The sequence below is a fragment of the Variovorax sp. 05N34 genome (genome assembly GCF_056397405.1).
In genome coordinates, this window is the sequence record NZ_JBFTNI010000008.1 from 173,015 (window position 1) to 230,685 (window position 57,671).

Annotated in this window: 47 protein-coding genes (1 of these 47 cut by a window edge); 17 read left to right on the top strand and 30 right to left on the bottom strand. The window is 63.4% G+C overall.

Going from position 1 to position 57,671, the window contains the following annotated elements; translation table 11 throughout:
* Positions 1-146 precede the first annotated feature (146 nt).
* Both AC1DMA_RS21830 and AC1DMA_RS21835 read left to right on the top strand, forming a co-directional pair.
* Positions 147-284 (top strand): hypothetical protein, encoded by a 138-nt coding sequence (locus AC1DMA_RS21830; RefSeq protein WP_478126331.1) that lies wholly within the window; start codon positions 147-149, stop codon positions 282-284.
* 110 nt (positions 285-394) lie between these two features.
* On the top strand, positions 395-1,159 hold the full coding sequence (locus AC1DMA_RS21835) for an alpha/beta hydrolase family protein (protein WP_478126094.1): 765 nt from the start codon (positions 395-397) through the stop codon (positions 1,157-1,159).
* Here the strand turns inward: AC1DMA_RS21835 and AC1DMA_RS21840 are convergent.
* From AC1DMA_RS21840 to AC1DMA_RS21855, 4 genes are read right to left on the bottom strand one after another with little or no spacing between them, the layout of a single operon-like run.
* On the bottom strand, positions 1,140-2,675 hold the full coding sequence (locus AC1DMA_RS21840; RefSeq protein ID WP_478126095.1) for an acetolactate synthase large subunit: 1,536 nt from the start codon (positions 2,673-2,675) through the stop codon (positions 1,140-1,142). The genes AC1DMA_RS21835 and AC1DMA_RS21840 overlap by 20 nt on opposite strands.
* A gap of 3 nt (positions 2,676-2,678) precedes the next feature.
* Complete coding sequence (locus tag AC1DMA_RS21845; protein ID WP_478126096.1) at positions 2,679-3,665, bottom strand: Bug family tripartite tricarboxylate transporter substrate binding protein; 987 nt, start codon at positions 3,663-3,665, stop codon at positions 2,679-2,681.
* A gap of 52 nt (positions 3,666-3,717) precedes the next feature.
* Positions 3,718-4,353, bottom strand: coding sequence for a flavin reductase family protein (locus tag AC1DMA_RS21850; protein ID WP_478126097.1), 636 nt, complete (start codon positions 4,351-4,353; stop codon positions 3,718-3,720).
* Position 4,354: 1 nt separating this feature from the next.
* A complete protein-coding gene (locus AC1DMA_RS21855; RefSeq protein ID WP_478126098.1) occupies positions 4,355-4,951 on the bottom strand; it encodes a cupin domain-containing protein in 597 nt (198 codons plus the stop codon).
* 95 nt (positions 4,952-5,046) lie between these two features.
* On the opposite strand from AC1DMA_RS21855, the gene AC1DMA_RS21860 reads away from it, so the two are divergent.
* The gene (locus tag AC1DMA_RS21860) at positions 5,047-5,952 is read left to right on the top strand and encodes a LysR family transcriptional regulator (protein ID WP_478126099.1); all 906 of its coding nucleotides are present in this window, start codon (positions 5,047-5,049) and stop codon (positions 5,950-5,952) included.
* A gap of 12 nt (positions 5,953-5,964) precedes the next feature.
* Here AC1DMA_RS21860 and AC1DMA_RS21865 read toward each other — a convergent pair whose 3' ends face one another.
* Genes AC1DMA_RS21865 through AC1DMA_RS21885 form a run of 5 tightly spaced genes read right to left on the bottom strand, consistent with a single transcriptional unit; the run spans position 5,965 to position 14,149 of the window.
* A complete protein-coding gene (locus tag AC1DMA_RS21865) occupies positions 5,965-7,134 on the bottom strand; it encodes a hypothetical protein (RefSeq protein WP_478126100.1) in 1,170 nt (389 codons plus the stop codon).
* A gap of 28 nt (positions 7,135-7,162) precedes the next feature.
* On the bottom strand, positions 7,163-10,684 hold the full coding sequence (locus AC1DMA_RS21870) for an indolepyruvate ferredoxin oxidoreductase family protein (protein WP_478145480.1): 3,522 nt from the start codon (positions 10,682-10,684) through the stop codon (positions 7,163-7,165).
* Positions 10,681-11,445, bottom strand: a complete 765-nt coding sequence (locus tag AC1DMA_RS21875; protein ID WP_478126102.1) for a transporter substrate-binding domain-containing protein — start codon at positions 11,443-11,445, stop codon at positions 10,681-10,683. Before AC1DMA_RS21875 ends, AC1DMA_RS21870 begins: the two co-directional genes overlap by 4 nt.
* Positions 11,442-13,343 carry an AMP-binding protein gene (locus AC1DMA_RS21880; RefSeq protein WP_478126103.1) on the bottom strand — a complete coding sequence of 634 codons (1,902 nt, stop codon included), beginning with the start codon at positions 13,341-13,343 and terminating at the stop codon, positions 11,442-11,444. The genes AC1DMA_RS21875 and AC1DMA_RS21880 overlap by 4 nt, the downstream gene beginning before the upstream one ends.
* On the bottom strand, positions 13,340-14,149 hold the full coding sequence (locus tag AC1DMA_RS21885; protein ID WP_478126104.1) for an enoyl-CoA hydratase-related protein: 810 nt from the start codon (positions 14,147-14,149) through the stop codon (positions 13,340-13,342). The genes AC1DMA_RS21880 and AC1DMA_RS21885 overlap by 4 nt, the downstream gene beginning before the upstream one ends.
* Positions 14,150-14,331: 182 nt before the next feature.
* Here AC1DMA_RS21885 and AC1DMA_RS21890 point away from each other — a divergent pair, with 182 nt between their 5' ends.
* Positions 14,332-14,739: a GlcG/HbpS family heme-binding protein gene (locus tag AC1DMA_RS21890; RefSeq protein WP_478126105.1), complete on the top strand. Its 408-nt coding sequence runs from the start codon at positions 14,332-14,334 to the stop codon at positions 14,737-14,739.
* Positions 14,740-14,753: 14 nt separating this feature from the next.
* Here the strand turns inward: AC1DMA_RS21890 and AC1DMA_RS21895 are convergent, their stop codons facing one another.
* Positions 14,754-15,674, bottom strand: a complete 921-nt coding sequence (locus AC1DMA_RS21895; protein WP_478126106.1) for a LysR family transcriptional regulator — start codon at positions 15,672-15,674, stop codon at positions 14,754-14,756.
* A 94-nt stretch (positions 15,675-15,768) separates the two neighbouring features.
* Here AC1DMA_RS21895 and AC1DMA_RS21900 point away from each other — a divergent pair, with 94 nt between their 5' ends.
* From AC1DMA_RS21900 to AC1DMA_RS21910, 3 genes are read left to right on the top strand one after another with little or no spacing between them, the layout of a single operon-like run.
* Positions 15,769-16,749, top strand: coding sequence for a Bug family tripartite tricarboxylate transporter substrate binding protein (locus tag AC1DMA_RS21900; protein ID WP_478145481.1), 981 nt, complete (start codon positions 15,769-15,771; stop codon positions 16,747-16,749).
* Positions 16,750-16,756: 7 nt separating this feature from the next.
* Positions 16,757-17,335: a cupin domain-containing protein gene (locus tag AC1DMA_RS21905; RefSeq protein ID WP_478126108.1), complete on the top strand. Its 579-nt coding sequence runs from the start codon at positions 16,757-16,759 to the stop codon at positions 17,333-17,335.
* Between the two features lie 40 nt (positions 17,336-17,375).
* A complete protein-coding gene (locus AC1DMA_RS21910; protein ID WP_478145482.1) occupies positions 17,376-18,062 on the top strand; it encodes an enoyl-CoA hydratase/isomerase family protein in 687 nt (228 codons plus the stop codon).
* A gap of 596 nt (positions 18,063-18,658) precedes the next feature.
* Here AC1DMA_RS21910 and AC1DMA_RS21915 read toward each other — a convergent pair.
* A complete protein-coding gene (locus AC1DMA_RS21915) occupies positions 18,659-19,870 on the bottom strand; it encodes an MFS transporter (protein ID WP_478145483.1) in 1,212 nt (403 codons plus the stop codon).
* Positions 19,871-19,948: 78 nt separating this feature from the next.
* Between AC1DMA_RS21915 and AC1DMA_RS21920 the strand changes: the two genes are divergently transcribed.
* A complete protein-coding gene (locus AC1DMA_RS21920) occupies positions 19,949-20,920 on the top strand; it encodes a GlxA family transcriptional regulator (RefSeq protein WP_478126110.1) in 972 nt (323 codons plus the stop codon).
* 267 nt (positions 20,921-21,187) lie between these two features.
* On the opposite strand, the gene AC1DMA_RS21925 is transcribed toward AC1DMA_RS21920, so the two are convergent.
* Positions 21,188-22,180: a LysR substrate-binding domain-containing protein gene (locus AC1DMA_RS21925; protein WP_478126325.1), complete on the bottom strand. Its 993-nt coding sequence runs from the start codon at positions 22,178-22,180 to the stop codon at positions 21,188-21,190.
* Positions 22,181-22,194: 14 nt separating this feature from the next.
* On the opposite strand from AC1DMA_RS21925, the gene AC1DMA_RS21930 reads away from it, so the two are divergent.
* Entirely contained in the window at positions 22,195-23,166 is a 972-nt protein-coding gene (locus AC1DMA_RS21930; RefSeq protein ID WP_478126111.1) for a Bug family tripartite tricarboxylate transporter substrate binding protein, read from the top strand.
* 48 nt (positions 23,167-23,214) lie between these two features.
* Positions 23,215-24,423 (top strand): aminotransferase class V-fold PLP-dependent enzyme, encoded by a 1,209-nt coding sequence (locus AC1DMA_RS21935; protein ID WP_478126112.1) that lies wholly within the window; start codon positions 23,215-23,217, stop codon positions 24,421-24,423.
* A 373-nt stretch (positions 24,424-24,796) separates the two neighbouring features.
* On the opposite strand, the gene AC1DMA_RS21940 is transcribed toward AC1DMA_RS21935, so the two are convergent.
* Positions 24,797-25,732, bottom strand: coding sequence for a LysR family transcriptional regulator (locus AC1DMA_RS21940; RefSeq protein WP_478126113.1), 936 nt, complete (start codon positions 25,730-25,732; stop codon positions 24,797-24,799).
* Positions 25,733-25,847: 115 nt separating this feature from the next.
* Between AC1DMA_RS21940 and AC1DMA_RS21945 the strand changes: the two genes are divergently transcribed.
* From AC1DMA_RS21945 to AC1DMA_RS21965, 5 genes are all read left to right on the top strand, one after another.
* Positions 25,848-26,861, top strand: coding sequence for a Bug family tripartite tricarboxylate transporter substrate binding protein (locus tag AC1DMA_RS21945; RefSeq protein WP_478126114.1), 1,014 nt, complete (start codon positions 25,848-25,850; stop codon positions 26,859-26,861).
* Between the two features lie 35 nt (positions 26,862-26,896).
* Entirely contained in the window at positions 26,897-27,943 is a 1,047-nt protein-coding gene (locus AC1DMA_RS21950) for an Ldh family oxidoreductase (protein ID WP_478126115.1), read from the top strand.
* 62 nt (positions 27,944-28,005) lie between these two features.
* Positions 28,006-28,977, top strand: coding sequence for a Bug family tripartite tricarboxylate transporter substrate binding protein (locus tag AC1DMA_RS21955; RefSeq protein WP_478126116.1), 972 nt, complete (start codon positions 28,006-28,008; stop codon positions 28,975-28,977).
* Positions 28,978-28,979: 2 nt separating this feature from the next.
* Positions 28,980-29,777 (top strand): MBL fold metallo-hydrolase, encoded by a 798-nt coding sequence (locus AC1DMA_RS21960; RefSeq protein ID WP_478126117.1) that lies wholly within the window; start codon positions 28,980-28,982, stop codon positions 29,775-29,777.
* Positions 29,778-29,803: 26 nt separating this feature from the next.
* A complete protein-coding gene (locus AC1DMA_RS21965; protein ID WP_478126118.1) occupies positions 29,804-30,544 on the top strand; it encodes an ABC transporter substrate-binding protein in 741 nt (246 codons plus the stop codon).
* 576 nt (positions 30,545-31,120) lie between these two features.
* Here the strand turns inward: AC1DMA_RS21965 and AC1DMA_RS21970 are convergent.
* Positions 31,121-32,080 (bottom strand): aldo/keto reductase, encoded by a 960-nt coding sequence (locus tag AC1DMA_RS21970; protein ID WP_478126119.1) that lies wholly within the window; start codon positions 32,078-32,080, stop codon positions 31,121-31,123.
* A gap of 171 nt (positions 32,081-32,251) precedes the next feature.
* Here AC1DMA_RS21970 and AC1DMA_RS21975 point away from each other — a divergent pair, with 171 nt between their 5' ends.
* A complete protein-coding gene (locus AC1DMA_RS21975; RefSeq protein ID WP_478126120.1) occupies positions 32,252-33,151 on the top strand; it encodes an AraC family transcriptional regulator in 900 nt (299 codons plus the stop codon).
* 82 nt (positions 33,152-33,233) lie between these two features.
* On the opposite strand, the gene AC1DMA_RS21980 is transcribed toward AC1DMA_RS21975, so the two are convergent.
* From AC1DMA_RS21980 to AC1DMA_RS21990, 3 genes are all read right to left on the bottom strand, one after another.
* On the bottom strand, positions 33,234-33,404 hold the full coding sequence (locus AC1DMA_RS21980; RefSeq protein WP_478126121.1) for a tripartite tricarboxylate transporter substrate-binding protein: 171 nt from the start codon (positions 33,402-33,404) through the stop codon (positions 33,234-33,236).
* A 275-nt stretch (positions 33,405-33,679) separates the two neighbouring features.
* Positions 33,680-34,843 (bottom strand): acyl-CoA dehydrogenase family protein, encoded by a 1,164-nt coding sequence (locus AC1DMA_RS21985; protein ID WP_478126122.1) that lies wholly within the window; start codon positions 34,841-34,843, stop codon positions 33,680-33,682.
* A 70-nt stretch (positions 34,844-34,913) separates the two neighbouring features.
* Positions 34,914-36,572 carry a thiamine pyrophosphate-binding protein gene (locus AC1DMA_RS21990; RefSeq protein ID WP_478126123.1) on the bottom strand — a complete coding sequence of 553 codons (1,659 nt, stop codon included), beginning with the start codon at positions 36,570-36,572 and terminating at the stop codon, positions 34,914-34,916.
* Between the two features lie 339 nt (positions 36,573-36,911).
* Between AC1DMA_RS21990 and AC1DMA_RS21995 the strand changes: the two genes are divergently transcribed.
* Positions 36,912-37,802 (top strand): LysR family transcriptional regulator, encoded by an 891-nt coding sequence (locus AC1DMA_RS21995; RefSeq protein WP_478126124.1) that lies wholly within the window; start codon positions 36,912-36,914, stop codon positions 37,800-37,802.
* A gap of 208 nt (positions 37,803-38,010) precedes the next feature.
* Here AC1DMA_RS21995 and AC1DMA_RS22000 read toward each other — a convergent pair whose 3' ends face one another.
* From AC1DMA_RS22000 to AC1DMA_RS22060, 13 genes are all read right to left on the bottom strand, one after another.
* Complete coding sequence (locus AC1DMA_RS22000) at positions 38,011-41,523, bottom strand: indolepyruvate ferredoxin oxidoreductase family protein (RefSeq protein WP_478126125.1); 3,513 nt, start codon at positions 41,521-41,523, stop codon at positions 38,011-38,013.
* A gap of 21 nt (positions 41,524-41,544) precedes the next feature.
* A complete protein-coding gene (locus tag AC1DMA_RS22005; RefSeq protein ID WP_478126126.1) occupies positions 41,545-43,275 on the bottom strand; it encodes an IlvD/Edd family dehydratase in 1,731 nt (576 codons plus the stop codon).
* Between the two features lie 71 nt (positions 43,276-43,346).
* Positions 43,347-44,783 (bottom strand): MFS transporter, encoded by a 1,437-nt coding sequence (locus tag AC1DMA_RS22010; RefSeq protein ID WP_478126127.1) that lies wholly within the window; start codon positions 44,781-44,783, stop codon positions 43,347-43,349.
* 93 nt (positions 44,784-44,876) lie between these two features.
* On the bottom strand, positions 44,877-46,685 hold the full coding sequence (locus AC1DMA_RS22015) for an acyclic terpene utilization AtuA family protein (protein WP_478145484.1): 1,809 nt from the start codon (positions 46,683-46,685) through the stop codon (positions 44,877-44,879).
* 2 nt (positions 46,686-46,687) lie between these two features.
* Complete coding sequence (locus AC1DMA_RS22020) at positions 46,688-47,536, bottom strand: enoyl-CoA hydratase/isomerase family protein (protein WP_478145485.1); 849 nt, start codon at positions 47,534-47,536, stop codon at positions 46,688-46,690.
* Entirely contained in the window at positions 47,533-49,521 is a 1,989-nt protein-coding gene (locus tag AC1DMA_RS22025) for an acetyl/propionyl/methylcrotonyl-CoA carboxylase subunit alpha (RefSeq protein WP_478145580.1), read from the bottom strand. Before AC1DMA_RS22025 ends, AC1DMA_RS22020 begins: the two co-directional genes overlap by 4 nt.
* 29 nt (positions 49,522-49,550) lie before the next feature.
* Positions 49,551-51,170 (bottom strand): acyl-CoA carboxylase subunit beta, encoded by a 1,620-nt coding sequence (locus AC1DMA_RS22030; protein WP_478145486.1) that lies wholly within the window; start codon positions 51,168-51,170, stop codon positions 49,551-49,553.
* 113 nt (positions 51,171-51,283) lie between these two features.
* The gene (locus AC1DMA_RS22035; protein WP_478145487.1) at positions 51,284-52,177 is read right to left on the bottom strand and encodes a phosphatidylglycerol lysyltransferase domain-containing protein; all 894 of its coding nucleotides are present in this window, start codon (positions 52,175-52,177) and stop codon (positions 51,284-51,286) included.
* Positions 52,178-52,184: 7 nt separating this feature from the next.
* Positions 52,185-52,985: a TIGR03084 family metal-binding protein gene (locus AC1DMA_RS22040; protein ID WP_478145488.1), complete on the bottom strand. Its 801-nt coding sequence runs from the start codon at positions 52,983-52,985 to the stop codon at positions 52,185-52,187.
* 11 nt (positions 52,986-52,996) lie between these two features.
* The gene (locus AC1DMA_RS22045; RefSeq protein WP_478145581.1) at positions 52,997-54,166 is read right to left on the bottom strand and encodes an acyl-CoA dehydrogenase family protein; all 1,170 of its coding nucleotides are present in this window, start codon (positions 54,164-54,166) and stop codon (positions 52,997-52,999) included.
* 81 nt (positions 54,167-54,247) lie between these two features.
* The gene (locus AC1DMA_RS22050) at positions 54,248-55,096 is read right to left on the bottom strand and encodes a helix-turn-helix domain-containing protein (RefSeq protein ID WP_478145489.1); all 849 of its coding nucleotides are present in this window, start codon (positions 55,094-55,096) and stop codon (positions 54,248-54,250) included.
* 31 nt (positions 55,097-55,127) lie between these two features.
* Entirely contained in the window at positions 55,128-56,924 is a 1,797-nt protein-coding gene (locus AC1DMA_RS22055; RefSeq protein ID WP_478126135.1) for a CocE/NonD family hydrolase, read from the bottom strand.
* Between the two features lie 21 nt (positions 56,925-56,945).
* A protein-coding gene (locus AC1DMA_RS22060; RefSeq protein WP_478126136.1) for a Bug family tripartite tricarboxylate transporter substrate binding protein crosses the window boundary here: on the bottom strand, positions 56,946-57,671 show its 3' portion. It continues 234 nt past the right edge of the window; 726 of the gene's 960 nt are visible here — the last part of the coding sequence; the start codon falls outside the window, past its right edge; its stop codon occupies positions 56,946-56,948.

The window sequence follows — 57,671 nt, forward strand, 5'->3', positions numbered from 1 at the left end:
GCGTGTGCGCGGTCATCCGTCAATGTCGGCCGTGTGCGCCGCGGAACTCGCCGATATCTTTCGCATCTACGGTCCGGCCTGGCGCAGTACCCAAGATATCACCTGAGCACTGGGCCATCTTAAGGTCAGGTCGATACTCATTGCGAATGGAAGTGGCCGCCGAGATCTTGATGACCATTGCTGCCGATCCGAAGCATCCGCGCGCCACCATCGGTGTGACCCTGGTGCTGCACATCGAGAGAAATTACCCGTTCACTGCGTGCGGAAGCCGGGTGGGGCATTGAGTTCCGGCTAATAGTGAGTATTAGACGTCGCGCAATGTCCAGCCGATCAGGATCTCTAGCATGTAGCTCATAACCCACTGGGGCCTCCCATTGAACTGCAGACCAGGATCATGTTCGCCAACGCCCACCATTCGAGACGCCTAAGGATCGGCGAAGCTGTCTGCGACAACAGCATCACTGTTCAAAAATTCTCATGCCATGGCGACGCAGAGGTGCCAGGAATCATGTGGAGGCCCGCGCAACTCGCGCTGCCAAAACCATTGGTGCTGTTGCAGCACGGTGGCTCTGGCCACAAGGAAGACGAGAACACCAGTTCGCTGGCGCGCCAGTTGGTGGCGGCACTGGATTGCATCGCCGTTGCAGTGGATGGCCCGGTCCATGGCGAGCGCAGGAACGCCGTTGCCGACGGGCGCTCAGTCCTCGAGGCGTTCCGGCAGTCGTGGGTCGAGCAGCGGTTTCTCCGCTCGTTTGTAGAGGAATGGACCCAGGTCATTCAGGCAATGACCGAACTGGAATTTGTTGATTCCGATCGGATCGGCTGGTGCGGCGTCTCGATGGGCACAGCATACGGTCTGCCGCTGCTGGCGGCAGTCCCCGAGATCAAGTGCGCTGTGCTTGGAAAGTGGTCGGCCAACAAGCTCCATAGCCGGCACCTGGTCGACTCGGCCGCGCAGGTGAAATGCTCCGCCTTGTTCATCCATCACTGGGACGATGAACGCTTCGATCTCGAAGGCTCGATCGAGTTGTTTGCGGCGCTTGCTTCGGAGGACAAGCGAATGTGCATTTACCGGGGCCCCCACAACAGCAGGACCCAGGAAGAGGTCGATGCCTACATCGCGCACCTGGCGCGTTGCCTCAAACCAGCAACTCGATAAGGAAGGGGCCTTCCCGCCGGAAGCTGACATTGAGGAGAGCGGCGCATTCATCGAGGGTGCTTGCCTTGGCGCCTTCCACGCCCATGCCTTGGGCCAGCTGAATCCAGTCCAGGTCTGGATTGCCGAGTTCGAGCATTCGGTTGGCGGTCTGGCCGGGTTGGGCACCTACGGCCTTGTATTCGCCGATGAGGATGTTGTACTTGCGATTGCTCAGGATCACCGTCGTGCAAGGCAGGCCCTCGCGCGCCTGGGTCCAGAGGGCTTGCAGCGAGTACATCGCGGATCCGTCCGCTTGAAGGCTGACAACGCGCCGGCCTGGCGCGCCGATGGCAGCGCCGGTGGCAAGGGGTAGTCCGATGCCGATGGCGCCGCCCGTCAGGTGTAGCCAATCATGCGGCGGGGCCGATACGGTATGTGGATAGAAGCCCCGGCCATACGAGATGCTTTCGTCGCAGACGATCGCCTGTTCAGGCAAGAGAGCTGCCAGCGTCCGTGCGAGACCTTCGGGCGTCGGCGAGCCGCGTCCCGGCTCGGGGCGGGGCGCAGCCTCCGGGATGACGACGTTGGGGCAGTCCAGTGCATCAACCAGCGCGCGCAGCCCTGAAACCGCGTTCTGCTCGGGACGTACAAGCGCACGAACTTGCGTATGCTGTGCATGCAGAACGGATGGCATTCCCGGGTAGGCAAAGAAGGCGACAGGCGTGGTGGCGCCGACCAGAAGGATCTGCTCGTATTGCGCGAGAGCCTTCGTCGCACCTTCAATGCTGTAGGGCACGCGTTCCAACGGTATTCTTCCCTGCCCGCGGGCAACCCGGCTCACACCGTATTCGGCCATGACCTTGGCGCCGGTTTGTGCACAGATGCGCCACGCCAGGGCCTGGCCCTCGCCGAGCACGGCATCCCCGCCCAGCAGCAGCAGAACCTTTTCGCCCCCGGTTCGCAGTGCGCGCGCCGCACTCTCGATATCGTGAGAGGAAGGTGCCACTGGCGCCAGTGCCGGCAGGGGCGCGGCGACCCTTCCGCCTTCGTTCCAGGAGGCGTCCGAAGGAAGGATCAACGTGGCCACCTGACCCGCCTGCGCCGCCTGCAATGCGGCCATGCCATCGGCCGCCACGGCGGGGGACGCCATGCTGGTGCGCACCCATTGCGATGCCGCCCTGGCGATGCCGTCGATGTCCGACGTCAGGGGCGGGTCGAAGGGCCGATGGTGCGTCGCCTGGTCCCCCACGATGTTGAGGATGCCGCTGCGTGCGCGTCTCGCGTTGTGCAGGTTCGCCAAGCCGTTCGCCAGTCCCGGGCCGCAATGCAGGAGCGTGCATGCGCTCCGGCGCGCCATGCGCCAGTAGCCATCGGCCATGCCGGTGACCACATTTTCCTGCAGCCCCAGCACACACCGGATGCCGTCGGTCTGGTCGAGCGCCGCAACGAAGTGCATCTCGCTGGTGCCCGGGTTCGCGAAGCAGGTGTCGACGCCACCCGCGATGAGTGAAGTGACGAGACTTTGTGCGCCGTTCATGAGTTATTGAGCGAGGGTGATGTTGTTGGCCTTGACGATGGGCCGCAGGCGAGCCTTTTCCTTGGCCGCGAGCGTCGGGACGGCGTCCGGGGCGCCGGGTCGCGCTTCGAGGGCAAGATTGGCCAATTGGGCGGTCACCGCCGGCTCCCGCAGCGCGGCATTCAGTTCCTTGTTCAGGAGTGCCACGATGGCCGCCGGCATGGCCTTGGGGCCGAGCAAGGCATACCGGACTGCGAAGTCGAAGCCTTTGTAGCCGGATTCCTCGAGCGTTGGCACACCGGGCAGGACGGCGCTGCGGGTGGGCGTTGTGACCGCCAGGGCGCGCAGCTTCCCGCCGTCGATCAGCGGCTTGGCCGTCGCGACCAGGTCGAAGACGGTCTGGATCTCGCCGGTCAACAGTGCATTGAGGGCGGGCGGGCTGCCCTTGTATCCCACGTGCACCATCTCGAGCCCGGCCGCGCTGTTGAACCACGCCGCCGCGATATGCATCGGCGAGCCATTGCCCGACGAGCCGTAGTTGCCCGAGCCTGGCTTGGTCTTCATCTGCTTCACGAACTCGTCGACCGTCTTGATGGGCGACTTGGCATCGACCACCATCACCAAGGGTGAGAAGGCCACGAAGCCGATCGGCGCAAAGTCCGTGTCCGAATAGTTGAGCTTGGCCTCGAGAATGGGGTGCAGCACGGTCTGCGTGCTGCCACCAAGCAGGACGGTGTAGCCGTCGGGCGCCGAGCGCGCCACGAACTCCGAGGCAATGGCGGCGCCGGCGCCGGGCTTGTTGTCCACCACGATGGGCTGGCCGAGCGATTGCCCCATGCGGTCCGCCAGGATTCTGGCGACGATGTCCGCGGCCCCTCCGGGGCTGAAGGGGACCACGAGCCGGATGGGCCGACTCGGATAGGTGTCGGCCAACGCCGGGAGGGAAAGCGCTGCAGCGGCCAGTGCAAAGGCCGCGCTGGCCAAGCCCATGAAGTTTCGTCTCTTGGTCATATATGTCTCTGATTGGTTGGATCGTTTTTCTGCGAGCGAGGAGAAGCCGGGGTCAGCCCGCCGTGACCGGCACGCCCGGAATTTCGGGCCGTTCGATCTTGAAGCGGTCCGTCACGCGCGTGTACATGCCCGCGCCTTCCAGTCGTCCGATGGGTGCCAGCCGGCCCGCGTCCACATAGAACTTCTCCCGGTCTACGATGCCATCGCGGTAGTGCATCATGACCACCTCGCCAATGACAATCTGGTTGGGGCGCTTGCCGACCTTGATGATGTCGATCAAGCGGCATTCGAACTGGGCCGGGCACTCGATCAGCCGGGGCGGTCTCACGAGGACCGAGGGCGCCGTCTCGAAGCCGGCGAAGTCGATCTCGCTCTGGTCCGCCGGGAAGTCGGCCGAGCAGATGTTCATCTTGTCCTTGACGCCTTCGTCGACGATGTGGATCACAAACTCCGGCAGAAATTCGATGTTCCTGCCAGTGTCCTTCACCTGTCCGGCGCGCGGTGTCAGTGAGAACATCACCATGGGTGGGTCGACGCCCACCATGTTGAACAGGCTGTAAGGCGCAGCGTTGGTGACGCCGCTTGGAGAGATCGTCGTGACCAACGCGATCGGGCGCGGGATCACCGTGCCGCTCATCAGCTTGTATTGCTGTTGCGGCGTGAGCTTGCTCGGATCGAAGGCTGCCATGTCAGGCCTCGGCTTTTTCACGGCCGATCGAGAACTTCCAACCGGCCGACTCGAGCTTGTCAACCATGGGTTGGCCGAAGGCGGCGCGGATAGCGTCGGCAGTTTCCGGAACCCGATCGATGTCGTCGAATTCGTCCTGCTTGCCTTGGATGATGACCAGCAGGTGCGCATCCTCGTCCGACACGTTGACGAAGCGGCGCGTGACGCACGGCGGCAAGGCGATGACGTCGAACCGCTCGAGGATCGTAGATTCCTCGCCCTTGTCGCCCCACTGCATCTCCCAGCGGCCCGTGAGGCACATGAAGGTCTCGTGGGTCTTGTAGTGCACGTGCAGGCCAGGACCCTGTCCGGGCGGGCACACGACGATGCCCAGGCGAAACACGCCGGCGTCGCCGCCGATCACTGCAGGCATGGGCGTGATCTGGCCGGGCATGGGGCCGGGCGACATGATGTTGTAGGTGGCCTTGGCAGTGATCAGCTCGATGACTTCCATGGGAACGCCGAGCCTTTCCTGCACGCGTGCCTTGGTGGACACCAGGTTCTTGAAGCGGGCGATTCGGGACTTCATCTCCTCTTGAGACGGTGTGATGCGGTTCATATGCGGCATTCCTTCATGGGTGGACAACGTTCAGGATTTGATCGCAGGCGTTGGCGTTGTGCATGCCACAACGCTAATGGGCAGAATTAGGCGTTATGAATAACGTTGACCGTAGGCTCCTGCAGATCTTCCTGACCTTGATGTCCGAGCTCAGCGTGACGCGGGCCGCCAATCGCCTGGGCGTCGGCCAATCGGCCGTCAGCCAGAGCCTGACGCGGCTGAGAGAACTTTTCTCGGATCCGTTGCTCCTTCGCTCGCGTGGCGGCATGGTGCCGACCGACCGGGCGCGCGATCTGGAGCAGTCCGTTCGCAAGCTGCTGGCGGACTACGACCGGTTGGTGGCACCCCCCGAGAAGTTCGATCCGGCAATCTCGCGGCGCCGATTTGTCGTCTCGGTCCCCGAGTACGCTGAATATGTGCTTATGCCGCACCTGCTGTCGCGCTTTCGCGTTGCGGGGCGCGGGTTGCGCTTGGAGGCACGCGCGCCGCAGCCGGACCGGGCGGCAGAAATGCTGGAGAGTGGCGAGCTGGATCTGCGCATTGCCTGGCTGCTCAACCCACCTGCATCGATGCGCTCGATGCCGCTGTTCCAGGACGAGATCGTGTGCCTGGCCAGCCGGTCGCACTCGCTGGTGCAAGGCCGGCTCAACCTGGACCAGTTTCTCGGTTTGCCCCACGTCTACACGCTGGGTACGGGCCGCTCCACGACTTCGCAGGTGCTCGAAGCCGCGGCGGAGGGTGAAGGCCGGCGCTTCGATCGGTCGTTCCTGGTCCAGAACTTTCTGACGATTCCCCACATCGTGGGTCGCACCGACATGCTGGCGACGATGGCCCGGCGCCTGGCCGAGTCGTTTGTCGCCCAGCACAACCTGCAGTTGCTGCAGGTGCCGCTCAAGCTTCCGAAGATCCGCTACGCGGCGTACTGGCATGAGCGGGGTCAAAGGGATGTCGGCCACCGCTGGCTGCGCGAGCAGCTTGCGGGCGCCGCGCGAGCGATCTGACGATCAGTCTGGCTAAGCGCCCATGCCCGGGAAGGCGCCCGACCATGGCGACAGTTCGAGCCGCAGCAACTTTGCCGGCTCGGTCCCGCCGGGCAGGGGAGACGCGGTGCCTCCGTCCGTGATGAAGTAGGCCACCCGACCTGCCGCGCCCGGTCTGCGGCTCCATGCGCCGCCGGACGGACCCACGACATCGAGGTTGAGCGGGTCACCGGCGACGATTTGCGTGAAGCCGCTGTTCTCGCCCGGGTCCATCGAGACCAGGTCGATGCTGTTCTGCCGGTGTGTGGTCAGGTAGATGGCCTGGGCCTCCTCGTCGAGGATGAAGTCGTCCCCCATCCGTCCGGCCACAACGACTTCAGGTTCGCCCGCGGGCAAGAGCGTGGCGGGGTCGACCGGCACCCGCATGAGTAGCTTCTTGGCGGTCGCTGTGTAGTACACGTAGTTGGATTTGGCTGCGTAGCGCACGCCATTCACGCCGGGTTGCTCGGGCTTCATCTTGCCGGGGAAGTGCTTCATGCTGCTGTGCTCTAGCCACACGCTCGCCTCGGGCGCCCGACCCGGCGAACGACCCTGCAGGTCGACGCGCCAGATCAGGCCTGAGAAGCTGTCGGCCACGAGCAGCACGCCAGGCGCGACGAGGCACATGCCGTTCGGTGCACGCGTCGCGGTCGGGAATTCGAAGGCCAATGAGGGCTCGACCGTGGTGCCCGGCCGCCAGCCACGCAGGTCGACCCGGTGCAGCCTGGCGTCCGACCGGGGTGCATAGGCGTTCGCGGCGATCACGTAGAACACATCGGGCTCCACTTCAGCGATGCCGAGAAGCGGTTGCCCAAAGGTGTGAAGGCGAACCGGCTCGACCGTGCTGTTGTTGGCGTCCGGTGGTGGCACATACCAGAGCTCGCGCGTGTTGAGCACGGTCACGAGAAAGGACTCATCGGAGCGCACCACCAGGCTTTCCAGGAAGTACTTGCGCGGAAAGTTGGCGACGGTGGTCACGCGGGCCTGTGGCGCCCGGTTGTGGGGCTTTCGGTGTCCGTCCGCGGCTGACGCAGCCGCCCGGGCGCTCTGGGACGCGGCAAGGGAAAGGCCCGTAGCCCAGACGGGCGCAGCGACAAGCAGCGCGCGGCGATGCAGGGGTTGAGTCGTCGGATCGGTCTGCGATGAGTCGGGTCGGTTGATCATGAGGGTTGTCTCCGATTTTTTGGGTGGATCAGGCGGCATGCCTTGCCGCCCCGGGTGAAGAGGCGTCGATCCGCTCAAGCAGCCCCTGTTGCTCGGCGCGTGTCGCCGCAAGATTGCGCAACTTGACATGTCCGAAGCCGCGCACCTTCTGCGGGAGGCGCGCGAGCGCCAGGACCTCCGTGCGAGTGTCGGCATCGAGCCGGGGGACGATGCTCTCCATGAGCGCCATGTATTCGTCGGCCAGCGCGCGCTCGATACGGCGTTCGGCCGTCCAGCCGAAGATGTCCAGCGGCGTACCACGCAGGAACTTCATGCGTGCCAGGATGCGCAGTGCGGGCTTCATCCACGGGCCGAAGGATCGCTTGAGGGGCCGGCCCTTGTCGTCGCGCTTGGCCAGCAATGGCGGCGCCAGGTGGAAGCGCAAGCGATAGTCCCCTTCGAACTCGCGTTCGATCCGCTCGAAGAAACCCGAGTCCACGTACAGGCGTGCGACCTCGTACTCGTCCTTGTAGGCCATCAGCTTGTACAGGCTGATGGCGAGCTCGCGGGCGACCCGGTCGCCGCCGCAGCGCGCGGCCTCGACCGCGGCGAAGCGCTCGACAAAGCTGCGGTAGCGGTGGGCATAGCCTTCGTTCTGGTAAGCGATGAGCCGCTCGCAGCGGTCGGTGAGGATCGACGCGAGCGACGGCGTGCGTTGTGGAAGCGCGATCACGGATGCCGAGGCGCCGAGCCCGGCTGCCGCGTGTGACTTGCCCTCGTCGATGGCTGCCTGCCGCCCCCACGCGAAAGCGGCCAGATTCATGGGCACTGCCGTGCCATTCAGTTCAATGGCTCGCTTCAAAGCGGTCTCGCCGAGCGGAACCAGTCCCTTCTGCCAGGCAAAGCCCAGCATGAAGACGTTGGTTGCCACGGCATCGCCCATCAGCGCGGACGCAAGCCGTGAAGCGTCGACGGTCACGGTTTGGGCGGTTGATCGCCGCACCTGCTCAAGCAGCTCCTTGGGGCGGCCCTGCCACTCGGTGTCCCGGGCAAAGGCGCCAGTGGGAACCACTTCGGTGTTGACGATGGCCCGGGTGCGCAATCGGTCCGACACGCCCATGCCTTCCTTGCCGGCCGCCACCATCAGATCGCAACCGAGCAGCAGGTCGGCCTGGCCGTCGCCGACGCGAGCGCCATGCACCAGCCGCGGCTGCGCCGCGATCCGCACATGCGAGGTGACTGCGCCGCCCTTCTGGGCCACGCCGGCCATGTCGAGGATGACAACGCCCTTGCCCTCGAGATGCGCCGCCATGCCCATCAGTGCGCCGACCGTCACGACACCGGTGCCGCCGACACCGGTGACAAGGATGTTGTAGGGGCGATCGATCTTCGGCAGCTCGGGCTCCGGCAGGCCGGTCGGGACCTGAGCGCTGCGCTTTTCCGGCTTGCGGCGGTGGCCGCCTTCAACAGTGACAAAGCTGGGGCAGAAGCCCTTGACGCAGGAGAAGTCCTTGTTGCATGAACTCTGATCGATGGTGCGCTTGCGGCCCAACGGCGTCTCCAGGGGCAGGATCGAGACGCAGTTGGACTGCACGCCGCAGTCGCCGCAGCCTTCGCACACCTCGTCGTGGATGACAGCGCGCCCGGGCGGGTCGGCCAGTTCCTTCTTCTTGCGGCGGCGACGCTTCTCGGCGGCACAAGTCTGCGCATAGACGATCACCGAGACGCCGGCCTGCTCGCGAAGCTCGCGCTGGACCCGGTCCATGCGGTCGCGATGACTGACGATCGCATCCTTGGGCAAACCGCCACGATCAATCCACGCTTGCGGCTCGTCAGACACCAGATGCAGATGCCGGACCCCTTCGGCCGCGACCTGCTGCAGGATCTGCGCGGCATCGAGCGAGCCTTCGATGGGCTGCCCGCCCGTCATCGCGATGGCATCGTTGGCTAGGATCTTGTAGGTGACGTTGGCCTTGGCTGCGAGCGCGGCTCGGATGGCGAGCGAGCCGGAATGGTTGTACGTGCCGTCCCCGAGATTCACGAAGATGTGCTTCGTATCGGTGAAGTGCATCTGGCCGAGCCAGGACGCGCCTTCCCCGCCCATCTGGGTGAAGGTCGAGGTGCTGCGGTCCATCCAGGTCGCCATGAAATGGCAGCCGATGCCGGCCGTCGCTCGCGAGCCTTCGGGCACCTTCGTCGAACCGTTGTGCGGGCAGCCCGAGCAGAAATACGGCAGGCGCTGGGGCAGGCTCGGGTCCACTGCGGCAATGCACTCGATCGCGCGCTGTGCTTCGAGCCAGGCACGACCCTGCGGTGGCAGAGTGCTGAAATTTCCATCGGGGAACAGCCGGTCGGCGATCGCCTTGGCAATCATCGAGGGCGTCAGTTCGCCAGAAGCTGGCAAGAGCGCACCGCCGGTGCCCGAGCGTGCCCACTCACCGGCGCCGGTGTTCTTGCCGACGATGCGCGGGCGCTGCTCGGGCGGCGCGGCGTAGAGCAGATCTTTGATCTGCGTCTCCAGGATCGGCCGCTTTTCCTCGACGATCAGCACCTCGCTCAAGCCGCGCGAGAAGTTTTCGATGCCATCGGGCTCAAGGGGCCACGTGACGGCGATCTTCATGAGGCGCAGGCCGATCCTGCGCGAGACGTTTTCGTCGATGCCAAGCAGTGCCAGTGCCTCGAGCGTGTCCAGCCAGCTCTTGCCCGTCGAAACGATACCCAAGCTCGCCTGCGGCACTTCCCAGGGCTCGGTGTTCAGCTGGTTCTCGCGCACGTAGGCCAGCACGGCCTGAATCCGGTGATCCACCAGGCGCTTCTCCTGCTCCAGCGGCGCGTCTGGCCAGCGAAGCGAGAAATCAGACGCCGGCCCGTCGACGTCCTGCGGAACTCGGGTCTCGATGGCCTGCGGGTCGATATCAAAGGAAGTCGTGGTTTCGATGGTCTCGCTGATCGACTTCATCGCCACCCAGCAGCCCGACCATCGCGACATGGCCCAGCCATGCAGGCCGAGCTCAACGAATTCAGCCACGCCCGAGGGATTGAGGATCGGGATCATCGCGGCGATCAGCGCATGCTCGCTCTGGTGCGCCAGCGTGGACGACTTGCAGGTGTGGTCGTCGCCGACGATGGCGAGCACTCCGCCATGTTTCGCAGTCCCCGCAAGGTTGGCATGCTTGAAGACGTCGCCACTGCGATCCACGCCGGGGCCCTTTCCGTACCACATGCCGAAGACCCCGTCTGCCGTGGCATTCGCATCGAGTCCGACCATTTGCGTGCCCCACAGGGCGGTCGCTGCAAGTTCCTCGTTGAGGCCGGGCTGAAAGACGATGCCTGCGGCGTCCAGGTGCTTGCGGGCCTTCCACAGTTCCTGGTCCACCGAGCCGAGTGGCGAGCCGCGGTAACCCGAGACAAAGCCGCGTGTGCGCAGGCCGGCATCCGCATCGCGCACCTTCTGCGCGAGCAGGAGGCGTACCAGTGCCTGGGTTCCAGTCATGAAGACGCGTCCGCGCGGCTTGATGTACTTGTCGTCAAGTGTGGGCTCGGATTCGGGCGTTGCGATGGTGGTGCTCATGGACGACCTGTTGTTGTCTCGTGAAGAATTTGCAAGCCGGGCGGGGCCAGGCGATCGATGAGCGCGGCCAAGCCACCCGACTGCTTCTCCTGCTGCAGAAATGCGTCGAGATACGGCAACGCCCCGGCGCGTTCCCTGGGCAATGCAACCGCCTGTTGCACCGCCGTGAAGGCACTCTTGAGTACGCGCTTTCCCGGCTCCTTGGCGGCGATCGGAGCGAGTTGCACGCGCAGCCCGGCAAGTGCGTCCAGTCCATCGCGGCGGAAATGCTCGATGGCCTGCTCGGGCGTGTCGGCCTGAACCAATTGCGCATGCCGCAGATGCTGCTGCAGCCACAGCTCGTAGGCGCTGCCCTTGAACACCGCGATGCGCACGCCCGGAGCGTCCACCTGCGCAACGTCCGTGAAGGGCGACCCGGCTGGCACGAGGTAGGTTGCCTCGATACCGGCGTACGGATGCGAGAACACCGCGTTGCCGGCACGGAGGGGGTCCGCCGCCAGGAAAGCCATGGACCAGACATCGTTCGCGGCGTCGGCCATGACTTGCCCGGGCGTCTCGTAGTACACGAATTCCAGCCGGACATCGAGTGCGGACGCAAGGCGGCCGGCGAGCGCTGGCGCGACCCCTTGCGCACGGCCTGACCGGTCGTCCTGGCGCACCAGCAGGATGTTGCTGAGGTTGAGCCCCACGCGCAGTGTGCCGTCCACCAGCAGCGCCGCGCGGACCGCAGCAAGAGCTTCGGGGTTGGACAGCAACGTCATGCTGTGTATTCCGTGGCATTGACGAAGGCATAGTGGATGGTGAAATCCGCCAGCCGCTGCGCAATGGCCGCACGCACGGCTTGCGCGTCCTTGCCGAACACGCGCACACGCAGTTCGACCGCGCCGCTCTTATTGGTGTACACGTGGACGCTGCAGTGCTCGGCCATCGGCGCCAGCAATGTTGCGAACACCCGGCGCGCGGCGTCTTCACGCAGCTCGGCCTTGATGGGCTTGCCGACCGCCGTCAGGGGAATGCGGTCGACGACGATGATCTCCTTGGGCACGGCCGGCGGTTCATGAATGCGTTCGGCCGCCAGGCGCAGCAGCTCCTCGGGCGAAGCCACTTCCCCAGGGCGCAGTTCGACGTAGACCACCGGCACCTCGCCGGCATGGGCATCCGGGCGGCCGACGGCGGCGGCGGCGGCAACGACCGGAATGGCGAGCAAGGCTTCTTCGATGTGCGCTGGCTCGATGTTGTGGCCGCCGCGGATGATCAGGTCCCGCCGGCGCCCGGAGACCCGCAGATAGCCCTCGGCATCCAGGCTGCCGATGTCACCGGTGACGAAGGAGCCGTCCGGCAGGAATGCCCTGGCATTCTGGCTGGCATCGAGATAGCCCGGCGACACACCCGGACCACGCACGACGATCGTCCCCGGCTCATCTGTGACGCATTCGCCGCAGATGTCGCCGTTCTCGTCCAGGCGCACTATGCGCAGCGTCGTGTACGGAACACGCAGGCCCGAGAAGCCCGGCTTCATCCGGCCATCGCGCGGATCGGCCGTAGCATTGCTGGTGTTCTCGGTCAGCCCGTAGGTCATGAGCGCCTGGGCGCCGGTGATCTCCTCGATGCGCTGCTGAACCGCGGTGGCTACACCGGTCGAACCCGTAAAGAAGCGTGGCCGCAGGGTCGAAAGGTCTTCACCCTGCGGCGGGTTCTTGGCGAGCACGCCGAGGGTCGTGGGCACGCCAGAAATGAGCGTGATGCCGAAGCGCTCGACGTAGCGCCAATAGTTAGTCATGTAGCGCTTGTCGCGCGCCCCGTGAATGCTCGGAATGACGACGCTCATGCCCGAAGCAATGGGCGTCAGACCGCGTGGCGACAACCCGCCGATATGGAACAGAGGCGTATCCGACAGGACCACGTTGTCGGCATCGCCACCCGGGCCGATGCTGACGCGAGTAGTCCATTGGCGATACAGCAAGCCGCCGTGCGTGATCTTCACGATCTTTGGGCGCCCCGTCGTTCCGCCCGAATGCATGTAGGCAGCCAACGACGAGGCGGTGGTCGGCGGTCGCGAGAACCCGAGCTTGTCGCCAGGGTGGGTCTGTGCCGTCGCGAGCAGATCGCGCGGTCCCATGGGCGCAAAGGGGTCGTTCAACGAGAAGAGTGTGGGCGCGGCTGGCAGGCGTGCCACGGCTGCCTGCACGTTGTCCCAGATGCGGAATCCCTCGGTCGGACCCAGGGCGATCACGACCTTGGGCTTCACGGCGGCGAGCAGGTCCGCGAGGGCGTCCGGCTCCAATAGCCAATTGATCGGAAACGGGCGCCCGGCAAGAAAGCCGCCGATGAGCGCGGCATAGAGACCGGGAACGGTCGGCGACACGATAGCAACGGCGTCTGCCTGTCCGACGCCGCTGGCTCGAAGCAGATTGGCAACGGCGATCGAGCGCTTGGCCAACTCAGCATACGACCAGGTCTGAATGTCACCGTCGACAGCGCCGCAGTGAGTGGCGCTGAGCGCCTGCTTGGCCGGATCCAGGGCGCAACCTTCGAGAAGGTTGATACCGAAGTCCCAGTGCGGCACGCGCTGTTCAAATGGCGTGGCCTCGATGGCTTCGATATCCGCCAGGTTACGGATGGGCGGATGGCGTCTGCCTATGTCGACACTCGTATTCATTCCGGTGCCCCAGGTTTGAGCCGCCCCGCGCGGAAGTCGAGCACGGCCGCGTCTCGAGATTCGCCGTTGGCCTGCCTCGCGAGCAGTTCATAGCTCTTGGCAGCAGTGAAGGCCAGTGAGGCATCCCAACCCATCTCGGTTGCGTACCGATACGACTCCTTGGTCAGGCGGAGCGCGGCGGCGTCTTTCCCGGCGATCTCATGCGCGAGTGCGAGCGTGTGCGCAAGAAGCTGCTCCGCCGGCACCGCCTCGTTCACCAAGCCGATCCGTTCCGCATGGATGCCGTCGAACGGACGCCCGGTCAGCGCGAGCAGCAGCGCGTCGCGCGGACGCAGGATCGAAGCCATTGACTTGCTGACCGGTCCGGCAGGAATGTGCCGGAAGTTGATCTCCGACAATCCGAACCGGGCCTTGCGGTCCGCAATGGCCAGGTCGCAGCATTCCACCAGCGAGAAGCCACCGCCGAAGCAACTGCCGTTCACCATCGCGATGGTCGGCTTGGGAAAATGGCGCAGCAGCCTGTAGCGCCATTCGGATGCGCTCTGGATCATTCGCTCGCGCGATGCGGCCGTGCGGTCTTCCTGTCCGAAGAACTCCTTGAGATCCATGCCCGCGCAGAAGGCCGGACCGGCACCGGTGATGACCACGACGCGGCAACGCTCGTCGGCGCGAAGCGATTCAAGCGTCTCGATCATGGTCGTGATGAGCGCCGCGTTCATGGCATTGCGCTTCTCGGGGCGATTCAAGGTGACGATCGTCACGGGGCCGTCGGATTCGATGAGTACGGGGGAGGGGTTGTCTGTCATTGCGTTGTCCTGCTGCCTGAGCACGATTGGGTTCGAGCCGCAGTCTAGGAAGCGCAGCCTTCGGACTCCATCGCCCACTCGCGATGACAGACATCAGTTCGCGTGATGGAAACTGCGTTGACTTCCTAGCAGCATGCGCTTCTCATCGTCAGCTTCGCTTTTTCCATTCAAGGAGTTTTCACATGCGTCATGTTCCCCAGATCGAAGCCGCCGATGCCCGTCGCGTTCTTGATGCTGCGCTCGCTTACGCACAGTCGAAAGGTTGGTTGGTCGGCATCGCCGTCGCCGATGCCGGCGGCCATGCATTCGCCGTCCAGCGGCTTGATGGCGCACCGGCACCCACCGCGCAGATCGCCATGTCAAAGGCGAGAACGGCTGCGCTGTCGCGCCGCGACAGCAAGCACTACGAGGACGTCATCAACAACGGCCGCCCGGCATTTCTCAGCGCTCCTGGCTTGGACGGCATGCTCGAAGGGGGCGTGCCAATCGACGTGGAGGGAGTGATCGTTGGCGCCATCGGTGTGAGTGGCGTGCTGCCTTCGCAGGATGTCGACATTGCGCGCGTTGGCGTGGCGGCGCTCGGCTTGTAGAGTCGCAGCGCACTCTAGGGCGAGAAGGACTTGAACGCGTCGAAGATCACGCTGCGCAGCCACTTGTGTGGGACGCTGTGGTTCGTGCGGTCGTGCCAGTAGAGCGTGCACTGCACGTCCGGCAGGGCGAAGGGTGGGTCGCGCACATCGACGTCCTGCGGAAGCGCCAGGCGCTTGAGGAATCCACGGGGAACGACAGCGACCAGCGCCGCGCTGCGAACGATGTCGACCACCCCGGAAAAGTCCGGTACGGTGAGCGCGACCTGCCGCGTCCGTCCCAGGATGTCCAGGCGTGCATCGATCAGTGACTCCATCTCGCTGGCCCGGCCGAAGCGCACCTGCACGTGTGGAAGTGCGCAATATGCATCGATCGTGAGCGGCTGCGGCATCACGCCGCACGCCGCTACACAGACGGCGGCATCCCGATAGAGCCGGCGGCTGTGCAGCCGGCCGGTAGGCACGGCCGCGGCGCCGATACCGATGTCAACGCTGCCTTCCTCCATCCACTCGCGTACACGGTCACGGTCTGAGCGGTGGAAGCGCAGGTGCAGGCCCGGCGCCTCCTGACGGATGCGCGGCAGGGCTCGTTCCAGGAGCAGCTGGCGGGCGTAGTCCGTAGCAGCGATGGTGATCGAGAGGTTCCAATGCGACGGGGCCGAAGGGGTGTGGCGAGCTGTCGCCAGCAGGTCGACCCGGGCCAGGATCTCGTCCACGGAAGCCATCAGTTCCAGCGCGCGCAATGTGGGCTTGGAGCCGCCACCGCTGCGCGTCAGGATGGGATCGCCAAATATCTTGCGCAAGCGGGCGAGCTGGCCGCTCATGGCGGGCTGGCCAATGCCCAGCACGTGCGCCGCCTGGGTGACGCTGCTTTCGTTCACCATCGCCCGCAGTGCCCTGAGCAGGGCAATGTCTAGGCTCTTGGTATCACGCATCATGATGTTCGACATTGATCCTGAATGATGGCACGGACTTCGGTCGATTCCTAGACTGCTGGCTGTTGGTCCACACGAACAAGCAGGAGACATCGATATGCCCATCCGGAGCGCCCCCACGCGCAGACTCATATTGCTGGCCGCCCTGGCCACTGCGCTTGCCGCGCCGCAGGCCACCGCGCAGACGTCGCAGATTGTCAGGCTGGTGGTGCCCTACGCCGCAGGTGGCCCGGCGGACCTGCAGGCACGCCTCTTCGCTCCGGGCCTGCAGGCGGCGCTGGGACAGACCGTCATCATCGAAAACCGCCCCGGGGCCGGCAGCCAGATCGGCGCACGCTATGTCGCGGCGGCCCACAAGGACGGCAAGACGATCCTGATCGGGAACGCGTCCACATTCGCAATCGTTCCCTCGACGCAGAAGAACCCCGGCTTCGATCCCCTTCGCTCCTTCACGCATCTCGGCCTCATCGCCGAGACCGATACGGCGCTGGTCGTGAACCCGTCTTTCGCAGGGGGCACAGTGAAGGATCTCGTTGCCTACGCCAAAGCCAACCCCGGCAAGGTGTCGTACGCATCGGCCGGTGTGGGCAACGGCGCGCATCTGATCGGCGAACTGCTGCAGTCGACGGCCCACGTGGAGATGACTCACGTGCCCTATAAGAGCGGCGGCGAGATGATGACCGCAGTCATCGGTGAGCAGGTCAGCTTCGCGGTGGTGGACCTCACATCGGCATTGCCCATGGTGCGCGAAGGAAAGCTCAAGGCGCTGGCGGTGACCGGCCCCGCGCGCTCGACAGAGCTTCCGCAAGTGCCGACGATGGCCGAAGCCGGCTATCCAGCGGTCAGCATGCCGTACTGGACCGGCGCCTCTGTGCCTGCCGGCACGCCGGACGAGGTGGTCCAAACCCTTGAAGCCGCAGTGCGGCGCGTGACAACGAGCCCGGACTACCTGGCGGGCCTGAAGAAGTTCAGTGCCCACGTGAAGCCTACCGATGGCAAGGGCATGTCGGCACTGATCGCCGTCGACCTGAAGCGCTGGGGCGACGTGGCTCGCCAGGCCAACATCCAACTGGACTGAACTGAACATGACAACCCATTTCACTTCCGCCGACATGAACGGTCGGATCGCACGGCTTCGAGACCTGGAGCCCACCAAGCGCTCCTACGAGGGCGCTGGCACCGGCGTGCCGTCCGCGGCCTACGAGATGCTCGCGGCGCGCAACATCTACATGCTGATGGCGCCCAAGAACCGTTCCCGCGGCATGAACAAGCCGGCGGTCGAAGGGCTACCGGGGCTCGAGGTGGCCATCGTCGAGTGTCCACCGGGCAACGGCGCAGAGTTGCACGCCCACGAACGCACGACCGAAAGCTTCATGCCGCTCGACGGGCGCTATGAAATCATCTGGGGTGACAAGGGCGAGCACACGATCCTGCTCGAGCCCAATGACTTCGTGTCGGTTCCTCCGGGGGTGTATCGTGCCTTTCGAAATGCCGACGACCATGAGGCGAAGATGCTCGTCTTCATACAGGGCGCGGACGGCGATTCGATGAGCGACATCACGTACGAGACGTCGGTGGGGCAGCGGATCGAGGCACGCTTCGGGCCGGAGGCGACCGAAAACATGGCCAACATTGGCATTCGGTTTGCGCCCAAGTCAATCTGAGGTCGGTCGGGAGTTCCGGTTGAGACACACTGGGGAAAAGGTGCTTGCACGGCGCAAGGAAGGCGTGCTGCATTTGACGATCAATCGTCCGTTGGCTGCCAACGCCATCGACCGCGATGTCGCGCAGGCGCTGGTCGCCAGGCTCGCAACCGCCAAGAGTGATGACTCGATCCACGCGGTCATTCTGACGGGCGCGGGCCGGACCGTGTTCTCATCTGGGCGAGACATGAAGCGACCGGCGACTATGGACGCCAGCGTCTTCGCGCGTCAGCGCAGGTCAGAGTTGGTGGCCTACAGCCAAGCACTGCTCTCGTTCCCAAAGCCTTTGGTCGTCGCCTTGAATGGAGTAGCGCTTGGCGCCGGCCTGATGCTCGCGCTACATGCTGATCATGTGGTCGCTGCTAGTCACGTTTCTCTGGCACTGCCTGAGATCGACCTGGGAATCGCAACCTACATTGGGCACGCATTGATTGCAGACTCGGTTGGCAATGCGGTGGCTGACCAGCTCGTACTGTCCGGCCGTCGCATGGATGCAGCGGAAGCGCTCGATTGTCAACTGGTGCACGCAGTTGTGCCGGGCGGCGCTCTCATGCAGGAAGCGGAGGCCGCCGCCTCGATATATGCGGCTAAGCCGTCAGCCGCGTTCGAGGCCATGAAGGAGTGGATCCTAGCTCGCCGCCGACGAGCTTTTGATGCGGCTTTGGACTGGGCTAAGCGCCAAGGATAGAGAAGGTTAGGGCCGACTCGAAGGAAGCGCAGAGCGCCGCAAGATTGAGTCCGTCGACCGGGCGCTGCTCACCAAAGTCTCGCCGAAAATGAAAAAGCCGGTCTGAGCTCTTGGCCAAGTCCGGGCACGCAGATGGAATACCAGCTGGGCGGCGCGGCGTTCGACCGACACTGGTCCGACGATGCTCAGCTCCGCTGATCCCCTCTCGCTCGGCGAGTACGACACGCTGACCACACCTGAGATAGACCAGTTCGCCCAATGGGAAGACTGGGTTTGCCGGCTGCACGGTCGCATGAGCTTTGAGCGGCGTATCGGTGCGCCGTACAAGGGACGTCTATCCGTCCAACGTGCTGGGCGGACGCAGTTGGTACGATTCCATGGCCAGCGTGCTTCGCTGAGCCGTACTGAAGCGCCGATGTGGGCGGGTCCCTGCGAACCACTTTCCTTGAATGCCGTTCATACGAAACTTCCTCGCCATCTTGCAGCTATCAAGACGCATGAGTGCACCGCCGGCTGAGCAGGAAGTCTCGTCGTCAAGGGTCAAACCGGATAACTATTTCGGGTTGGCTTTTCGCCTGATTCTCCAACAATGCGCTTCACGCGAGCGCCGTCGTGCGCCGCGCCGAGCGCGCCCACACCGCCGTCATGAGCGCCGCGAGCAGCACCACCGGCAGCATCGCGGCATTGAGCCGCGTCCAGCCGAAATGGTCGAGCGCGGGGCCGGCCGCCAGCGTGGCGCAGGCCGTGCACGCGTTTCGCAGCAACTCGGCCACGCCCTGCGCACGACCGCGTTCCTGCGGGCGGTAAGACTGGGCGAGCAAGGTCGTGCCGCCCACGAACATGAAGTTCCAGCCCACGCCCAGGCAGAATAGGGCGGCATAGAACGCCGGCAGCGTGGTCGAATTCATCGCCACTACGGAACACACCACGTTTAGCACCATGCCTAGGCTCACCACGCGCGCCAGGCCCCAGCGCTGGATTAGCGCGCCCGCGAACAGCGAAGGCGCATACATGCCCACGAGGTGCCACTGCATGATGCCCGCGCCGTCGTTGATGCTGTGGTTGCAGGCTACGGCCGCGAGCGGGGCGGCCGTCATCACGAGCATCATCGACACCGATCCGACCACGTTGTTGGCCAGCGCGGCGATGAAGATGGGCTGGCGCGCGATCTCCTTTAAAGGACGCCGCGGCCGCGTGTCGACCAGCGTTCCCTCGGCAGCCCGCGCCTGCGTGTCGCAATAGCACGAGAGGATCAGCACGACCGAGATCGCGCCCAGCAGCGCCACCATCAGGTACGCGCCTGCGAACAGCGCGGTCGGAAACAGATCCTTGCTCCACGCCGCCAGTGCTGGGCCCGCAATGGCCGCGATCACGCCGCCAGCCAGCACCGACGACACGGCGCGGCTCTTGTCCGCCGCGGCCACGCCGTCGGCGGCGGCCAGCCGGTAGAACTGCGCAAAGGCCTGGTACACGCCCACCAGCGCCGTGCCCACGCAGAACACCCAGAAGTCGTCGTGGAACACGGCCCACACCGACACCAGCCCGCCCGCCGTGCCCGTCAACGCGCCCAGCGTGAAGCCGCCGCGCCGGCCGATGCGCTGCATCAACAGCGAGGCGAACCACGTCATCACCGCGCTCGCCACCGTGATGAGTGCGAAGGGTAGCGTGGCCAGCGACTTGTCGGGCGCGAGCATGTGGCCCGTCAGGGCCGTCAGCGTCAGGTCAATGGAGACGGCGGCCGTGTAGAGGGCTTGGCAGGTCGCGAGCACGCGCACATTGCGGCGGTCGGTGGAGGCGGTGTTGGTCATGGGCGAAAGGGGGTTGACAGCACTCATTGTGCGCAGCGACACTGAGGCAAGAATGACGTATTTCCCTCGTTAAATGACATGACGCGTTCAGTTTCGTTTGTGCTCGTCCCCGAATTCGAGCTGCTCGACATGGCCGGACCGCTGTCGGCGTTTCAGATCGCCGCCGAGATCGGGCGCTACCGAGGCGGGCCGGCCTACGAACTTTCGGTGCAGTCGGAGCGCGGCGGGCGTGTCGCGTGCTCCACCCGGATCGAAGTGCAGACGCGCGCGTGGCGAAATTCGCAGGCCGACACGCTCATCGTCCCCGGTGGCTGGGGCGCGCGGAAACCCGGCGCCGCCACACCCGCGCTGATGCAGCACCTGCGCGCCTCGCTGGCGGCTGGGCGGCGCGTGGCCAGCGTGTGCACCGGCGCCTTTCTGCTTGCGGAAGCGGGGTTGCTCGACGGGCGCCGCGCCACTACGCACTGGCGCCGGGCGGCGCTGCTGCAACGCAACTTCCCTCGCGTTGCCGTCGATGCTGACCGCATCTTCGTACGCGACGGCCCGGTGTGGAGCTCGGCGGGCATCGCCGCTGGCATCGACCTCGCGCTGGCCATGGTCGAAGCCGACCTGGGCGCCGAGATCGCAGGCGCCGTGTCACGCGAGATGGTCGTCTACCACCGGCGAACCGGCGGTCAGTCGCAGTTCTCGGCGTTGCAGGACCTGGCGCCGCCCAGCGATCGCATGCGCGCCGTGCTGGCTCACATCGGCGAGCACCTTACGGCCGACCTGAGCATTGAGCGGCTGGCTGACGTGGCCTGCGTGAGTCCGCGCCAGTTCATGCGCGCCTTCAAGAGCGAGACGGGGCAAACGCCGGCCAAGGCCGTAGAACGCATCCGCGCCGAAGCTGCGCGTGCGCAGATTGAGGGCGGCGACAGCAGCATCGAAGCGGTCGCGCGGCTCACGGGCTTCGAAGACGCGGAGCGCATGCGGCGCGCCTTCGTGCGGGTGTACGGCCAGCCGCCGCAGGCGCTGCGCCGTGTGGCGCGCGCGGCGGCCTTGCAGCCATAGCAGCCATAGCAGGTCAGACCACGCGCCGCGGCGCCGCCGTGGCCGCCTCGCCGCTGTTGGGCGTGGGTGTCGGTTCGGATCTTCAATGCGTTCTTGAGGCAGCTACGGTGCATGTGATTCTGTGATTCGTCCATCTCGACGCCGTATAGCGGTGCGAGAAACCATGCCGGCTCGTCTTGGCGCTCCTCGCGGTTACGGCTGCAGGGATACCCCATGTGCAGGGCTGAAGCGAGTTCGGGTCTCTAGATTCCGCAACGCTGGGCGGCGCTACGACGAGCGCGCAGGCGTGAATTCCGACTCCAGCCACTGCATGAATAGCTCCACGGCTCGGCGGGCGTGTGAGCGCCGGGCACTCAGCGCGTAATAGCGCAGGCCATCGTTCAGCTGTTCGCCCCACAGCGGAACCAAGCTTCTGGCAGCAATGGAGGCGGCCGCCAATGAATGCCGAGTGAGACACAGCCCGCCTCCCGCCTTGACGGCCTCGATCAACGCGACTGAATCGTTGCACCGCACCGTCGCGACCGCCTCCAGGTCGATGGGACGATTGCCACTGCCGATCCACTCGGCCCAATAGTCACGCTCGGCATTGCGCAGCAAAACGGCTCCAGCGGGCAAGTCGGGCGGCGCCACTTCCTGCAGCGCGACAGCCATGGCCGGACTGCAAACTGCACATACCGTATCACCGGTCAATGCAAGCATGCGGTAACCCTCCCAGTCGCCAGCGCCAAGCCGGATGGAGATGTCGGCTCCGGACAACTCCAGATCCGTGAAGTAGCGGTGCACGTCTATGCGCAGGTCCACCCAGGGATGGGCTTGCGCGAACCCATCGATCTTGGGCGCCAACACGCACGCCGCGAAACTGCGCGCCACAGATACCACGAGCGTCTCTCGCGCGGCGTCCACCGACAGACGCCGCAAACCGCTGCCGAGCGTCTCGAAAGCCCGGCGTGTGTAGTCGTATAGAAGTTCGCCTTCCTGAGTGAACTTCAGGCCACGAGGACCGCGGAAAAACAGGATCACACCCAGATGGTCTTCCAGCGCCTTGAGCTGCCGGCTGAGCGCCCCTTGGGTCAAGTGCAGTTCTTCGCCAGCCCGCACCAAATTTTGGTGACGCGCTACTACATCGAAGAATAACAAGGCCTTAACAGAAGGCAGATTGCGATGTAGTGCGGTATTCGTTGAGCTCATATCACGGCGCGGTTTTTTCGATGGTAACGCTCCTACGAACCGCCGACCATCGGGCTCCGCTTCAACATCCATCGCATAGAGGAACAATGATATTTACTACCCTTGCCCGGGCCACCGTATGCGGTGCCTGGCTGCTTTTCGGAGCACTGGCCCATGCCGCGGGCTTTCCTGAACGAGCCATTACCGTAGTGGTGCCTTACACCGCGGGCGGAAGCTCGGACGCTCTGGCGCGCCTGCTTGCCAAGCAGTTGGGCGACCAGTTCGGTCAGCCCGTAGTGGTAGATAACAGGCCCGGCGCCGGGGCCACTCTGGGCACCGCGCTGGCAGCGAGGGCTGCACCGGACGGGTACACGGTTTTGCTGGCCGACACTGCGCATACCACGGCACCGGCGCTTTACCAACGCCTTTCCTATGACGCCACTAGGAGCTTCCAGGCGATTGGTATGGTGGGCACCACCCCTGCCATGCTGTTCGCCAGTAAGCAGTCCAACCTACACACGGTGCAGGACATGCGCACCGCCGCGCCCGGTCGTCCGGGCGGCAGCTTCACTTCGGGCATCGGGTCAGGCACTGCCAGCCAGCTCATATCGGAACTCTATCGGATTCAGTCAGGCCTCAAGATTGAGATGATCCCTTACAAGGGTTCGTCGCAAGCCGTCATCGATGTGCTTTCCGGCCAGATCGATCTCATCTTTACCAGCCCAGCATCGGCTGGGCTGTACTTAAAGTCCGATAAATTGAACGCGCTTGGGGTGACAGGCATGCAGCGTCACCGTGACTACCCCGACGTACGCACCTTCCAGGAGCAGGGCGTCCCGGGGATGGACACAGGCTACTGGTTTGCCGTTCTGCTTCCCGCCAATGTGCCGCCTGCAATTTCACAACGCTGGGAAAAGGAGCTGGCGACTGCCTTGGCGTCGGCGCCGGTGAGCAAAGCCCTGTCAGACCTTGGCATCACGCCCGGCAAACTGAACGGCGTTCAGACCCAGCGCTTCATGATCGACGACCTCACCAACTGGGCTCGCATCGTGAAGGCTGCTGGCATCGAGCGACAGTGATAGGACTGCCCAGCGCATCTTTCCCTCTTCTACGACCTCAACGCCACCATGCTGACTCAACCGACGCTCTCGCCTTCCGACACCCAGCGCATCGCCGCCGCCCGCCATCGCTTTCCAGGCGCGCTCACACAAACGTACTTCGACGTTGCCAGTCGCGGCTTGCTTCCCGATGACGCACCCGATCGGGCCCATGAGCACATGCAGCAGCGCGTGCAGGGCACTGCCGATAAGTACGCCTATTTCGCCCTGGTCGACAAGGCACGTGCCGGCTTCGCGCAACTGATCGGCGCCGCGACGGACGAGATCGCCATCACCAAGAACATTTCGGATGGCCTCAACATGGTCGCCGCGTCCATGGAGTGGCGGGCAGGTGACGAGGTATTCCTTTGCTCCGGCGTGGAGCACCCCAACAACATCTACGCATGGCGCAACCTCGAAGGCCTGCAGGTGTCTGTCCGCGACTTTCCTTCGGTCGACGGCCTGTTTCCGACCGACGCCGTCATCGAGGCCTTGCAAGGCAGCCACCGTGCGCGCGTGGTTACCTTATCGGCCACCTCGTTCAAGCCTGGCTTTCGGGCCGAACTCGATCGGCTAGGTGCAGCCTGCCGGAGCGCCGACGTTCGGCTGGTAGTCGATGGAGCGCAAAGCATAGGAGTCACGCACCTGGACCTCGCGCGCACTCCCATCGACGCATTTACAGCCAGTACGCAAAAGGGGCTGTGCTCGTTGTACGGCATGGGCTTTTTGTATGTGCGTCGCGAGTTTGCCGAGAGCCTGACACCGCGTTACCTCGCCCGATTCGGAGTTGAGATGGAAGCAAACCACGAGGCTGACTACGACGACGCGCCCATCAAGTACCAGGCGGCGGCTCAGCGTTTCAACCTCGGCAACTACAACTTTCTCGCAGCGCTGCTGGTGGGTGACACGCTGGAATTGCTTAATGGCGTCGGCACACAGGCAATCGACACGCACGTAACCGGCTTGGCAGCGGCGCTATCGGCCGGCTTGATGGACCTAGGTGCGCCGGTCGCCCGGGCTCCCGACGCCCTGCGTGCCAACATGGTGTGCATCGAGTCGCGCAACCCCGACGCTGCCGCAAGCCTGCAAGCACACCTGCAAGCCCATAAGGTGATGGCTGCCGTTCGGCGCAACGCACTGCGGTTTTCATTGCACCTGTACAACAATCAGGCGGATGTGGATGTCGCTCTGGCGGCCTGCAAGAGCTGGCTGGATCTGCACGGAACGACTTTGCAGTAGGCCGCTGACAAGGCTCGGCGACTGTCATTGACTGGCGGTTCTTCGCGGTGGCGTTCCCCGGCGCATATGATCGCGGGCAGCAGCGCGCTACTCCTGGTTTGCACTGACAGGTTGAACAACAGGAGGCTCGCAGAGTGCGGCAGTTGTAAGGGGACAGACATGTTTTTTCGCAGTTGTAGCTCTGCTCAGAAGCTTGAGCTCTGACATCGCCGTGGCTTGCGCCACTAGGCTTTGTCTAGCTTCTGCGCTTTGAGTCCGTCATCCTTGCCCTGCACTCACGTGAGCATCCTTCTATGACGCTCGTCGAGTTTTCACAAATGCGAGCCAATCCAGTCGTCGCCGTCCAATGAGCTTTCGTGCGTGACCCGACGGATTATGTCTTGTCTTCTCCCCGTTGCCGCGGGCGATCTTCAGTCCTCTTGTCCACGCGTGCACGCAAGAGCATGTCATGAAACAGTCGGGCCGCCGGCATGAGTTCACGCCCGCGTCGCCTGATTAACCCGATCACCCTCGTGATTTCTGGATCTTCAAGCGGGACGCTGATCAGCCCGGAATGTCCTTTTGGAGGCATTGCCAGTCGCGGGACAACGCCCAGGCCGAGCCCCGCTTCGACAAGGCTCACCAAAGCCGGGACGTGACGCACCTCACAGGTCCACTGCGGTTTTCGATCAACGCGGCTGAGTGCTTGATCGATCAGGAAACGGTTGCCACTTCCCTGCGCAAGCGTCAGGTACTCATACTCGGACAACTCAGTCCAGGTGAGCCGCTTCCGCCTCGCAAGAGGATGCCCCACAGGACATGCGACAACAAATCGTTCTTCCAACAGGGGCGCGAAATCGATGTCAGCTTCTTGGGTGCCGATGTACGTCAAACCAAAGTCGGCATCTCCCCTTGCTACTGCGACAAGGACCTCCGAAGAGTATTCATCGATAAGTCGGATGCGTACCCTCGGATACGAAGCGTGAAACCGCTTTATGAGACCTGGTAGGAAGTAACCCACGGCAGACGGGACGCAAGCAATCGTCACCAGGCCAGAGATGCGTTCCGTCGTGTCCTTGATGCCGACAAGTGCGTCTTCCAGTTCGCGCATGACGTTTTGAGCCCTGGGCACGAAAGCCCTGCCGACCGTCGTCAGTTCCACCTTCCGCGTCGTGCGGCTGAAGAGCTTGATGCCGAGCGCCATCTCGAGCTTGTCGATGCGACGAGACAGTGCCGACTGCGACAGGTGCAAGTTTTCAGAGGCAACCCGGAAGCTACCGAAATCCGCAACGGACAGAAAGGCGCGCAGATCCGCGAGATCGAAATTCATGCGTTTCACGCAAAGGTAGAACGAATCTTTGCAATTTACACCGAAGCGGCTCCCCGCGAACAATCAACCCTCAGCAGCGGCTGCAATCAAGGGCCGCATCAACAAGGAGACATTGATGAGCATTTCGCCCGACGTTGGCACCACCCGAAGTTCGCTTCGCCTTTCTATACGCCGCGTGTTCGGCGTTCTGGCAACCACCGTGATGGCGGCCGCAACGCCCTTGGCCCACGCCGCTTGGCCCGAGAAGCCAGTACGCCTCGTCGTGCCCTACGGTCCCGGTGGCAGTTCTGACGTCATTGCGCGCCTCATCGCCAACGAGATGTCAAAGACGCTTGGGCAGGCCGTCATCGTGGACAACAAGGCGGGCGGCTCCGGGATCATCGCCATGCAGGAAGTGGCACGCGCGGCACCGGATGGCTACAACGTCGTCCTTGGGCATGTGGGCACTTTGGCCGTCAATCCGGCAATGTTTGCAAAGCTGCCGTACAGCGATGAGGACTTCGCGCCAGTTGCCTTGCTGGCCAAGGTGCCAATGGTGTTCGCCGTCGGAGCGAAGGTGCCCGCAGCAACCCTGCCGGAGTTCATCGCGTTGGCCAAGTCAAAGCCAGGCAAGCTGAACTATGGCTCTGCCGGCAACGGCAGCGCGGGTCATCTTGCCTTCGAGATGTTGAAGGTCACCGCCAACATTGATGTGACTCATGTTCCGTACAAGGGCACGGGAGCACAGCTCAACGACCTGCTGGCGGGCAACACGGACGCTGCCTCTGCCGGCCCTCCGGGCTTCATTGCACAGGCCAAGGCAGGCAGGATCAAGATCATTGCGAGCGGCTCGCCGCAACGCCTGTCAGCGCTTCCCGCGGTGCCTACCGTCGCCGAACTCGGCTATCCCGGCTTCGACAGCTCTCAATGGTTCGGTCTTCTTGCGCCAGCGAAGACGCCGCCCGAGATCGTGAGCCGGCTGCATGACGCCGCCGTCAAGGCATTGAGCGTGCCGGCGGTACGTGCTCGGCTCGAGGAAGACGGCAGCACGGCGGCTCCCATGACGCCAGCCGAATTCGCCAAATACATCAAAGCCGAGCGCGAACGTTGGGGCAACGTGGTCCGCAAGGCCGGGCTCAAGGTCGACTGAGTCCCCCTTCATCACTTCATTTTTTTCGAGACATCATGAACACCACTGTTGCTGAAAAACGAGTCCTGCTGGAGTCCGAACTGCTTGAACTTGGTGCGAAGGCTTTCGAGGGCCTTGGCCTGCTCCCAAAGGATGCTCAGGATGTCGCCAGGATTCTGGTGACGGCAGACCTCTTCGGTTTGTCGACGCACGGCCTCAGCCGCGTCGAGTCCTATGGGGAGCGCCTGAGTGTCGGCGGCATAAAGGCGCGACCGAACATCAAAGTGGAGCAGCGTGCGCCCGCCATCGTGAGCGTCGATGGCGACAACGGTGTCGGCCCGCTTGTCGGCATGCGTGCGCTGGAGGCAGCCATGGAAACGGCCAAGCAGACTGGGGTCGGCATTGCGTTCGCACGCGGCAGCAACCATTTCGGCCCGGTCTCGCCGTACTCGCTGATCGCAGCAGAGGCCGGCTTCGCCAGCATCATCGGCAGCAATGCGACCACCACAATCGCGCCATGGGGCGGCAGCGATGCGCGCCTGGGCAACAGCCCGGTTGGCTTTGGTGTGCCAAATCCCGGTGGCAACCCGTTCCTGCTCGACATGGCCATCAGCGTTGCCGCTCGTGCCAAGATCCGCAACGCCCTCAAGCGCGGGGAATCAATTCCCGACACGTGGGCCACGGACAAAGACGGCCGGACCACAACGGACCCGGCGGCGGCCCTGGACGGGTTCCTGCTTCCAATTGGTGGGCACAAAGGCTACGGCCTCGCGCTGCTGGTCGACCTGTTCGCCGGCCTTCTGTCCGGCGCTGCCTATCTCACGCATGTGAAGTCATGGGTCGATGCGCCTGACGAGCCACAGAACCTCGGGCACTTCTTCTTCCTGATGGACACGCGGCGCCTCGGGTCCACCGCATGGCTGAGCGAGCGGATGAACGACTTCGCGGCGATCCTGCATGCCAGCCCCCCCGTAGAGGCGTTGCGACCCGTCCTCGTGCCAGGTGAGATCGAACTGAACAACCTCGCGCGTCATCGGCGCGACGGCCTTGCACTGGATCCCGCGGTGCTTGCTTTGCTCGACGAGCACGCGGCCAAGGCCTAGGCAGCCGGGCAGGCCTGCCGCCCCACGATCTGGCCGGCCCATGAAGAACACGGAGACTCAAGATGAAGGCCATTCACCTGTACGCAGTGATGCTGCTGGCAGCGACGGGAGGCGATGCGCAGTCGCAATCAGCCTATCCCAGCAAGCCGATTCGCATCGTCGTTCCCTACGTTGCCGGCGGCGCCGCGGACATTACGGCGCGGATCGTCGGCCAGAAGATGGCCGAAGGGCTGCGCGTGCCCGTCATCATCGACAACAAGCCGGGCGCCAACGGCATGATCGGAACGGACGCGGTGGCCAAGGCGGCCCCGGACGGCTACACGCTTGTCCTGCTCGCAAGCGGCCCGCTTGTGGTGAACCCGGTGCTCTATGCAAAGGTCCCGTACGACCCGGTCAAGGATTTCTCACCCATCAGCCTAGTGACGAGCTACCAGTATGCCCTGACCGTTCCGGCAGCATCGCCGATCAAGAACCTGACGGAGCTGGTGGCGACAGCCAAGGCGAAGCCGGGGCACCTTAGCTATGGCTCGACCGGTGTGGGCGGTGGAGGGCATCTGGCTGGCGTCATGTTCGGTCTGATGAGCGGCGCAGAGTACACGCACGTGCCGTACAAGGGCGCGGCCCCTGCGCTAGCCGATCTGCTCGGCGGCACACTCTCCTTTACGTTCGACACGGTGGTCACGGCCGCGCCGTTTGTCCGGAGCGGAAAGCTCCGGGCGTTCGCGGTCTCCGGCCCCCGCCGGGCGTCGTCGCTGCCAGGCCTGCCGACCATGCAAGAGGTCGGCTACAAGGGGTTTGACATCACGCAGTTCCAGGGACTGCTGGCGCCTGCGAACACACCAGCGGCGATCATCGATCGCCTCCACGACGAAGTGACCAAGGCACTGAAGGTCAAGGAAGTCGCAGACCGGCTTGCCACTGAGGGCGGCTACGAGATTGTGGGAAGCACCCCGGCTGCGTTTGGCGAACGTATCCGCTCCGACCTTGATCGGTATGGAAAGCTCGTCAAGGATGCGAACATCAAGCCGGAGTAGGCATGTACAAGGTTGATGTCCTGATTCAGGGTTTTCCGGGGCGAGCCGTTTGCCACGGGGGTCTCGGGTGGAGCACCATCTCGCTCCTGCGCGGCGCGCAGCGGACGGTTCTCGTGGACGTGGGCGCGTTCGGCGTCCGCAAACCCCTTGCGAAGCAGCTCGCGCAACGCCGTGTCGCGCCAGAAGACGTCACCGACGTCGTCCTGACCCACGTGCATTACGACCACGCGGTCAACTTCACGCTGTTTCCCAAGGCAACGATCTGGGTCGGGCGCAGGGAACTTGAGTGGGCCGCTGCGGCGCAGCCCGGCTTCAATCCCTTGCCAGAACTCTACGTTCGGGAATTGCGGCGACTTGACCGGGTTCGCATGCTCGATGAGGGTGACGAGTTCCTGTCCGGGATCACAGCCATTTCCTCCGAGGGGCATACGCTCGGCCACCTGATGTACCTGCTCGCAGAAAGCGAAGTGCCGGTGCTGTTCACAGGCGATGCGGCGAAGAACCGCGCGGAGCTTCTCACAATGGACGTCAGTGACACCAGTGATCGCCCTGCGAGCATCGGCACTCTGGAACGGATCTGGGAAACGTGGCGACGCACACCCGGCACGTTGCTGATTCCCGGGCATGACCTCCCAATGCAGCTTGATGAGGCAGGCCAACCTGTCTACCTGGGAGAACGCAGCGCCGTGATCACGGCGTGGTTTTCACAGAGCCTCGCCCAGACAGCTACCGTCGATTTATGCCGAAAGTCACCCGGCGGCATCTTCTCCGAGCTCATCGGGTCCCGCGCAGAGCTTTGAGACCTCCTCACTTTTGAAACACCCCTATGCCAGTCACTGCTACGATCCGTTCTGCGCTTGCGCCAACTGGCGTGCTGCGCGCCTCAATCAATCTTGGCAATCCGATCCTCGCACGGTGGGATGCAGGCCGGAACCTGCCAGCCGGAGTATCGGTCGACCTGGCCACCGAACTCGCAAAGCGCCTGCAGGTTGAATTCCAGCCTGTAGTGTTCGATGCCGCAGGGAAATCGGTGACCGCTGTCACCGGCGAGCAGGCTGACGTTGGCTTCTTTGCCGTCGATCCGCTGCGCGGCGAAGGCCTCCTGTTCACGGCACCCTACATCCTGATCGAGGGAAGTTACCTCGTGCGAATTGACTCCAATATCGAAAGCAACGAGCAGGTGGATGTCGAAGGCATGCGGATCATGGTCGGCAAGGGCAGCGCATACGATCTCTACTTGAGCCGCGAACTCAAGAATGCCCAGATCGTTCGCGCCAACACGTCACCCATCGTCGTGGACGAGTTTCTCGCGCAGAAGGTTGACGTGGCCGCGGGCGTGCGTCAGCAGCTTGCCTCAGACTCGGCGAGGTTGAATGGGCTGCGACTTCTGCCGGGTAGGTTCATGGTGATTCAACAAGCGATGGGAACACCGCGCAGCAGAGGCATGGAAGCAGCCAACTATCTAGGCGAGTTCGTCGAAGATATGAAATCTTCAGGATTTGTTGCCGACGCTATGGCTCGCCATGACATCAAAGGCGCATTGGTTGCACCGCCGCAATCGAATTGAATACCCGCAGCAAGCAAGAGTCACAGATGTCGCAATCGTCCTGCGATTTCTCGCCAACCCGAATACTGTCAACCTCGGGTGCAAGGTGCATGGCGGGCACCGTCATGAATGGGTAGGGCGGTCGGGCTCTGCGACTACTAAAACCAGTATGGGTGCCCCTGTCGCACGGACACCCAGAGCTATGTTCACCGCGCATTGGGCGCTGCATCCTCTTTTGAATTGAGATTCGAGAGGCCGCCCTCGCGTGGCGGCGGCTGCTCGTGGGAAGGACTACGGCAATTGGAGTCGAGCGTGCGCGAGCAGAGCTGCTTAGACGACGAAGTCGCCGCAGCCGCTAAAGCGCCAGAGGCGCACCTTTGGGGCGCTTTGATTGCGGAGAAGACTGGCCTCTGCGTCTCCAAGCTCTCGCCGGCCAAAGAGAAGATCGTACGGGCTCTGAGTGAGTCCGTGTCGTTCATGCGCGAGCAAGGCAAGTATCCGCAGCGTAGGTCCGAGCAACTGGGCAACTGGGCAACTGGGCAACTGAGGCCTGCTTGCGCCGCAGAACCCGCCGTCTTCTTGTAGTGGGCTTCGCCGTCAAGGCTGCATCTCCTTTTCCCACCACCCGCGGGTGTTCACGTTGGCAGCATCGGCAAGAGCTTCTAGCTCCGCAACCTCATCGCTGGTGAGCGTCATGTTGGTAGCTCGGACCAGACCATCGATGTAATAGGGCTTGGTGACGCCGATGATCGGCATCGCGCCCTTGGCGATCGCCCAAGCTGTCGCGACATCGGGAGCTGCGGCACCCTGCTTCTGGCCGATCGAGGCGAGCCTGTCCGTCAGAGCCTTCAACTGAGACAGCATGCCATCGTAAGTCGCCGCCCGGCTGCTGCCTTTCGGCAGCGGGCTCTCCGGACTGTACTTGCCGGTCAAGGCGCCCTGTTCAAGCACCATATAGGCAAAGAATGGGATGCCTTGGTTGCGGCAGTGGTCCAGGATGCAAGCATCTTCAGAGCCGCGGTAGAGCAGGCTATAGTGGTTCTGGACGGCCTCGACCCGGAACCCGGCTTCTCCAAGGATTTGGTTGGCAAGCTCGATTTCGCTCAGATTGTGATTCGAGACGCCCACATGTCTGACTTTCCCACTCTTTAGCAGCGGGATCAGGTGCGGAGTCCACCGCGCTACATCTGCTGGATTGTGAATCCAGTAGAGGTCGATGTAATCGGTGCCGAGGCGTGCCAAACTCTGCTCCAGCATGTCCGCCACCGGATCATCGCTAGTGCCAGCGGCCTGCGGCGTGAACTTCGTGGAGAGCTGGTAGTCGCCGCGGGCGTAGCGCTTCAGAACGTCCCCGAGTACGGTCTCTGACCGACCCATGCCGTACACCGCGGCGGTATCCCACAGGGTGAGGCCGGCCGCATGTGCCTTGTGCGCGACCTCTTCCAGGCCAGCTCGAGTGAGGGGGCTTCCGAAATAGCCGTTGCCGGTCTCACCGCTGTCGCCCCAAGCCCAGGTCCCCAGTGCGACCGTGGGGACCTTCAGATTATCCATTGTCATGTTCGCTCCATACTTGTTCTGCAGCCAGGTTCACTGTGACCAAGCCGCTGCTGGCAATATGATGCGCAGCGACGTCGAACCGTTATCCCGATGCGCCGGGATTACTGCCTAATCCTCTAGAAGCCGCGGTTCGCATTGCTGCGCTTTCGTGTGCGTGTGATAGTCGGGTTCATGGAAACACTGACCGAAATCGCGGCCGTGATTGCCCGACACGTCTCGAAGGATGGCTTCCATGCCACCCCCATCGAACGTGTGACGCTTGTTCGATCCTCCACGGTGACGATGCCGATGCCGAACGTTTATCGGCCGCAGCTGTGCCTCGTTGCTCAGGGGCACAAAGAGGTCACGTTGGGCGACCGTGTGTTCAGATACGCACCGGGGCGTTATGGGGTTGTGACTTATGACCTGCCGGTTATAGGCCATGTGGTTGAGGCGACGCCTGACAAGCCCTATCTCTGCCTATACCTCGATTTCGATCCGATCATGCTGGGGGACTTGGCGTTGCGCGTGCCGGCGCCGCGGGGAGCGCCATCTCTGTCCATAGGCAAGACAGTGTCAGACGCCGGGGCCGAACTTCTCAACGCGGCGCTACGCCTGCTGCGTCTGCTCGACGATCCGGCGGCGCTGCCGGTGCTCGGGCCGCTGGCCGAGCAGGAAATTCTCTATCGCCTGCTCGCCGGCGCGGACGGTGCCAGGATGCGCCACATCACCTCCAGCCAGGGTCGGGTGGCTCAGGTTGGCCGCGCCATCGCGTGGATCGGGCAGAACTTCCGGGAAAGGTTCAGCATCGAGCGGCTTGCCGCGGAAGTAGGTATGAGTCCGTCGAGCCTATACGAGCATTTTCGTGCCGTGACGGCGATGACGCCGCTGCAATTCCAGAAGCAGCTAAGGCTCCAGGAGGCGCGCAGCCTGATGCTGGTCCAGGGAATCGACGCTGCGACTGCCGCCTTCCGCGTGGGTTATGAAAGCTCGTCGCAGTTCACTCGCGAATATCGCCGCCACTTTGGTGAACCGCCAGCGCGCGACATAGCCCGCTTGCGCGCTTCGCCGGGCTTGGCAGTGGTGGCCTGAGATCGGCTTACTGCCATACTGTCCTTGCTGGTGGTGGCGGGATCGAGCATCATCATCGGGATCTGCCCGCCGATGAGGTCGGTCAAGGCCGGCGGCGCGCCCTTGTAGGGACGTGCAGGATCTGGACTCCAGCGTGGGCCTTGAAGATCTCCAGGACGATGTGGTGCGGCCTGCCGTTGCCCGGAGACGCATACGACAGAGCGCCGGGACGGTTGCGGGCCTTGGTCAGAAAGATCAAGTCAATCGTGTCCAAGTCTTGGGTTCGGTCCAGAGTTAATGGATACGAGCATCCTTTGCTCCTACTGCGAATTCAAGATGGGTTCGCCGGCCGCTTACGTTGAAGGCTCGACAGCATTACGACAACCATCACAACCGCATGGCTCTCGGCCCCCTGACCCCGAATGATTTCAATAACGAAGATCGACAAGCCGGAAGCCGCCTGACTGCAGTCTAGAAAATGGCCGGATAGGGCGGAGACGTCATCGGGCGGGACTCTGGGGGTAAACAGACGCGAATTTCCTTAGCTTTTTAGTAAGACTTGGGAAGTCCGAGTACTTTCTCTGCAATGAAGCAAAGAATGAGCTGCGGGCTCACCGGCGCAAGGCGGGGAATCCAGGCTTCGCGCATGTAGCGTTCAACGTGATATTCCTTGGCATACCCCATTCCCCCGTGCGTGAAGATCGCGTTCTCGCACGCGTGGTAACAGGCCTCAGCGGCGAGGTACTTGGCGCTATTGGCGTCGGCACCGCATGGCAGGTGTCGGTCGTAGCGCCAAGCGGCCTTCTGAACCATGAGGTGGGCTGCTTCCAACTCCATCCAAGACTTCGCCAGAGGATGCTGAACGCCCTGGTTCTTGCCGATCGGACGATCAAAAACCTCTCGTTCATTGGCATAGCCTGCTGCACGCCTGAGCGCGGCGCGTCCCAAACCAACGGCCTCGCTGGCAATCAGGATGCGCTCCGGATTCAGGCCATGCAGGATGTATTGAAAGCCCTTGCCTTCTTCCCCTATGCGGTCTTCGACCGGAATGCGGAGTCCGTCAATGAAGACTTGGTTGGAATCCACACATTTGCGGCCGAGCTTCTCGATCTCGCGAACCTCGATGCTGGTCCGCTCAAGGTCGGTGTAGAACAGGCTCAAGCCGTCGGTCCCTTGGCATTCTTCGATCGCCGTGGTGCGTGCCAGGAGCAAGATCTTGTTGGCCACCTTGGCCGTGCTGATCCAGACCTTCTGTCCATGCACGACATAGTGATCACCTTGGCGTATCGCGCGGGTCTTGAGCTTTAGCGTATTCAATCCGGTGTTGGGCTCGGTGACGCCAAAGCACGCCTTCTCCTTTCCTGAGATCAAGGGAGGGAGCCAACGTGCCTTTTGAGCGGTAGATCCGAACACAACTGCGGGATGCAAGCCGAAGATGTTCATATGAACGGCTGATGCACCCGAGAGCCCGGCGCCAGTGGCCGCAATCGTGTGCATCATCAAGGCGGCTTCGCTGATACCGAGTCCGGCGCCTCCGAACTCTTCCGGCATGGCGATGCCGAGCCAGCCCGATTCTGCGAGGGCTCGGTGGAAGTCGTGGGGAAATCCACCTTCCTGATCCTTGCGCAGCCAGTAGTCAGCATCAAACGGGACGCAGACGCGCTCGATCGCGTCGCGAATCTGCTCCTGTTCTGGGGTCAGTTCAAAATTCATTCACTACTTTCCTTAGGGATGGGTACGCGCGACCTGAGTGGACCAGGCCACGCCAGTTCGTCCGAACCGACTAAGGCGCCTTCTTGGTTGGCATGTACGGGTAATAGGGAGGTGCTTCCCCCACGGCCTGCATGTCGACTTCCAAGATGCAGATGCCAGGCGCCTCCAGTTGGTCGCGCACGGTAGAGCCGAACGCGTTCGCCGACTTCACACACGCATAGCGCGCAGACGCCGCGGCAGCCAGTTTGGCGAAGTCGGGCGGCATGAGATCCCCGTAGACGCGTCGTCCTCCGAACGCCGCATCTTGCATGTGTCGGATCACGCCATAGCCTGCGTCATTCATGACAATGAAGAGAATGTCGAGTCCCTCCTGGACGGCGGTCCAAAGCTCGGAAACGTGCATCATGAAGCCGGCGTCGCCGTGCAGCACCACCGTCTTGCGCCCGCCCGCCGCTACTGCCGCTCCGATGGCCAGCGGCAACCCCTGCCCGATACCTGCGCCGATGGGGTGCACGGCGTCTCGAGGACCGTAGACTTCATAGAGCCGGTTTCCCCAGGTGGAATTGGCGACGGTGATGTCTCGCACCCAAAGTGCGTTGCGCGGCACCACGCGTCTGAGCTGATCGGCAAAGCTTGCATACGGACCAAGGGTCGCCTTGAACTCCTCCCGCGCGCGAAGCTTCATCGCTTGAAATTCCTTCGCGAACCCGACGTTCGGCTGCAAACGGTCCTTCAGACGCTTGACCAGCCCACTGATTACGAGGCGTGAATCGCCAAGCACGAACATCACATTGCTGTAGGTGCGGCCATTGGCGGCCGGGTCGATGTCGATGTGGATGCGCTTTTCAGGCAGCGGCGTCGTGTTGTCAACCGTCTCCTGGCCTCGCAGTCGCGAACCGACCACGAGCATCAGGTCGACTGTTCGATAGAAGTCCTGAACGGTCTGCACGCCGGTGCCATTCATGCCTCCCAAGTTCATCGGATGGTCTTCGGGCACGACGCCACGCGCGGCATGGCTGGTTACCATCCCGAAACCCAAGCTCACCAGTGCCTGTATTTCCGCGCTGGCGTGCCTCGCTCCATTGCCGACCCACAGCATCGGCCGTTTCGCGCTCATCACCTGATCGACCAAAGCGTCCATCTGGGCCTCTGTCGGCTGTAGCGGTTCTGGGATTGGCAAACGAAAGTCCATGCCGAGCTGCGGGGGCAATGAGACGACCGTTTTTTGCAGGTCGATCGGGATCTCGACGCTGACGGGTCCCTTGGGTGCGGTCAAAGCTTCGGTCGCGGCGCGTGTCAATACGCCCCAGGCTTCTTCAGGCGTACGGATGCGATAGGCTGATTTGCAGGCCGCACGCATTAGGCCTAACTGGTCCGGTGCATCGTGCGTGGTGCCCGTGTTGCGGTCGATCAGCTTGCTGGGGACCTGACCAGTGAGGTGCAGCAAAGGCGTACCAGCGAAACGCGCCTCCACCAAACCTGCGATTGCGTTGGCCACGCCAGGCCCGGTACTTGACACAAGAAGGCCAAGTCCTCCGGTCACTCTCGCAAATGCATCGGCCATGTGCGAGGCGCCCGCTTCGCCCCGCGTCATCACCATGTGAATGCGATCGCGCCGCGCAATTGCGTCGAATATTGGGATGTTGTGAACGGAGATGATGCCAAAGCCGGTCTTGATACCGACTTGTTCCAGAAAGCAGGCGACGGCATCGCCGACGTTGGTGTTCACGTTGTTCCTCTTAGGTCGGTGTCTGCTAGAACATTCGACGTCCCAACGACGCCGCGGAGCGTGTCGAGAAACTCTTGAGAAGGGTCAGGCGCTTTAGGAATAGTCGTCACGTCGGTCATGGATGGGAGTCAACCTGGTTCTTGGCCTTAGGCGAGCCAGGCGCGGACAGCGGGTGGCCGCCATCTGCACCGCTCTCGCTCCCTTAAAAACTCAACGTGTGCCTAGAGCCTCGACAGTCTCCTGCGGCAGCATTGTGTGAACGGAATCCACACCTGAAAAGCATAGATTTCAGGTCCTAACCATCTAAGATGAGCATGGACGCTACAAGTGGAGGATCCCATGGATCTGCGCCAGCTTCGCTACTTCGTCGCCGTTGCGGACAGCGGCAGCATCAGTGCCGCGGCTGTGGTCTTGCATATCGCGCAGTCAGCGGTCAGTCGTCAGATGCTTCGATTAGAAGATCAAGTTGGGGGGGCCTTGTTTCGGCGCAGCATTGCCGGTGTCGAGCTCACCGACAGCGGCCACTTGCTGTTGGAGCGTGCGCGCTTCATTCTGCGGGAGGTCGAGAGTGCGACAAGCGATGTCGCCACGTTCAGTCGCGGAATGCGTGGCACTGTGCGCGTAGCGGCGCCTGCCAGCGCGGGACGCGTCCTCTACGTACCGTTGGTAAAGCGGTTCCACGCTCAATATCCGCAGGTGCAGCTTGAGCTATCGGAAGGGACAACCGACGAGATGTTGCGCAGCTTGGCCATCGGTACGTTGGATCTCGGACTCGTCACGGAAGTCGAGCCTCGCGACGACATTGTGTTGCAGCCTCTCTTGCGCGAGGAAGCTGTGCTTCTGTGCCCTGTTGGCCATCCGCTTTGCAAGCGAAAGAGCATTGCAGCACGCGATTTGCCGCAGATGCCGATCATTATCGCGCCGGGGTTGCGGCGCATCTACGAGGAGCGATACGGTGCATTGCGCCCGATTGTCCAAATTCACAGCGGCAATCCAGCTGCCGAGCTAACGCGATTAGGGGTGGGTCATGCCGTTGTCCCAAGGTCTGCGCTGGGTACATCTGATGTATGGCGCGGGTTGCAAGGAATTCCTGTACGCGGCCTTGAGACCACACGGATGCTCGCCTGGAGCAAGGGGCGCCCTGCCAGCCTGGCAACGCGCGCACTTCGCGTCGCTGTGGAGGAGCTTGTGAGTCAGGGCATCGCGGAGAAGGTGTTCTTGCCGGTGTGATTCAACGTACGCGCTCTCCACTGGTCTATTGACTGAAACTGCGCGGGCCAGTCGCACCACAGGGCTCGGACGCACAAAGACACGTGCGCAAAGATGCTCGGCTGCATGTATCCCGCCGCTCCTTACGACAGGTCAGCCGCATCGAGTAGGCCTGCGTCCCAACGATGGCGCGCGGTTCGCCGTCTAGTTCCATGACATCGTCCGTTGGTTAGGCGGCGCGGGCCAGTTGCTGGCGCGCGAGCTCGAGCTCTTGCAGCAGCTTCTCTCTGACCTCAGCCGCCTTCGTGGCCTGTGCCTGTCGCACGTGGCCGTACCCTCGGATCGTCTGAGGTAGCGAGGCCAGCTTGATGACGACGGGCAAGGTCTCAGCACGCAAGTCGGACAGGGCAGCCTGCATGTCGTGTTCGTACTGCAGTAGCAACTGACGGTCCAGTGCGCGCTCCGCCGTATTGCGGAATGGATCGAGCCAACTCCCTCTTAGCCCACGCATCCGCGCCATCCACTTCATCGCCAGAAGCACCCAGGGCCCCGCATCACCCTTGACGGGCTTGCCACCATTGGGGTCCTGCCGGGCGAACGGCCAGACCCCAAGGTGAAAGCGCAGGCGGATCGGGCCCTCGAACTCCTGCTCCAGCGCCGATCGGAAGTCGGGGTGCGTGAACAGGCGGGCTACCTCCCACTCATCCTTGGTCGCTAGGAGTCGGTGGTAGTTGTGTGCCACGGCCCTGGCCAGCGCATCACCCCCTTGGATACCGGCTTCCAGTTGGCGCACCCTCTCCACCAACCCCCGGTACCTTTGCACATGTACCTGGCCGCTGTGCGCGCGCAGGTGCTCGATGCGGTGCGCGACGGTCTGGTCGAGCCCCCGGGTCTGTCGTGGAACAAAGGTGATAACGTGTGCCGGCTGCTGCGCCTTCAGGTAGCGCTCGACCGCCGGTTGGTCGTGGGCGGCGCGTCGACCCCAGAGGAATGCTTCCTTGTTCATGGTAACGGCCACGCCGTTGAGCTCGATAGCCCGCTCTATCGCCACTCTGCTCAACGGGATGAACCCGCGTTGCCAGGCGAGACCTAGCATGAACATATTGATGCCGATCGGATCGCCGACCAGTGCGGTGGCCAAGCGCTCGCCATCCAGCAATACGAGGTCGGCCTTTCCCGCCGCAGCCTCGATGCGTTCGATGAGCATCTTCGGGTCGAGCTGCCAATCTGGGTTGCGCGCGAAGTCGTTTGTCGGCACGAGACCGGTGCTCACCACTGCGCGCCCGCGACCGGCCGGCAGCCGTGAGAGTGATTCGTCTGACGCCGCGACGACCAGGTCGCAGCCGATCAAGGCATCGGCCTCGCCGTCGGCAATGCGCGTGGCATGCAGCATCTGAGCCTCGGGTGCGAATCGCACGTGCGAGGTCACGGCGCCGTACTTCTGCGAGAACCCGGTGACGTCGAGGCTCGAGCTGTATTGGCCCTCAAGATGCGCGGCCACGGCCAAAGTCTGGCCGATGGTCACCACGCCCGTGCCGCCGATGCCGCAGATCAGCGCGCTGTAGGCGTGTTGCAGCGGTGCAATGGCGGGCTCGGGCAAATCGTGCGTGTAGGGACGCTGCGATGCCGCCTGTGCCTCGGCGCGCACCGAGGCGCGTCGTGGCTTTCCGCCCTCGACGCTGACGAAGCTGGGGCAGAAGCCTTCCACGCAGGAGTAGTCCTTGTTGCAGCTTCCCTGGTTGATGCGGCGCTTGCGGCCGAGCTCCGTCTCCAGCGGCTCGATCGACATGCAGTTCGACGCCACGCCGCAATCGCCGCAGCCCTCGCACACGGCCGCGTTGATGAACAAGCGTCGGTCGGGATCAGGCAACTTGCCGCGCTTGCGAAGCCGACGCCTCTCCGCCGCACAAGCCTGGTCGTACAGGATCACCGACACACCAGGATATTCGCGGAATTCACGCTGCACAGCGTCCATGGCCGTGCGGTGGTGCACTGCGACGCCCTTGGGAAGCGCGACTCCGGCATAGCGCTCCGGCTCATCCGTCACGACCGCCATCTTGAGGATGCCCTCTGCCGCAAAGCCCGCGAGGATCTGTTGCGGGCTCAGGTTGCCCTCGACCGGCTGTCCACCCGTCATGGACACGAAGCCGTTGTACAGGACCTTGTAGGTGATGGGCACCTGCGCCGCTACCGCTTGGCGAATCGCCAGGTAGCCCGAATGCGCCAGGGTGCCATCGCCGATGTTGGCGAACACATGGCGCTCGGCGGTAAAGGGTTGCTGGCCGAGCCACATCACCCCTTCGGCGCCCATATGCGACCACGTGGTGGTCTGCTGCGGGTTGATCAGCAGCGCCATGCTGTGGCATCCGATGCCAGCCAGCGCGCGGCTGCCTTCAGGCACCTTGGTCGAGCGGTTGTGCGGGCAGCCTGAGCAGAACCCGGGCACGCGTGTGGGTCCGGGTGCCTTCACGGATGAGCCAGCGGGTTGCGCGGGCGCTGGCAGGTCGAATCCCAGCACCCGAGCCAGCACCTCGGCCACCCGTGTCGGTGTAATTTCGTTGGCGTTCGGAAAAGCGATGTCTGTAGGGACCGAGTCAAACAGCCCGCCCTCGAACTGCTTGCCCACGAGGCGCGGTGCGTTCGCGCTGCCATAGAGGATGGTTCGTATCTGGTCTTCCAGGATAGGCCGCTTCTCTTCGACCACCACGACGGTGTGCAGCCCATGCGCGAATTCGCGCACGATCTGCGGATCCAGGGGCCAGACCAACCCGACCTTCAACAGCTTGAGGTTGGCCAACCGCGCATGACCGCCGCCCGCCGTCTCGCTGTCACGCCCCAGGGCCTGCAGGACATCCTGCCACGCCTTGCCGGCGGCGATGACTCCGACGCCGGCTCCGTGCGGAGCGGCGACGATCTGGTTGAGCTGATTGGCTCGGGCATAGGCCATCACCGCGGAATGCTTGTGGTTGTACAGCCGATCCTCCTGAGGAAGCGGCAGATCGAAAGCCCGGATCTGATAGCCCGCCCCGAACGGGTCGGTGGGCCGGCTCGGCGCCTCGGGCAGTGTGATCGCAGGAGCGTCCGCACCGACGTAGACCGAGCCACCGCCTTCGACAACGTCGGTCACAACTTTCATGCCGACCCAGCAACCCGAGAACCGGCTCATGGCAATTCCATGCAGGCCGTAGTCCAACAGCTCCTGCGTGTTGGATGGGTAGAGCACAGGCATGCCGACTGCCATGAAGATGGGATCGGAGAAGTTGGCGACCGAGGAACTCTTCGCCCCGTGGTCATCACCCGCCAGGCACAGCACGCCGCCCTTGGGCGATGTGCCGGCCTGGTTGGCGTGACGAAGCACATCGCCCGAACGGTCCACGCCCGGGCCCTTGCCGTACCAAATGCCGAAGACACCATCCACGCGCGCGCCGGGAAAGGTCCCGACGTACTGCGAGCCCCAGATCGCGGTGGCCGCCAGGTCCTCGTTGAGGCCAGGGCGGAACACCACGTTGGCGGCCTTGAGCGCCTTCTCGGCGGCCCACAGCTCCATGTCATAGCGTCCTAATGGCGAGCCGCGGTAGCCGGAGACATAGCCGCCTGTGTTCCATCCAGCTGCGACGTCGCGGGCGCGCTGCTGCAGCGGCAGGCGCACCAGCGCCTGGATGCCGGTCATGTAGACCCAGTCGTCGTTGATTCGGTAGCGGTCATCGAGGGTTGCGACGTCGCGAGCCAGGGCGGTATCCAAAATCTCTCTCCTCATCGGGGGTCAGTGCTGGGCGGCCGGCACGTCGCTGCCGCTCTTGCCCACCAGGAACTGCAGGTCGCAGCCATCGTGGGCCTGGTTGACGGTGTCGACGTACAACTTGACGTAGCCTCGACTGGCCGGAGCGGCAGGCGGCCTCCATGCGGCCATGCGCTGCTGCAACTCGGGTTCAGAGACGAGCAGCTCCAGTCGCCGCGCGGCGACGTCGAGCTCGATCAGGTCGCCATCACGCACCAAGGCGAGTGCGCCACCCACTGCCGCCTCCGGCGACACGTGCAGTACCACGGCACCGAAAGACGTACCGCTCATGCGAGCATCCGAGATGCGGACCATGTCCGTCACGCCCTGCTTCAGCAGCTTGGCGGGGATGGGCAGCATCCCCAGCTCCGGCATGCCCGGAAATCCCTTGGGGCCACAGTTCTTGAGGACCATGACCGAATCCGCATCGACCTCGAGATCGGGATCGTCGACACGCTGATTGAGGTCGTCCTGGTTCTCGAACACCACCGCACGCCCCTTGTGCTTGAGCAGGCGCGGTTCGGCTGCCGAAGGCTTGATGACGGCGCCGTTCGGGCACAGATTGCCGCGCAGGATGGCCACACCCGAGTTCGCCATAAAGGGCTTCGCCACGCTGTGAATCACGTCCGGGTTCATGCAGGTTGCGCTGGCATTGTTCTCGGCGAGCGTCTTGCCGGTCACGGTCAGCGCATCGCCATTCAGCATGCCGGACTCGCACATGTCGCGGATGATCACAGGCAGGCCGCCGGCTTCATGAAAGTCCTGCATCATGTAGCTGCCCGAGGGCTGGAGGTTGAGCAGCGTAGGCACGTTGCGCCCGATCCGGTGCCAGTCCTCGATGTCCAACTGGACTTCCATGCGCCGCGCCACCGCTGTGAGGTGGATGACGGCATTGGTCGACCCGCCGATGGCCGCGTTGATCGCGATGGCGTTCTCGAACGCCTTGCGCGTCAGCAGCTTGTCCAGCGTGAGACCCTCCCGCACCATCTCGACGATGCGGCGGCCCGCCATGCGCGCGAGCACTCGACGCCTGGCATCAACGGCGGGAATCGACGCGTTGTCGGGCAGCCCGATGCCAAGCGCTTCGACCATCGAGGCCATCGTCGAAGCCGTTCCCATCACATTGCACACGCCCACGGAGCGGGTGAGGCAGCTCTCGGCCTCCTCGAAGTCCTCGTTGCTGGCACGACCGGCGCGCAGGTCCGCCGCCAGGTTCCAAGCATCCTTGACGCCGAAGGCCCTACCCCGGAAGCTGCCGTTGAGCATGGGGCCTCCGGACAGGCCGATGGTCGGCAGGTTGACGCTGGCGGCGCCCATCAGCAGCGCCGGGGTCGTCTTGTCGCAGCCCATCAGCAGAACCACCCCGTCCAGCGGATTGGCGCGCAACGTCTCTTCGACGTCCATGCTGCATAGGTTGCGCAGCAGCATTGCCGTCGGCCGAGTCAGCATCTCGCCGGGCGAGATGACCGGGAACTCCATGGCCACGCCGCCCGCTTCCAGGATGCCTTCGCGAACGTGTTGAGCCAAGTCCCGGAAATGCGAATTGCATGGGGTGAGTTCAGACCAGGTGTTGCAGATCCCGACAACGGGCCGTCCGTCAAAGTGATCCATCGGCACGCCCCGGCTGCGAACCCAGCCTCGGTTTGCAAAGTTTTCTGCACCTTTTCCTTTGAACCAGGCTTGCGATCGCAGCTCGCCCTTTTCTTTACCGGACATACGCTTGTCTTTCTATCAATGACATCGAGGGGGTCGCTCGTGCTCGGACGGCTTGGGGTTACCGGCCAGCCTTACGCCACACGTCCCCCAGACGCAGATGGGCTTGTCGATCGATTCGACGATGCAGGGTCGTGCGAGCGCATGCGCCGCTCCAGCACGGCCAGCAACGGTGCCAACAGCACCACCACTAGCATCGGTGCCGCTGCGGCGCACATGGCGACCTTCAGGCCCATCTGTTGCGCCAGCAACGCTGCGGCGATGAGTGGTGCAGCGCTACTGCCGAAGCGCGAGACAGCACCTTTCCAACCGACTGCCGCGCTGCGCAGCGCGGCCGGATAGACGATTGGCGTGATGATGTTGAGCGACTGGTAAGTGCCGACAATGAAGAAGCCGGCGCTGGCGATTGCCGCCACGAAAGCCGGGCTGCCGAAGGGAAAGATGGCAAGCCCGAACAGCGACAGTGCGCCCAGCAGCGCATACACAGCGGTCACAGGGTAGCGCCCGAAGTGATCAATCACGAAGCCGGTTGAGAGTCCGGCGATGATCGACGCCACGCCGGCCATCGAGGCGTAGGCCGCATAGCTGGCGACCGGGACGCCCTTGAATTCGTGGAAGAAAGCCGCGCCGATGCCGAACAGGTTGACGCTGATTTGTCCGCAGATGCAGGTGAACCAGAGCACGGTGGTGAACACTGCGCGATGGTCGCTGAAGATCTCGATGATCGAGATGCGGGCGCCGAGGCGCCGGGCGGCGGGTTCGCGAAAGCGGGTGTCGGCCTTCACCACAATGCTCAGCTTGCGCAGGGCACGATGAATGTCGCTCGATGGGGCGGCAGTGCGGGCCAGGTGCAGTGGCGATTCGGGCATCAAAAGCACGATCGGCAAGATCATCAGGAGCGGTGCCAACGCACCGATCACATACATGCCCTGCCAGCCAATGCGGTCGAGCGAGAAGGCCACGAGGCCGCTGGCACCCACTGTGCCAACGGCCACGCCGGCGTAGACGATGCCTACCATCGTTGAGCGCCGCTTGATAGATGAAATGTCGGCAACCAGGCTGGCGGCAGCAGGCAGCAGGCCACCTCCCAGCACGCCAGCGACGAAGCGGGTCACCCCAAAGCTGGTGATCGAGGTGGCGAACACGCTTTGCAATGTGGCGATCGAGAACAACGCCAACAGTGCGATCAGCACGCGCTTGCGGCCGAAGTGATCGGCCAGCGGCGACAGCAGCAGGCCGCCGATCGCCTGTCCCATGGGCTGCAACGCGAAGGCGCCGGTGAGGCTTGCGGTTGGGACACCGAGCGTTGACGCAATTACAGGCAAGATTTGGCCGGTCACCGCCAGGTCGTAGCCGTCGATCAGCAACACGAGAAACAGCATCGCCACGGTGAAGACGTGGCCGTGACGCACCGGCGATGCGTCGAGCAGCCCGCCGAGGTCGATCTTGTTGTCGCACGTGCCGCGATCCGGGGCGGCGCGCGCTCCGTTCGGCGCAATGAACTCCGGCATCTTGTCGTCTCCGTTCTATGTCTGGATGGTTCCACTTCTGCTGGAACCGAGGCATAGAGAAGCGTACGTTTGACTTGCTGGATTGGATTGCGGTTACAGGCTAATCTGGGTGGCGATCGAGGCTGGAACTCTGATGGGCATGTCAAGGAGGATCTGCGCGTTCCCCTTGCCCAATGGGTCGAAACGTGCAGAGGCTGGGCCTCCTCCGGCAAGGGCGTCGTGCATCACCAGATTCAGTGAAGCCGTGCCCGGCAGGTAAAAGCGTTCGACGTGACCCTTCACCTGGTGGGCGAAGTAGTCCCTCACCGCCTCGGGCGTCAAGCGAGCCCACAACAGTGCAATCCACTCAGGCTTCCGAGCGATGACGCCAATATTGGAGATGTTCCCCTTGTCGCCGCTACGTGCCCACGCCAGCCGAACAAGTGGAACTTCCACTTGAGCCTCGTCCACGGGATCGGTCCATGCAGCGGGGCTGGCGAGCGGCGGAGCCTGAGAGGCGGAGCGAGGATCCGATGTGGAAGCGGTTGGTGCGCTGCTTTCGATCGTCGCGCCGTCCAAGCAAACCCGAACAGGCACGCGGGCCTTGTCGAGCAAGAAGGAAAGAGGCTTGATGAGTGCGGAGGGCGAGGGGCGACCGCCGGCCGGCATCGTTGTGCCTGGCGACCAAGACGTGCCTGACGGCGCGATCTCACGGGCGAAGATCTCCAGGGCCTTCTTGTCCGCATGATCGACCACCACGCGAACCATCACTTCGCGAGAGGCACGCGTACGCGCATTCGCTCCATAGAGCGATTCGCAACCGAACAATTCGATCTGCACGTTGGCGTAGTCGGCCAGGCCGATCTGCTTGAAGATGCCCCGCGTGCGATCGATGATCGCTTCGCCGGTACGACGAGCTTTGGAACATGCATCGATGCCCACGATCGCCATCATCCCCGCGCATCGATAGCCGTCGAGCTGCGTAGCGGACACTTTGTACGTGCTGGTCGGCGCGCGCCCCCGCGCACCGCTGACGCGCACGCGCTCCGACGACACTTGCTCGACTGTGACGTGCCGGAGGTCACAGCTGACATCCGGGAGCAGGTAGGCACCGGGATTACCGATCTCATAGAGCATCTGCTCGACAACGCAGGCCCGATCGATCAGCCCGCCGGTTCCTGCGGCCTTGGTCAACTCGAAGCTGCCGTCATCGGCGCACTCAATGATGGGATAGCCAATGTGAGCCCAATCGGGAACGCTCTGCCAATCCGTGAACAGGCCCCCGGTGGCCTGGCAACCGCACTCGATGATATGGCCCGCCAAGCTTCCAATGGCCAGGCGATCGTAGTCCTCGGGTGTCCAACCAAATTCGTGGATCAGCGCCCCCAGCGTCACGGCACTGTCGACGCCACGCCCCGTGATCACGATGTCGGCCCCTGCGGCCAGCGCCGACGCCACAGGGAATGCACCCAGGTAGGCATTGGCGCTCAGCACACGCGGCGGCAGCGCTTCATCGGTGAACATGTCGCGCACGCCCTCTTCGCGCAGTGTTGACATGAGGCCACTCACGTCATCGCCCTCCACGACCGCGATACGCGGCGACAAGCCCATTGATGCGGCGAGCGCCTGGAGCGCATGCGCGCAACCTTGCGGGTTGATGCCTCCGGCGTTGGCGATGACCTTGATTCCGCGCGTCATGATCTCTGGAAGCACCTGGCGCATTGCGGAGTCGACAAAATCCGTCGCGTAGCCCATTTCCGGCTTCTTCGCGCGCGCGGCGGCCAGGATGGCCATTGTGGTTTCGGCCAGGTAGTCGAAGACCAGGTAGTCGACCCCCCCGGACGCCACCAACTGCGGTGCGCCCACCATACTGTCACCCCAGAACCCGGAGGCTCCGCCGATCCTGACTGTCTTGCCGGCCATGCTCAGGTCTCCTTGCTCTTGTTGAGTCGATTCCCCAGCTGACTCGGGGCCGAAGCTCTCCAGGGTTCTGTCCAATTTGGTTTCCGCTTCTCGTTGAAGGCGGCCATGCCTTCGCGGGCATCGTTAGTCATCGGCATCAACGCAATCTGGTTCTCAGCGTACGCAATCGCTTGGTCGAACGACATGGCCGAGATTGCGCGCATCGCGTACTTTCCCCTTCGGATCGCCGCGGGCGACTTGTCGACGATGCGGGCGATGAGCCACTGTGTCTTGGCGTCAAGATCGGCCAAGCGGACAACGTGATTGACCAACCCCGCCTGGCGCGCCTCTTCCGCCGCGAACGGCTCGCCCGTAAGCGTCCATTCGCGAACGATCCGCATCGGAACCAAGTCTTGCAGCAGGCTGAGCACCTGCATTGGAAACAATCCGACCTTCACTTCAGGCAGGCCGAACAGCGCGTGGTCGGCGGCTACAGCCATGTCGGCCATGCACAGCAGCCCCATGCCGCCAGCCATGCAAATGCCGTTCACCCGAATCACGATCGGCAATGTGGCACTTTGAGCCTCACGCATCAGGTCAGCGTAGTCGCCGTTAGGGCGCGAGAGATCGAGTGCGAACCCCTCGCCCGGCCGCAGGTCGGCGCCGGCGCAAAACGCCTTCTCGCCGGCGCCCGTCAAGACGATGACCCTTACCTCGGGATCGGCGTGCGCGGCGCGCAAACCTTCCCGAATGCCGGCGATGACGCCCGCGTGAATGGCGTTTCGCTTGTCAGGGCGGTTGATGGTGATCCAGAACGACCGCTCGCGCTTGTCATGGAGGACCTCTGCGTCGGGAAGCGACCAATTGCTCATTTCTCGGCTCCTTGCACTTCATCCGGCTGGATCTCGACGACTAATGCCTTCGCCTGCACCTGCTCGTCAATGCTGACGTGAACGGCTGTAACTACACCTTGCACTGGGGCACTGTGGATGTGCTCCATCTTCATCGCTTCAAGAGCCAGTAGAGGCTGCCCTGAAACAACCTTGTCGCCCACCGCCGCGAGCATGGACACGACCCGGCCATTCATGGACGCCCGCACGCGCCCATCGCCTTCACCTGCGTCTTTGCGCGAAGCCGCGGCGCGCGTTTGGTCCTCCAATTCGTGCGGTCGACCCGCGTGGCGAAACCAGAGGCTGGCGCCATCGCGGTCATACGCAACGCTCTCCATCACGCCGTCCAAGAGGAATCGCGCTTCGTTTTCACTGACGCAAACCGATTCAAGTACGTGCTCCTTCCCTTCGAACACGAGCTTGAAGCGCCACGGCTGAATCCGCGAGATGCTCGCCACAAGTTGCGAGCCATCAAGTGCGAAACGCACTCCGAGCGGCAGCGTGTGGGTCAGGCCGCGACTGCTCGCGTCATGTTGGGCATGTTCCCCCGTCTCTTGCAGCAGCCAGGCGCCAATTAGGGCCGCTCTCTCGATGGCCTTCGCGTCGATCGGCACCAAATCCGATTCGTGCTGGGCGATGAATGCGGTGGTTGCTCCGCCAGCGGCGAAAACGGGGTGCGACAGACAACGCGCCAGGAATTCCTGGTTCGTCCGCACACCCAGCGCCACGGTATCTTCAATGCCGCGCATCAAGCGGCGACGAGCACCGTCTCGCGTCGTCCCATACGCGATCAGCTTGGCAATCATGGAATCGTAGAAGGGCGGGATCGACGTGACCGAGCGCAGGCCATGCTCCACGCGCAGCCCTTGGGGCACTTCCCAACGGCGCATCGTCCCGCTCTGGGGCATGAAGCCGGCTCGCACGTCCTCAGCACACAAGCGCACCTCTATGGCATGGCCGGAGAAGCGGATCTCGTCCTGGGAGAGGGGGAGGGTCTCACCCGCCGCCACGCGCAACTGCCACTCCACCAGGTCCAGCCCGGTGATAGCTTCGGTCACCGGGTGCTCCACCTGGAGCCGCGTGTTCATCTCCATGAAGTAGTAGTTGCCTTCACGATCCAGCAGAAACTCCAGCGTGCCCGCCCCTTCGTAGGCAATGGCCTTGACGGCTGCAACAGCGGTGGCACCCATGCGCGAACGCAGTTCCGCGTTCACTACCGGAGACGGTGCCTCCTCGATCACTTTCTGGTGCCGACGCTGCACGGAGCAGTCCCGCTCGCCCAGATGCACCGCATTGCCATGCCGGTCAGCGAAGACCTGAATCTCGATGTGCCGCGGCTCGACGATTGCCCGCTCCAGAATGACAGTGGAATCGCCGAATGCGTTCATCGCTTCGGACTGGGCACTTCGAAGCAGGTCGGCGAATTCAACGCCCGACTGCACCAGCCTCATGCCACGGCCCCCGCCGCCGGCTGTTGCCTTGATCATGACTGGATAGCCGATGCGGGCGGCTTCTTCTGACAGGCGCTGTTCGCTCTGGTCTTCTCCCTGGTATCCGGGTATGCACGGGACGCCGGCGTCGGTCATGAGACTTTTGGCGCCTGCCTTGTCGCCCATGGCGCGGATCGCCTCGGGCGACGGGCCGATGAAGACCAGGCCTGCATCGCGGCAGGCAGCCGCAAAGTCTTCGTTCTCCGCGAGGAAACCGTAGCCGGGGTGCACGGCGTCGGCGCCGCTGATTCGAGCAGCGTCGATGATGGCGGGAATGCGCAGGTAGGACTGCGCCGGGAGCGGTTCCCCAACGCAGACCGCCTGGTCTGCTGCCATGACGTGGGCTGACTGGGCGTCCGCCGTGGAGTACACGGCCACCGTTCGATAGCCAAGCGCATGCGCACTTCGGATCACACGCAAAGCGATTTCGCCTCGATTGGCGATGAGAATCTTTGAGAAGGGCGTAGGAGCGTTCATGGAGTTGTCGCGATTGGTCATGGAGTCGATCACGGACGAGCGACCGAGAACTGCATGGCCTGCGGGGTTCGATCCTCGGCCTCGCGGCAAATCGCAAGCACGTTGGCCAGCACGGCGCGAGTATTGCGGGGATCGATCACGCCGTCATCCAGCAGGTGCGCACTGGTGGTGAACACGCTCATCTGACTGTCAAAGCGGTTGACAATGCGGTCCGACATCTCGTCCAGCTTTGCCTCGTCTACATTCCCCTTGCGACGCATGCCGGCTTCGCTAACGATCCGCATCGTCTGCGCAGCTTGCTCGCCGCCCATCACGGCGGTCTTGGCGTTGGGCCAGCTGAAGCAAAAGCGCGGGTGGAAGCCTCGACCACACATCGCGTAGTTGCCTGCGCCGTATGACGCGCCACAGTAGATCGTGACCTGCGGCACCGTTGCACTGGTCACGGCCTGAATCATCTTGGAGCCGTGCTTGATGATGCCGGCCTCTTCGTAGGAACGGCCCACCATGAAGCCCGTCGTGTTGTTCAGATAGAGGATCGGTGTGCGGGATTGGCAGCAGGCTTGGATGAAGTGTGTGGCCTTCGACGCACCGGCTGGATCGATGGGGCCGTTGTTTGTAATCACGCCGACGGGAAAGCCCTCGATCTTGAAGTGCCCGCATACAGTGGCGCTGCCGTACTCGGGGCCGAACTCCAGGAACTCGGAATCGTCGGCGATGCGCGCGATCACCTGCTTCATGTCCACGGGTCGCTTGGGGTCCGCTGGCATGATCCCCAGCAGTTCCTCAACGTCGTAGCGCGGCGCCTTGTGCGTACGCGTCCGCTCCAGCGGCATGCCACGGTTCCAATCAATCTGCCCCAGGATCTCGCGGGCGATGCGCAGGCCGTCCCGATCGTCCTCCGCCAGGTAGTCACCGAGGCCCGATACAGACGTGTGCATCACGGCGCCGCCCAGTTCCTCTTCCGTCGCGACCTCGCCCGTCGCTGCCTTGAGCAGTGGGGGGCCTGCCAGAAATGCCCGCGAGCGCCCGCGAACCAGGATGATGTAGTCCGACAAGCCGGTTTGATAGGCGCCGCCCGCAGTCGAGGACCCGTGCGTGACGGTCACTACCGGCAATCCTGCCGCCGACAGGCGTGCCAGGTTGCGGAAGACATTGCCACCGCGCACGAACTCCTCGACACGGTACTGCATGAGGTTAGCGCCCGCGCTTTCCACCAACTGGACGTACGGCAGCTTGTTCTCCAGCGCGATCTCCTGGATACGGAGTTGCTTGTCCAGGCCCATGGGCTGCAGCGCGCCTGCGTCGATGCCGGAGTCATTGGCGCAGACCATGCATCGGATGCCGCTGACGAAGCCGATGCCCGCGATCACGCCGCCACCGGGAACGCTCCTGCCAAGTTCGGCCGTGTCAAGGCCCAAGCCTGCGAGAGTGGACAACTCGAGAAATGGAGCGCCGGGATCCAGCAGCAGCGAGAGGCGTTCGCGCGGCAACAACTGCTGGCGCTTCTCGAAGCGTTCGCGCGAGGCGGCGGACTTCTCATGCGTGCGCCGTTCATACACGCGCAGTTGCTCGATAAGTCCGAGCATGTGGTTGCGATTGGTCGTGTAGGCAGAAGCGCTTGTGGAGACAGTGGATTCGATTTGAGGCATGGCTGCTTGGTTCAAGGATCAGTTGCGGCGACCTCGTCAGCGTAGGCTCAACAGTTCGCGCAATCTTGCGCAAAGCGGTTGATCGGGCGCCGCGACATGCATCGAGATCCGGACTAGGACCTGGACGCCAGGACACGCCATTTCGGAAGCAGAAAGGCTGGCCTGTAGCTCGTCTTGGTTTGCCGGAAATTCGCCAGCCCCAGGTCCTGCTCGAAGTTGAGCCAGTCCACGGCAGGCCCGTCACCGGAACTTCCGCTGGCCGCGAAGTGGTGGAACATGTATTGGGCGATTCCCTTGAAGCGCGTCAATCCCTTGGCAAACCGCACTGCCCAGACGCCCTCCTGTAGGGCTTCAGCCAGCAGGAAGCCGGCCGGCTGTCCGTTTGCGCGGTACAGGAAGCCCATGAGTTGCAGCTCAGGCGCGAGCGAGAGGGCTTCTCTGCAGGCGGCTTCGTCCGCATCGCCTGGGGCCTTGCTCTTGTCCTGCATCCAGCCATCGAGCACGCTCAGGGCGGCATCGCGCAGTCGGGCGCCATAGGGTTCGGCGTCAATTTCGTGCGTCGCCAGAAGTTGCGACATCAAGTTGGCCTTGTTTCGGAGCAAGCGCCCTCGATAGCCGTGGAACTGCTGCGCACCATAGACGTAGTCCGCGTCGTCACGGTGCTGTGCCAATTCGAAGCCGGCTTCGCGAACAACTTCAGCTTCGCGCTCGCACAAGGGAAAAAGCGCGCCATGTTGGATCACCAGGGCGCGCAAGACCTCTGTCGGTGCACTCCGCAGGTCGAACAGCGGCAATGCCAGTCGCTGTCCGTCGTAGGTCACACCACTGATGTACGGCCATGGAGCGTCATGCCAGAGCCACTGGTGGGCATGACGAAAGAGCCAGAGGTTGCCGAAAGTAAGGTCGGCTGGGGTGCGTTCGGCCAAGCCTTCGGTGCGTTGGGCGAGCAGTGGAGCGATGCGCGGGGCGAGCGCCAGAGTCAGCTCGACGCCTTCGGAGCAAGCCACGGCCAACTCATCGTTGCGAGGTCCGCGCGCCCGGTGCCGGCCCGTCCGCGGGTTCGCCGGCGAAACACTGCGCCAGTTGGGTCCATCGATCCGCCGATCCTCCGGACCACATCAATCGTGTGTCCGCGCGATTGCGCCGTTGCGTCACGAGCAGAACGAAGTCGAGTGCCGGCCCTCGCACCCACTGCTCGTCGGAGGGCTCGCCCCACACCCAACGCTCGCCGCCGGGCGCCTGCAACTCGACATAGGGCGTGGGCTGAGGGACTTCGAGCTTTCGATTGATGAATGTCCAGCCGTAGGTCGTCACGCCGAGATGCGCGATGTGCTTGAGAGCAGGGCCTTGTCTCCGCTCGCGTCCGAGCATGTCCCAGATGTCCTGACCGTGCGCCCAGATTTCCATCAGCCGAGCGGTTGCGAACGATCGGGCGCTCATCGTCGGGCCATACCAGGGAAGCCGGGACTTCGCATCCAGATCGGCGAGGGCGGTCGCCAAGGCTTCATGGCGCTGGCGCCATTGCGGCAATAGAGAAACTCCATCCAGATGGCCATAGCGGCGTCGGGCGATGGTGCTGATTTCATTGCCGGCCCCGAGCTCGCGCGATAGTGCGGCCCGGTCGGCTTCGAAGGTCGCCGCATCGCTGACTGCCCGCAGTGCGGTCTCGTCGAAGAACAGCAGGTGCGCTACCTGGTCCCACGGCGTCCACGCATGGAATTCGGTGGGCTGGTGCCATTGTTCTGGAGACAAGGACTCGCAAAGGTCCGCGAGAGTGCGGTGTTCCACCACGAGGTCGGCGCTCAATTCATTCATGGTGGCGACCTCTAGATGCCAAGTTGCCGGGCCGCCAGATCCTTGAGGATTTCCTCGGAGCCGCCGCCGATCATCATCACCTTCGCCTCGCGATAAATGCGCTCGGAGCGGGTGCCACGCATGTAACCCATGCCGCCAAGGATCTGGACTGCCTGGTCGGCGCAGAACTGCATAGCCTGCGTCGATAGGATCTTCGCCATGCAGGCCCGGGCCACCAGTTGCTCCGGATCACCATGCCGGTGCTCAAGTCTCCACGCCAGCTCATAGACCAGTGTGCGGGCGGCGTCGATCTTCAACGCCATGTCTACAAGTTTGTGGCGGATGACTTGCCGCTGGGACAGCGGCTGTCCGAACGTTACCCGGTCATGCGCCCATGCCAGCGCCTCGTCGAGGCAGGCCTGGGCGAAGGCACAGGCGGCAGCCGACATCGACAGCCGCTCGCTGTTGAAGTTGGTCATGAATACCTTGAAACCCTGGTGCTCGGTGCCCAGAAGATTGCCAACCGGTACGCGCACATTCTCGAAGTGCAGGTGGGCGGTGTCGGAGCACCACCAGCCCATCTTCTTCAGCGGCGTGCGTGTCAGCCCAGGCGAATCGCCATCCACCAGCAGGGCCGACACGCCACTGGCGCCCTTGGAACCCGGATCGGTACGCACGGCGACCGTGATGAAGTCGGCACGCATGCCGGAGGTGATGAAGGTCTTCTCGCCGTTCAGCACATAGTGCTCACCGTCTCGATGCGCGGTGCATCTGAGCGATGCGACATCGGATCCGCCGCCGGGTTCGGTGACGGCCAGCGCGGCGATCTTTTCACCGGCCAGCACGGGCGGCACGACCCGCCGCTTGAGCGCTTCACTGCCATGTGCGGCCACGGGTGGCAGTCCGATAGTGTGCGAAAGCAGCGAGGCCTGCACCCCGCCACAACCCGCGCGTGCCACCTCTTCGATCGTGACGAGGCAATAGAAGATGTCGGCGGGCGTGCCGCCGAGCGCTTCGTCATAGCCGATACCGAGCGCGCCCAGCGCGCCGAACTTGCGATAGAGATCACGAGGGAACGTCTCCGACTCGTCCCAGTCGTTGGCGAAAGGGACGATCTCCAGATCGACGAATTCGCGCAGCGTTGACCGGAAGCTTTCGTGCTCGGCGCTGAAGTAGTGAGGGAGGGGACGTGTTTCAATCATGAGCCGCATCTTCGTGCGGCGCGACATGCCCGTCTTGCGCAGAGCGGCTGGTGTGTTCGACGTCTTGCCGAGGACCACTAACTAGAGCGCAGGCGCCTGCGCGATGATGCGCAGCTTGCGGGATCCCGCGATGATGTCCTTGGGCTTGAGTCCATACGCCTGGCGGATCGAATGGCTGAAGTGCGTCGAATCGGGATAGCCGATGTCGAGCGCGACGTGTACCAGGCTGGCGCCAGTGTGCACGTAGTGAAGCAGGCTGCGGGCCCGTTTCCAGGCACGCACGTTACGAATCGGGATGCCCACCTCTTGCTTGAACAGATGCCGAAAGCGCGAGAAAGACAGGTTCACGCGCGAAGCGCACTCATCGGAGGGGACAGCACCCGAGGGGTCGTTCCGGATGGTCTCCAATGCCGTCGCGATGCGCTGGTCCAGTGGGCGTGTCGGCAGCGGCTCGCCAAAAAAGGCCGGGTCGAAGTCGGACGGGCGCAGATCTGGCGCGCCCCCCTGCGAAGCGAGTCGGCGATGCACGTCGCGAACATGCGCGGCGAACTCCGGTGCATGCACCGCGCCGCAACGGCGCAGCAGGGCCGGCAGCTTGCCCATGTCGACCGTCTCCGGCTCGATCAACACGTTGAGCACGCTACGGCCTTCGCAAGCGATCTCGTATGGGACGTACGGCTGCACGATCGCGACTTCGGTCGATTGCCATTCACCCCCCTCGATCCGCACGCTCAGGCGACCATCGATCGCGACGTACGCGATTATGGCACCTTGCGTGTGCATGCTCCGGGAGCCAAGAAGCCCAGCGTAGAAGAGGCGATCCGTCGTGATCCACATGACACGGTCGGCGCTCGTGCAGCTCTGCGGAACGAACGCGTTTTCGTTTGCCGCCGTGATGAAGCTGTCTCTGGGTTCGATGGAGTCTCTCATTTCGCGTTCACACTCTTTCGATCGAGTTTGCTCAGGCACCCTTGAGAGGAATGATGGGCAGCAGAATGAAGGGCTCGTTGCCCTTGTCGAAGTGCAGCGTGTTCTCGCCGCCGAAGATCTCCGGCGGCCGATCTTGTGGATGCGCGTGGCGAAACGGACCGACGCCCGTCATCGGGTACGGCTGGTCTGAGAAGCCGGCGTCGCCCAGCCCGTGGTCGTAGTCACAGCCTCGAATGTTGAGAGCCAGCGTGTAGCCCGGAGGCACCACGATGCTGGTCGGCAGGATCTCGATATCGAGTACGACCGGCTCGCCAGGTACAAGCGGCTGCACCTCGTCGTGCGTGTGGTAGGGGCGATACGGGAGCGATTTCGCCTTGTCCAACTTGCGATGCGAGGCACGCAGCCAGCCCAGTGCGATCGGCACGCGCGGATCGTTGGAGCCAACGAACAAGACTTCTTTGCCGTCCGGCGCGAACAGCCGCAGCGCCAGGAAGATGTCGGCATCGACAGTGCGGGAAGACACCACCAGCCTGACGGCCACGGGGCCGGTGATCTCCATCTCTTCGGCAGCAGGAGGCAAGGTGAAGCTGATCCCGTTGTCCGTGGTCTTGTAGGAGATGCTGGCGCCGGTGCTCGGTGTGGTGCCCAGGGTGCGGGTGGCGGGTTCCAGGTAGTACCTGGTCCACTGCGTGCGGGCCAGCGGCCATTCCTGTTCGTCGCGGATCGTGAAATGCTCGCCCGGCCGACGAATCTGCAACTGCACCGGCGGCTGGCGGTCCCAGCCCGTGTCCTTGCCTTGCAGGAAGTGTCCGAGGAAGCGCTTCTGCAATGCGACGCCCTCGGCGCGGTAGAAGGGACTGAAGTGGCTGTTGCCATGCACCTCCAACCATTTCTGGCTGGAGCCCGCCCCCACATAGCCTTCGAAGTTGCCGCGCGGGTGAACACCCATGCCACCCCAGTTTGCGGCCGACAGCAGAGGCACCTGGATGCGGCTGACGTCAGGTTTGCGCCCGGCATAGAACTCGTCGTCCAGCGGGCGGTTCAGTGACTCGTTGGACATCTTTGGGGCACGCTTTGCAGTCAGTTCCTCATCCGACAACGTTTCTGGACCGCAGACCAGCTCACCGTTGTTCGGATTGCGCGCGCCACGCTCGCCATAGCCGTGCTGTATCCGCAGCACCTGACGCTCATACCAGCCTTCGCCGAATTGCGAATAGATTCCGCCATGCCGCGCGGCGTCCCGATAGCGGTCGACGAAGCCTTCCCATACGCAGATGGCGGCGAGATGCGGAGGCCGCAGCGCTGCAACGTACCACTGGTTGGTCGCGTAGTAGGAAATGCCGTTCATCCCGATCTTGCCGTTGCTCCAGGGCTGTGTCGCCGCCCATTCGATGCATTCGTACAAGTCTCGTGTTTCTTGCTCCGAAGTGGGGTCGAGTACGCCCGGCGAGCGGCCTGCTCCACGACTGTCGACCCGGATGCAGATAAAGCCGTCAGGCACCCACTTCTCGGGATCGACGACTTCCCAGTTCATGTACTTGTTCGACGAGCCTTCGGCGATGTCGGGGAAGTCGCGCACCATGCGGTCATACGCACTCTTGTAGCCCACCTGCATGGGCACGCCCTTGCCATAGGCTCCGTAGGAAATCAGTGCCGCATAGCGGCCAGGTGCCTGCGGGAGAAAAACATCTGCACGCAGGACGATGCCGTCGCTCATCGGAATCGGCACATCCCAGAGGATGCGCATGCCATCGGCGTACACCGCCTCGGGCATGTCGTTGGAAAGCGCGTTGTCGGCGCAGGCGCGGTTCGGGTTCGATTGACTCATTCTGATCTTTCCTTCTGAAACTCAACTGATCTGGATTCCCAATGGCGGCAGGATCTTTCGGAAGCGGTCGATTTCCGAATCGACATAGGCCTTGAAGTCGCGCGGCGGCATCATCTCGACCACGCCGCCGCCTTCCTTGATGTACTGCTGATACTTGGGGTCCTGCCCGAGCTTGACGAACATGGCATAGAGCGAACTGACAGCAGCTTCGCTCATGTCCTTCGGGCCCCATATGCCCGACCAGGCAGGAATGTCGGGCACGTCCAACCCGAACTCGGTGAAGGTGCGTGTGTCGGGGATGATCGGCGAGCGCGCATCTCCCGAGAGTCCAAGCGCCCGCATCTGCTTGGCTTGAATCCAGCCCTGCGCGGCGACCGGTGCAAGAAAAGTGCAGTCGACGACGCCTGAGATCAGGTCGTTGCTTGGCGCGCCCTTGTAAGGGACGTGAACCAACTCCACGCCGACGTTCTTGCAAAAGAGCGAGGCCATGATGTGAGTGGGATTGCCTAGGCCCGAGTTGGCGATCGTGAATTTCCCCGGGGACGCCTTCGCGGCATCGACGAACTGCTGCAGGGTCTTGAAGCGAGAATTCGCGCCGACGAGCAATGCCCATCCAGAGTAGACGGCCAGCCGGGTGATGGGCGTGAAGTCTGCCTTCGAATCGAAGGGCAGGTTCTTGTAGAGCGCCGCATTGGTCGTATGGCCCGCGGAGTTCAGCAGCACCGTGGTTCCATCCGGCTTCGACCG

Coding starts and splice junctions, on each gene's coding strand:
- AC1DMA_RS21830 (WP_478126331.1), top strand. CDS start 147: ATGGAAGTGGCCGCCGAGATCTTGATGACCATTGCTGCCGATCCGAAG.
- AC1DMA_RS21835 (WP_478126094.1), top strand. CDS start 395: ATGTTCGCCAACGCCCACCATTCGAGACGCCTAAGGATCGGCGAAGCT.
- AC1DMA_RS21840 (WP_478126095.1), bottom strand. CDS start 2,675: ATGAACGGCGCACAAAGTCTCGTCACTTCACTCATCGCGGGTGGCGTC.
- AC1DMA_RS21845 (WP_478126096.1), bottom strand. CDS start 3,665: ATGACCAAGAGACGAAACTTCATGGGCTTGGCCAGCGCGGCCTTTGCA.
- AC1DMA_RS21850 (WP_478126097.1), bottom strand. CDS start 4,353: ATGGCAGCCTTCGATCCGAGCAAGCTCACGCCGCAACAGCAATACAAG.
- AC1DMA_RS21855 (WP_478126098.1), bottom strand. CDS start 4,951: ATGAACCGCATCACACCGTCTCAAGAGGAGATGAAGTCCCGAATCGCC.
- AC1DMA_RS21860 (WP_478126099.1), top strand. CDS start 5,047: ATGAATAACGTTGACCGTAGGCTCCTGCAGATCTTCCTGACCTTGATG.
- AC1DMA_RS21865 (WP_478126100.1), bottom strand. CDS start 7,134: ATGATCAACCGACCCGACTCATCGCAGACCGATCCGACGACTCAACCC.
- AC1DMA_RS21870 (WP_478145480.1), bottom strand. CDS start 10,684: ATGAGCACCACCATCGCAACGCCCGAATCCGAGCCCACACTTGACGAC.
- AC1DMA_RS21875 (WP_478126102.1), bottom strand. CDS start 11,445: ATGACGTTGCTGTCCAACCCCGAAGCTCTTGCTGCGGTCCGCGCGGCG.
- AC1DMA_RS21880 (WP_478126103.1), bottom strand. CDS start 13,343: ATGAATACGAGTGTCGACATAGGCAGACGCCATCCGCCCATCCGTAAC.
- AC1DMA_RS21885 (WP_478126104.1), bottom strand. CDS start 14,149: ATGACAGACAACCCCTCCCCCGTACTCATCGAATCCGACGGCCCCGTG.
- AC1DMA_RS21890 (WP_478126105.1), top strand. CDS start 14,332: ATGCGTCATGTTCCCCAGATCGAAGCCGCCGATGCCCGTCGCGTTCTT.
- AC1DMA_RS21895 (WP_478126106.1), bottom strand. CDS start 15,674: ATGATGCGTGATACCAAGAGCCTAGACATTGCCCTGCTCAGGGCACTG.
- AC1DMA_RS21900 (WP_478145481.1), top strand. CDS start 15,769: ATGCCCATCCGGAGCGCCCCCACGCGCAGACTCATATTGCTGGCCGCC.
- AC1DMA_RS21905 (WP_478126108.1), top strand. CDS start 16,757: ATGACAACCCATTTCACTTCCGCCGACATGAACGGTCGGATCGCACGG.
- AC1DMA_RS21915 (WP_478145483.1), bottom strand. CDS start 19,870: ATGACCAACACCGCCTCCACCGACCGCCGCAATGTGCGCGTGCTCGCG.
- AC1DMA_RS21920 (WP_478126110.1), top strand. CDS start 19,949: ATGACGCGTTCAGTTTCGTTTGTGCTCGTCCCCGAATTCGAGCTGCTC.
- AC1DMA_RS21925 (WP_478126325.1), bottom strand. CDS start 22,180: ATGGATGTTGAAGCGGAGCCCGATGGTCGGCGGTTCGTAGGAGCGTTA.
- AC1DMA_RS21930 (WP_478126111.1), top strand. CDS start 22,195: ATGATATTTACTACCCTTGCCCGGGCCACCGTATGCGGTGCCTGGCTG.
- AC1DMA_RS21935 (WP_478126112.1), top strand. CDS start 23,215: ATGCTGACTCAACCGACGCTCTCGCCTTCCGACACCCAGCGCATCGCC.
- AC1DMA_RS21940 (WP_478126113.1), bottom strand. CDS start 25,732: ATGAATTTCGATCTCGCGGATCTGCGCGCCTTTCTGTCCGTTGCGGAT.
- AC1DMA_RS21945 (WP_478126114.1), top strand. CDS start 25,848: ATGAGCATTTCGCCCGACGTTGGCACCACCCGAAGTTCGCTTCGCCTT.
- AC1DMA_RS21950 (WP_478126115.1), top strand. CDS start 26,897: ATGAACACCACTGTTGCTGAAAAACGAGTCCTGCTGGAGTCCGAACTG.
- AC1DMA_RS21955 (WP_478126116.1), top strand. CDS start 28,006: ATGAAGGCCATTCACCTGTACGCAGTGATGCTGCTGGCAGCGACGGGA.
- AC1DMA_RS21960 (WP_478126117.1), top strand. CDS start 28,980: ATGTACAAGGTTGATGTCCTGATTCAGGGTTTTCCGGGGCGAGCCGTT.
- AC1DMA_RS21965 (WP_478126118.1), top strand. CDS start 29,804: ATGCCAGTCACTGCTACGATCCGTTCTGCGCTTGCGCCAACTGGCGTG.
- AC1DMA_RS21970 (WP_478126119.1), bottom strand. CDS start 32,080: ATGACAATGGATAATCTGAAGGTCCCCACGGTCGCACTGGGGACCTGG.
- AC1DMA_RS21975 (WP_478126120.1), top strand. CDS start 32,252: ATGGAAACACTGACCGAAATCGCGGCCGTGATTGCCCGACACGTCTCG.
- AC1DMA_RS21985 (WP_478126122.1), bottom strand. CDS start 34,843: ATGAATTTTGAACTGACCCCAGAACAGGAGCAGATTCGCGACGCGATC.
- AC1DMA_RS21995 (WP_478126124.1), top strand. CDS start 36,912: ATGGATCTGCGCCAGCTTCGCTACTTCGTCGCCGTTGCGGACAGCGGC.
- AC1DMA_RS22005 (WP_478126126.1), bottom strand. CDS start 43,275: ATGTCCGGTAAAGAAAAGGGCGAGCTGCGATCGCAAGCCTGGTTCAAA.
- AC1DMA_RS22010 (WP_478126127.1), bottom strand. CDS start 44,783: ATGCCGGAGTTCATTGCGCCGAACGGAGCGCGCGCCGCCCCGGATCGC.
- AC1DMA_RS22015 (WP_478145484.1), bottom strand. CDS start 46,685: ATGGCCGGCAAGACAGTCAGGATCGGCGGAGCCTCCGGGTTCTGGGGT.
- AC1DMA_RS22020 (WP_478145485.1), bottom strand. CDS start 47,536: ATGAGCAATTGGTCGCTTCCCGACGCAGAGGTCCTCCATGACAAGCGC.
- AC1DMA_RS22025 (WP_478145580.1), bottom strand. CDS start 49,521: ATGAACGCTCCTACGCCCTTCTCAAAGATTCTCATCGCCAATCGAGGC.
- AC1DMA_RS22030 (WP_478145486.1), bottom strand. CDS start 51,170: ATGCCTCAAATCGAATCCACTGTCTCCACAAGCGCTTCTGCCTACACG.
- AC1DMA_RS22040 (WP_478145488.1), bottom strand. CDS start 52,985: ATGAATGAATTGAGCGCCGACCTCGTGGTGGAACACCGCACTCTCGCG.
- AC1DMA_RS22045 (WP_478145581.1), bottom strand. CDS start 54,166: ATGATTGAAACACGTCCCCTCCCTCACTACTTCAGCGCCGAGCACGAA.
- AC1DMA_RS22050 (WP_478145489.1), bottom strand. CDS start 55,096: ATGAGAGACTCCATCGAACCCAGAGACAGCTTCATCACGGCGGCAAAC.
- AC1DMA_RS22055 (WP_478126135.1), bottom strand. CDS start 56,924: ATGAGTCAATCGAACCCGAACCGCGCCTGCGCCGACAACGCGCTTTCC.